The organism is Photorhabdus temperata (assembly GCF_025384845.1).
Taxonomy (GTDB): Bacteria; Pseudomonadota; Gammaproteobacteria; order Enterobacterales; family Enterobacteriaceae; genus Photorhabdus; species Photorhabdus temperata.
In genome coordinates this window covers 57,672-115,342 of record NZ_JAJAFX010000005.1, presented here as the reverse complement: position 1 = coordinate 115,342, position 57,671 = coordinate 57,672, and the positions used below count along the sequence as shown (strand labels likewise).

At 40.6% G+C, this 57,671-nt stretch carries 45 protein-coding genes and 3 pseudogenes (1 of these 48 only partly in view); 26 read left to right on the top strand and 22 right to left on the bottom strand.

The annotated features are described in order from the left end of the window. Positions 1 to 1,098: 1,098 nt before the first annotated feature. From LGZ99_RS03255 to LGZ99_RS03220, 8 genes are all read right to left on the bottom strand, one after another. Positions 1,099 to 2,178, bottom strand: a complete 1,080-nt coding sequence (locus LGZ99_RS03255) for a fimbrial protein (RefSeq protein WP_021326239.1) — start codon at positions 2,176 to 2,178, stop codon at positions 1,099 to 1,101. Positions 2,179 to 2,189: 11 nt separating this feature from the next. After that, the gene (locus LGZ99_RS03250) at positions 2,190 to 4,664 is read right to left on the bottom strand and encodes a fimbria/pilus outer membrane usher protein (protein ID WP_262978842.1); all 2,475 of its coding nucleotides are present in this window, start codon (positions 4,662 to 4,664) and stop codon (positions 2,190 to 2,192) included. A gap of 22 nt (positions 4,665 to 4,686) precedes the next feature. Continuing rightward, positions 4,687 to 5,388 carry a fimbrial biogenesis chaperone gene (locus LGZ99_RS03245; RefSeq protein ID WP_036841141.1) on the bottom strand — a complete coding sequence of 234 codons (702 nt, stop codon included), beginning with the start codon at positions 5,386 to 5,388 and terminating at the stop codon, positions 4,687 to 4,689. A gap of 67 nt (positions 5,389 to 5,455) precedes the next feature. Then, the gene (locus tag LGZ99_RS03240) at positions 5,456 to 6,034 is read right to left on the bottom strand and encodes a fimbrial protein (protein WP_036841143.1); all 579 of its coding nucleotides are present in this window, start codon (positions 6,032 to 6,034) and stop codon (positions 5,456 to 5,458) included. 803 nt (positions 6,035 to 6,837) lie between these two features. Beyond that, positions 6,838 to 7,959 carry a DUF4056 domain-containing protein gene (locus tag LGZ99_RS03235; protein WP_021326236.1) on the bottom strand — a complete coding sequence of 374 codons (1,122 nt, stop codon included), beginning with the start codon at positions 7,957 to 7,959 and terminating at the stop codon, positions 6,838 to 6,840. Continuing rightward, positions 7,956 to 9,101: a BamA/TamA family outer membrane protein gene (locus tag LGZ99_RS03230; RefSeq protein ID WP_036841144.1), complete on the bottom strand. Its 1,146-nt coding sequence runs from the start codon at positions 9,099 to 9,101 to the stop codon at positions 7,956 to 7,958. Before LGZ99_RS03230 ends, LGZ99_RS03235 begins: the two co-directional genes overlap by 4 nt. Continuing rightward, entirely contained in the window at positions 9,101 to 10,078 is a 978-nt protein-coding gene (locus LGZ99_RS03225; protein ID WP_036841145.1) for a hypothetical protein, read from the bottom strand. The genes LGZ99_RS03230 and LGZ99_RS03225 overlap by 1 nt, the downstream gene beginning before the upstream one ends. Before the next feature lie 147 nt (positions 10,079 to 10,225). Continuing rightward, positions 10,226 to 11,419 (bottom strand): benzoate/H(+) symporter BenE family transporter, encoded by a 1,194-nt coding sequence (locus tag LGZ99_RS03220; protein ID WP_036841147.1) that lies wholly within the window; start codon positions 11,417 to 11,419, stop codon positions 10,226 to 10,228. Positions 11,420 to 11,590: 171 nt separating this feature from the next. On the opposite strand from LGZ99_RS03220, the gene LGZ99_RS03215 reads away from it, so the two are divergent. Then, entirely contained in the window at positions 11,591 to 12,259 is a 669-nt protein-coding gene (locus tag LGZ99_RS03215; protein ID WP_023044639.1) for an epoxyqueuosine reductase QueH, read from the top strand. A gap of 73 nt (positions 12,260 to 12,332) precedes the next feature. Here the strand turns inward: LGZ99_RS03215 and LGZ99_RS03210 are convergent, their stop codons facing one another. Next, positions 12,333 to 12,437 carry a DUF3761 domain-containing protein gene (locus tag LGZ99_RS03210; RefSeq protein ID WP_228940394.1) on the bottom strand — a complete coding sequence of 35 codons (105 nt, stop codon included), beginning with the start codon at positions 12,435 to 12,437 and terminating at the stop codon, positions 12,333 to 12,335. Positions 12,438 to 12,445: 8 nt separating this feature from the next. Continuing rightward, positions 12,446 to 12,655 carry a hypothetical protein gene (locus LGZ99_RS03205; protein WP_021326232.1) on the bottom strand — a complete coding sequence of 70 codons (210 nt, stop codon included), beginning with the start codon at positions 12,653 to 12,655 and terminating at the stop codon, positions 12,446 to 12,448. Positions 12,656 to 13,462: 807 nt separating this feature from the next. On the opposite strand from LGZ99_RS03205, the gene LGZ99_RS03200 reads away from it, so the two are divergent. The 3 genes and pseudogenes from LGZ99_RS03200 to LGZ99_RS03190 all read left to right on the top strand — a co-directional run. Then, positions 13,463 to 15,067, top strand: coding sequence for a hypothetical protein (locus LGZ99_RS03200; RefSeq protein WP_036841148.1), 1,605 nt, complete (start codon positions 13,463 to 13,465; stop codon positions 15,065 to 15,067). A gap of 202 nt (positions 15,068 to 15,269) precedes the next feature. Further along, positions 15,270 to 16,232, top strand: coding sequence for an Rpn family recombination-promoting nuclease/putative transposase (locus LGZ99_RS03195; RefSeq protein ID WP_262978841.1), 963 nt, complete (start codon positions 15,270 to 15,272; stop codon positions 16,230 to 16,232). A 59-nt stretch (positions 16,233 to 16,291) separates the two neighbouring features. Then, positions 16,292 to 16,528 (top strand): annotated as a pseudogene (locus LGZ99_RS03190) (Rpn family recombination-promoting nuclease/putative transposase); the annotation flags it as partial. Positions 16,529 to 16,541: 13 nt separating this feature from the next. Here the strand turns inward: LGZ99_RS03190 and LGZ99_RS03185 are convergent. From LGZ99_RS03185 to LGZ99_RS03140, 10 genes and pseudogenes are all read right to left on the bottom strand, one after another. Further along, positions 16,542 to 19,406: an RHS repeat protein gene (locus tag LGZ99_RS03185; RefSeq protein WP_262978840.1), complete on the bottom strand. Its 2,865-nt coding sequence runs from the start codon at positions 19,404 to 19,406 to the stop codon at positions 16,542 to 16,544. A 61-nt stretch (positions 19,407 to 19,467) separates the two neighbouring features. After that, complete coding sequence (locus tag LGZ99_RS03180) at positions 19,468 to 23,934, bottom strand: SpvB/TcaC N-terminal domain-containing protein (RefSeq protein WP_036840797.1); 4,467 nt, start codon at positions 23,932 to 23,934, stop codon at positions 19,468 to 19,470. A gap of 24 nt (positions 23,935 to 23,958) precedes the next feature. Beyond that, a complete protein-coding gene (locus tag LGZ99_RS03175; RefSeq protein WP_023046152.1) occupies positions 23,959 to 24,312 on the bottom strand; it encodes a hypothetical protein in 354 nt (117 codons plus the stop codon). Positions 24,313 to 24,898: 586 nt separating this feature from the next. Continuing rightward, on the bottom strand, positions 24,899 to 25,486 hold the full coding sequence (locus LGZ99_RS03170; protein WP_231398252.1) for a hypothetical protein: 588 nt from the start codon (positions 25,484 to 25,486) through the stop codon (positions 24,899 to 24,901). Between the two features lie 410 nt (positions 25,487 to 25,896). After that, positions 25,897 to 26,046 (bottom strand): hypothetical protein, encoded by a 150-nt coding sequence (locus LGZ99_RS03165; RefSeq protein WP_160171167.1) that lies wholly within the window; start codon positions 26,044 to 26,046, stop codon positions 25,897 to 25,899. An 88-nt stretch (positions 26,047 to 26,134) separates the two neighbouring features. Continuing rightward, complete coding sequence (locus LGZ99_RS03160; RefSeq protein WP_023044663.1) at positions 26,135 to 27,154, bottom strand: fucose-binding lectin II; 1,020 nt, start codon at positions 27,152 to 27,154, stop codon at positions 26,135 to 26,137. A 93-nt stretch (positions 27,155 to 27,247) separates the two neighbouring features. Then, a pseudogene (locus LGZ99_RS03155) lies at positions 27,248 to 27,412 on the bottom strand (fucose-binding lectin II); the annotation flags it as partial. 240 nt (positions 27,413 to 27,652) lie between these two features. Next, complete coding sequence (locus LGZ99_RS03150) at positions 27,653 to 28,687, bottom strand: fucose-binding lectin II (RefSeq protein WP_036840791.1); 1,035 nt, start codon at positions 28,685 to 28,687, stop codon at positions 27,653 to 27,655. A gap of 366 nt (positions 28,688 to 29,053) precedes the next feature. Next, entirely contained in the window at positions 29,054 to 29,248 is a 195-nt protein-coding gene (locus tag LGZ99_RS03145; RefSeq protein ID WP_036840790.1) for a fucose-binding lectin II, read from the bottom strand. Further along, the gene (locus LGZ99_RS03140) at positions 29,227 to 29,376 is read right to left on the bottom strand and encodes a hypothetical protein (protein WP_160171166.1); all 150 of its coding nucleotides are present in this window, start codon (positions 29,374 to 29,376) and stop codon (positions 29,227 to 29,229) included. The genes LGZ99_RS03145 and LGZ99_RS03140 overlap by 22 nt, the downstream gene beginning before the upstream one ends. A gap of 134 nt (positions 29,377 to 29,510) precedes the next feature. Between LGZ99_RS03140 and LGZ99_RS03135 the strand changes: the two genes are divergently transcribed. From LGZ99_RS03135 to LGZ99_RS03070, 14 genes are all read left to right on the top strand, one after another. Then, positions 29,511 to 30,716 (top strand): MFS transporter, encoded by a 1,206-nt coding sequence (locus LGZ99_RS03135; RefSeq protein ID WP_023044666.1) that lies wholly within the window; start codon positions 29,511 to 29,513, stop codon positions 30,714 to 30,716. Positions 30,717 to 30,979: 263 nt separating this feature from the next. Beyond that, entirely contained in the window at positions 30,980 to 31,414 is a 435-nt protein-coding gene (locus LGZ99_RS03130; protein ID WP_036840789.1) for a hypothetical protein, read from the top strand. A 265-nt stretch (positions 31,415 to 31,679) separates the two neighbouring features. Further along, a complete protein-coding gene (parS, locus tag LGZ99_RS03125; RefSeq protein WP_023044669.1) occupies positions 31,680 to 32,126 on the top strand; it encodes an Xre family toxin-antitoxin system antitoxin in 447 nt (148 codons plus the stop codon). After that, the gene (locus tag LGZ99_RS03120) at positions 32,123 to 32,593 is read left to right on the top strand and encodes an RES family NAD+ phosphorylase (protein WP_021325334.1); all 471 of its coding nucleotides are present in this window, start codon (positions 32,123 to 32,125) and stop codon (positions 32,591 to 32,593) included. The genes parS and LGZ99_RS03120 overlap by 4 nt, the downstream gene beginning before the upstream one ends. Before the next feature lie 371 nt (positions 32,594 to 32,964). Further along, positions 32,965 to 33,741, top strand: coding sequence for an SDR family oxidoreductase (locus LGZ99_RS03115; protein ID WP_021325335.1), 777 nt, complete (start codon positions 32,965 to 32,967; stop codon positions 33,739 to 33,741). Positions 33,742 to 33,743: 2 nt separating this feature from the next. Next, positions 33,744 to 34,457, top strand: a complete 714-nt coding sequence (locus tag LGZ99_RS03110; RefSeq protein ID WP_036840788.1) for a 4'-phosphopantetheinyl transferase family protein — start codon at positions 33,744 to 33,746, stop codon at positions 34,455 to 34,457. Then, on the top strand, positions 34,450 to 35,277 hold the full coding sequence (locus LGZ99_RS03105) for a cyclase family protein (RefSeq protein WP_023044671.1): 828 nt from the start codon (positions 34,450 to 34,452) through the stop codon (positions 35,275 to 35,277). The genes LGZ99_RS03110 and LGZ99_RS03105 overlap by 8 nt, the downstream gene beginning before the upstream one ends. Positions 35,278 to 35,728: 451 nt before the next feature. After that, entirely contained in the window at positions 35,729 to 37,093 is a 1,365-nt protein-coding gene (locus LGZ99_RS03100) for a beta-ketoacyl-[acyl-carrier-protein] synthase family protein (RefSeq protein ID WP_051769661.1), read from the top strand. After that, positions 37,086 to 38,195, top strand: coding sequence for a beta-ketoacyl synthase N-terminal-like domain-containing protein (locus tag LGZ99_RS03095; RefSeq protein ID WP_021325341.1), 1,110 nt, complete (start codon positions 37,086 to 37,088; stop codon positions 38,193 to 38,195). Before LGZ99_RS03100 ends, LGZ99_RS03095 begins: the two co-directional genes overlap by 8 nt. A gap of 33 nt (positions 38,196 to 38,228) precedes the next feature. Next, a complete protein-coding gene (locus LGZ99_RS03090) occupies positions 38,229 to 38,477 on the top strand; it encodes an acyl carrier protein (protein ID WP_021325342.1) in 249 nt (82 codons plus the stop codon). Positions 38,478 to 38,500: 23 nt separating this feature from the next. Beyond that, entirely contained in the window at positions 38,501 to 40,045 is a 1,545-nt protein-coding gene (locus tag LGZ99_RS03085) for a class I adenylate-forming enzyme family protein (protein WP_036840785.1), read from the top strand. Then, entirely contained in the window at positions 40,045 to 41,487 is a 1,443-nt protein-coding gene (locus LGZ99_RS03080) for an SRPBCC family protein (protein ID WP_051769660.1), read from the top strand. Before LGZ99_RS03085 ends, LGZ99_RS03080 begins: the two co-directional genes overlap by 1 nt. 19 nt (positions 41,488 to 41,506) lie before the next feature. Beyond that, positions 41,507 to 42,658: an alpha/beta hydrolase family protein gene (locus LGZ99_RS03075; protein WP_036840784.1), complete on the top strand. Its 1,152-nt coding sequence runs from the start codon at positions 41,507 to 41,509 to the stop codon at positions 42,656 to 42,658. A gap of 765 nt (positions 42,659 to 43,423) precedes the next feature. Continuing rightward, positions 43,424 to 44,125, top strand: a complete 702-nt coding sequence (locus LGZ99_RS03070) for a helix-turn-helix transcriptional regulator (RefSeq protein WP_036840782.1) — start codon at positions 43,424 to 43,426, stop codon at positions 44,123 to 44,125. Positions 44,126 to 44,846: 721 nt separating this feature from the next. Here LGZ99_RS03070 and LGZ99_RS03065 read toward each other — a convergent pair. After that, positions 44,847 to 45,191: a hypothetical protein gene (locus tag LGZ99_RS03065; protein WP_023043710.1), complete on the bottom strand. Its 345-nt coding sequence runs from the start codon at positions 45,189 to 45,191 to the stop codon at positions 44,847 to 44,849. Positions 45,192 to 45,914: 723 nt separating this feature from the next. On the opposite strand from LGZ99_RS03065, the gene LGZ99_RS03060 reads away from it, so the two are divergent. Together LGZ99_RS03060 and LGZ99_RS03055 are read left to right on the top strand one after the other, a co-directional pair. Beyond that, positions 45,915 to 46,094, top strand: a complete 180-nt coding sequence (locus tag LGZ99_RS03060; RefSeq protein ID WP_235184798.1) for a hypothetical protein — start codon at positions 45,915 to 45,917, stop codon at positions 46,092 to 46,094. A 29-nt stretch (positions 46,095 to 46,123) separates the two neighbouring features. Next, positions 46,124 to 46,234, top strand: coding sequence for a helix-turn-helix domain-containing protein (locus tag LGZ99_RS03055; RefSeq protein ID WP_235184797.1), 111 nt, complete (start codon positions 46,124 to 46,126; stop codon positions 46,232 to 46,234). Between the two features lie 201 nt (positions 46,235 to 46,435). On the opposite strand, the pseudogene LGZ99_RS03050 reads toward LGZ99_RS03055, so the two are convergent. Further along, positions 46,436 to 47,534, bottom strand: a pseudogene (locus tag LGZ99_RS03050) (ISAs1 family transposase). Between the two features lie 2,015 nt (positions 47,535 to 49,549). On the opposite strand from LGZ99_RS03050, the gene LGZ99_RS03045 reads away from it, so the two are divergent. From LGZ99_RS03045 to LGZ99_RS03020, 6 genes are all read left to right on the top strand, one after another. Then, complete coding sequence (locus tag LGZ99_RS03045) at positions 49,550 to 50,680, top strand: LuxE/PaaK family acyltransferase (protein WP_036840778.1); 1,131 nt, start codon at positions 49,550 to 49,552, stop codon at positions 50,678 to 50,680. Between the two features lies 1 nt (position 50,681). Then, positions 50,682 to 53,087 (top strand): acyl-CoA reductase, encoded by a 2,406-nt coding sequence (locus tag LGZ99_RS03040; protein WP_036840777.1) that lies wholly within the window; start codon positions 50,682 to 50,684, stop codon positions 53,085 to 53,087. A 29-nt stretch (positions 53,088 to 53,116) separates the two neighbouring features. Beyond that, positions 53,117 to 54,388, top strand: a complete 1,272-nt coding sequence (locus LGZ99_RS03035) for a phenylacetate--CoA ligase family protein (protein WP_036840776.1) — start codon at positions 53,117 to 53,119, stop codon at positions 54,386 to 54,388. Beyond that, positions 54,385 to 55,308, top strand: a complete 924-nt coding sequence (locus LGZ99_RS03030; RefSeq protein WP_021325365.1) for a GNAT family N-acetyltransferase — start codon at positions 54,385 to 54,387, stop codon at positions 55,306 to 55,308. Before LGZ99_RS03035 ends, LGZ99_RS03030 begins: the two co-directional genes overlap by 4 nt. A 455-nt stretch (positions 55,309 to 55,763) precedes the next feature. Then, the gene (locus LGZ99_RS03025; RefSeq protein ID WP_262978839.1) at positions 55,764 to 57,440 is read left to right on the top strand and encodes an S-type pyocin domain-containing protein; all 1,677 of its coding nucleotides are present in this window, start codon (positions 55,764 to 55,766) and stop codon (positions 57,438 to 57,440) included. Beyond that, positions 57,440 to 57,671: the 5' portion of a DUF6392 family protein gene (locus LGZ99_RS03020; protein WP_023046625.1), read on the top strand. The gene runs 233 nt beyond the window's last position; 232 of the gene's 465 nt are visible here — the first part of the coding sequence; it begins with the start codon at positions 57,440 to 57,442; the stop codon falls past the right edge of the window. Before LGZ99_RS03025 ends, LGZ99_RS03020 begins: the two co-directional genes overlap by 1 nt.

Genomic DNA, 57,671 nt, shown 5'->3' with positions numbered 1-57,671 from the left:
TTTTGTACAAAATGTTGCTTTCCTGGGCTGGGCTATTCATCAGCTATAATAATGATTGTTTTGTTCATTTCATGCCTGAGAGGTTTTTTCTAAAAGAAAAATGATCTGTAAACCAGCGGGTAAAGTATCCAAAATTATTGAACTCAATTCGGTCCCATGTATTTATAGTACTGCCAATCGTAAAAACACCGCAGCGAGTAATAAACTAATTGATATTAATATTGCCGCTATAAGAATAAGTATCATTTTCATAAAAAAGTAACCTGTTACCGATATGGCTTTTTCTCTGTGAGTTAAAATTGAGCTGTATCTGTCAGACTTGAGTTGATTTTATAATATACTCATTATCATTGGCACGGTGCAGGATATTCGATATGGTTCTAAATGTTAAGTTAAAATAAGTAACAATGTGTTACAATTGTCTATTTTAGATAGATATTATAATAACACAATAATACAGGTATGTATAAGAATAAGAGTTTTTTAATGATTTGTTTGTTTGGAATATAAATATTTTTTTATTTATTTTTATATTAATAGTGTTTTTTGAATATAATTCATATTTTACTTTTAATTGAATAAGTTATGTTTGTTATATTTTTCCATTTGGTATAAATGTATTTTTATCTAATAATTGGTTCTTTATCTCTTTGGGTTTTGTTCTTATGTTATTGATTTTTAATTTATTATTTTATTTGTCAATATATTGAATTGAATATTTTTTTATGTTTTTTTATTGTTGATCATATTATTGCATGCTTGATTTTCATCTGTTTTATATATTTTTAGTGTCATGATTTTTATGGTTTTATTTATATTTTTAATGAAATCTAAATATATATTTTTTGTGTTATTTTTTTGCTTTGTTGATAATTGATAATATGTTTTTCCCTGTTTTTAATATAATTGTACCATTTTATTAGGAAATTAAGCGAGTATGCGTGATTATTTAATATTAGGATTATCATTATCTTACATAAGTTTCGAGTGAGTTGTAAATGTAAATGGATTTTTTTGCAGAAACACTTTGTTACACATTATTACTTATTGAAACATAAATTTTTGGTTAAGCCGAGAGATATAGACCTTGCCTCCTGGTTAATTGTATTCAAAGTTCAGAACAGAAGTTGCTTTCAATTCCCCTGCTATGATGTTTTGGGGATCATAAACGTAGTAGTAAGCATTAAAATTGATTGTAAAGTGTTTATCGATAATGTTGCCGGCCTTTTCGCTGAATAGCTCTGTTGCTCCGCGAGAGGAAGATTGCGAAGCGCTGAAAATTATGGGTGTTGAATTACCTTGTTGAGAGACACGGATACCAACGCCTTTAGCGGCACCTGCTTTGTTATCAATTAACGTTTGGTTGTCGTTTGGTAGTAAATTATTACTGCTTAGGTAGGCTTTAACTGAACGTGAAGTTTTACCGTTTTTGAGATAATCGCATGCAAAATTGAGTGTAAAAGGTGTTTCTCCTCTATTTGTTCCGTTAAGCAGTGTAGCGCGGTTAACTTTTGGCAGATTCACTGTTAACCCCGCATTTGAGAAGTTACAAGTTGTCTCTTTACGATCAAAAGTTATAGTGATCGGTTGGTAATAGATATCTTCAGAATGAGTTGGCCACACCCAGGTGAGAATAAAAGTCAGGAAATCTGTAGCAAAACGAACAATGGCGTCAAGGATCCCTAGATTAGTGGTGTCCATCGCAATAACAGCTGTTTTTAATGTTGCATTATTGCCGGAAAAGACGTGAATATTACTACCTCCTGGCCTGCCGTTTAGTAGCTTAACATTAAGCGTAAATTCGGCCTGTAATTTGCTGGCCGGATATGTTGTATTAGTGTTTCCCAGACTAATAGTGCCGCTGGGAGAAAGATTTGTGATAGCCACTTCTACATAATCTTTACCACCATTGAAGCCCAAAACAACCTTGTTTCTGGTAAAAGGAGAGCCATTAGCAACAGAGTTTTGTTTCCACAATGAGTTTCTGGTGCATGTAAAATAGCCGGAATACCGGGTGCTCAATAGCCAAGTTTCATTACTGTTCAGATAGAGATTATCTGTCATATCAATTGTGATTGCCGGGGCGGTTATCGCATGATTGGGTTTACAGTCCGCATAAGCGATACTGTTGCCACCCAGAGTGATTAAAGCCGCCAGATACAATAGCTTAAGTTTCATTATTTTCTCCCTTAACGGCAAATATTGGCGGTTGAGTCTATTTCAGGCTGTGGATCGTTTATTATGCAGCTCTTTTCGCCTGACTGACCGATACGGACATAAATTTGCTGTGGTAATTTCTCTGCTCGCAGGAAAACCATACTACCCTGACCAACATATCCCAGGTTATGATCTTCTGAATCGACAATTTCAGTACCAAAAGGCAGAGGTTTACCATTGGCCTGAGTGGCGTAGAAAATAAAAATTTTCCGCTGGTCTGTTTTAAATCCGAGATGGGTAATGGCACCGGAATAGGGCGCAACGTCTCTGATGTTACCGATAAGTTCAGCCGCCCCTTCCGGCACTTCACTGGTATCCAGCATGATGGCGTTTTTACGGTAAGGAGAAAGATAAGGTATCAGCAATTTACCGCTGTTATTGGTTACCATGCTTTTATCTCCATTCACAGAAGCGTTAACTGTGCCTGGCGCGTCAATGATTGCAAAGGTTTCCCCTATTTGGTTAGCGGCCAGAATTCCACCCCGATAAGCGACTAAACTGCCTGTTGCACCCATCCCCATCTGGCGATAACTCTTGGATTGGCTATAAGAGCTATTCAGTGTGGAAACGGATGTTTTATAGGTCAGATTTGCACTGGTTGTTGTGGAACCACTTTTCTGATCTGAAATATTGAAGTGGTAATTCAGGCGGTTGTTCTGGCCTGCGCTGCCACTCAATCCCAGATCACTGTTGTTGTAATGCTTGTCATTGATTGAGACATTACTCGTCAGATAGGCTGGGGAGTCAAACAGCTCAAAAGGAATAGATAGTGTCAGATAATAGCGCTGCTCCTCTTTATTTTCTGTTTCATTGATATTGTATCGGACACGGCTTGCCGTCAGGGTATAATTGATTTTACCCAGACTGTTGGAATACCCCATTTGATACTCTCTGTTTTTGTTCTTTGTTCCCCAATAATCACGGAATGTCCCTGAAAGAAAAAGTGAACCCGCACCGTTACCAAGATTCTGGTTCAAATTGATATTGAAGGTGTTTTTCTGGTGAGAATAGTATTGTCGGTTATATCCGTTGCTCATCCAGTCACGTAGATTAATGGCATCGAGCAGATTCAGGTAGTTTTTAGTTGAATAGCGATAAGCCGCCAGAGAGAGGTTTGTTCCTGTTTGTGGAATATAGCGGCTATAAGAGACTTTGTAGCTCTGGCCTTTCATCGTTGGGTTGTTATCAAATTTGGCACTGGATCGTGAAATATCCAGTGAGATAGCGCCAATCGGTAGATTAAAGCCACTGCCTAACAGTAATGAGTAATAATCTTTACTGATGATGGTACCTGTATAACCCGTCAGAACATTATTAAAGCCATATTGATAGCTGGCTTGGAAAAAGTTTGGTTTATAACGACTATTGGCAATTTGTGTTTTACCGGCACTGATATCGTATTTGCCAAGACCTTCTTTCATCATATTAGGAACAGATGAAAAGGGAACGGTAAAGCTGTTGGTACGCCCTGTCGCTTCTGTGACTTCGACAAATAAATCTCCACCCGAACCTGTTGGTAAAATAGTATCAATGGCAAAGGGGCCCGGTGGTACATTGCCCTGATAAATAACAACATTATTCTGAGAGATTTTCACCAGAGCGTTAGTTTGCGCAACTCCTCGGACGATAGGGGAAAACCCTTGCCAGGCATCGGGGTACATGCGCATATCTGTTTTCAAGTTGATACCCCGGAAACGGAAAGAATCGAACAGATCACTTGATGTATAGCTATCACCAATGCGAAGTTCTGCGTTAATTGATGAAATTCCCTGTTGCAGATAACGGGTATTATTACTCCATTTATTGCCACTTGAACGTGTATAATAATAAGAGGATTGATCACGTAATTGCCAGCCAAACAGGTTCAAACCGCTATTAAGTGACACATAAGCATTATCTTCATTCTCATAGTTACTGTTCTGTTTATTCCTGTTTTGAGTATGGTAATAGTTAGCATTATAGGAAAGCATAGCGCCTGGAATTCCTCTGTCCCAGAAGGCAGGATCGATATAGCCTTTCAGTTCATTTTTAATATAAGCTTGAGGAACGACCAGATGCAGGCTGAGTTTAGGAACATCAAGATTAGCGGTTCCCTCATGTATTACTTTAGTAAGAAGAATTTCACCTTTGGATGAATTTGATTCTGGTAATTGACTTGTATCAATTTTTATCCCCAACCTTGGCAGATCTTCACTTAATAAGTAGATATCTTTGCCATCGTTCTGGATATTAATATCAAATCGCCCTTTCCAGTCATTATTTAGGTATATATCAATACCGTAGTGGCCGGCGGGTAGTTCTGAAGCAGAAGAAAATCGGGATAAATCCGCTTTTGCAGATTCGCCGGCCAGAAAATCAGTATTAAATGTTGCGGCATAACATAAGCAATCTGTATACAGGATAGTGGTGATTATCAGAGTTAACGGACTAACTTTTTTTCGTATCATGTTTTATGCTATGCCAGTAATATCACTGTTGAAGTGGTAAAGTTAATTTATTTATAGCACCAAAATCATCAACAATAGCCAGAGTTAATTTGTCTCCCGCTTTTATTTTTTCATTGGTACTGAATGAATGAGAAGAGAACGGTTTGATGATGGTTCCTTCATTTAATAAGTTAGGTTGCGCATTGGAAGATTTAAGACCGACTATATTCAGGATATAGGGTGATAAATTTTCTAATTTTAGTTGGTTGCCATCGCGTTTTAATGCAACATGCTGTTCTATCTGCTTAGGTGAAATAGAGAGCTTTTCGGGCCGGTAGAGAAATTTGATCCGGGTACGAATAGCAATCTGCATGACATTTTTATCGGCAATGTTTTCTGCAATGGGTGGAATATCCAGAACATTTAAATAAAACAGCGATTCACGATCAGTAGGTAGGTTGCTATTAGTGTGCTTTATTCTCAATTGCTGGCCGTTATTGCCATCAACTTTGACGACTGGGGGCGTGAGCAGAAAGGGGACTTTAGCTGTTTCTGGTGTTGAATTAGGATCGCCATCATCTATCCAGGATTGTACCAGAGAGGGTTGATCGCCTGTATTTAATAATTGAACAGATACCTCTTTATTACCGGCCGGATAAATAACCCGGGTTGTATTAATAACGATGTTGGCCTGTGCAGATAAAGCTGTTACCGAGAATAATATAGCTAGAAATAATTTCTTCATAACGTTATTTTTGTCAAAGTAAATAAGCCTATTTGGATAAATAGGCTTTATTTGTTGTAGTAAATGATTATAAGTAAGCAACGTGATAAGTCACCGTTGTTATTACTTTACCGGGTTCTGCATCAGCAGTGCCTACTTTATAATATTTGGCATAGAAATCGACAACTTCAGGCGCTGGAGTAGAGCCTTTGATTCCCGTATCCAAAGCTTTATTCAGCATGATTGGGGTATTTTCTTCTGCATATTTAACAATAGCGATACCGACGTTTTTAGGTTTGCCACTTGCATTCAGTTCTTGGTTCATCAGGTATTTACCATCGTTAGCAATGGCATGTGCTGATGAGAAGTGGATTTTCAACATGGAGGTTGCTGGGTCGAAACCAGCTGCATTGGATTGGCAGTTAGAAAATTCCAGTGAAAACGCTTTTTTACCAAAATCAATCAAGCCTTCCTTTTGTCCGGCTTGGGTGACTGAGATAGGCGCCAATACTATGGTCAGATTAGCTGAGGCGCCACCGTTAATAGTGCAAGTGGCGTCAGTAACTGCACCTGAGAAATGTAATGTACCGCCGGCAGAATTATCAGCGGCAACAGCAGAACCGGTAAAAATAAGAGCGGCGGCAGTGGATAATGCTAGTTTATTCATTTTTCCTCTCCAGGAGTAGGGACATCTTTAATTGATCTTATCAGGGGGGTGAAGATAGGGGCCCTGAATCCCCTAATACATTAGAAAGATTTAAAAATAATGCCTGTATCTATCTATAGAATGAGTTTGATTTTATAGGTTTAAAATGAAAATCAATATATTATATGGTTGAAAATAATCTGGTAACTTAAGCCAGCTTGAATAAATTTAATTTTTTCTAATGTAAGTTCTTATTTTATCTACTTAGATGAAGCTGATATTGTTTATACATGTTTATAACTTAGAAATAACATTATAGACAGGTTGGATTTATTTAAGAAGGTATTTGCATTATCTAAGTTAAATTAAGAACAAACCTCTTTTCACATCGTAAAAATAACAAAAATACCCTATTTTTTAATATATTGTGGAATTAAAATCTATTTGTGTTGGTATTTTTGAATTTTAATTCTTTTTGTATTTGTTTTGTTGGCTAATGTTTTTGTGATTTTTTTATTTATTTTTTAAATGTTGTTTAATATTAATTATTTTATATCAGCTGGTTATTGGTTTTTTATCTTTGTAAATATTTCAATACGGTTTTTTCATCCTGTGAAATAAGGTCTTGTTAATGGGGGCTTTGTTGACTATGATTGGCATAGTTTGTTTTTATTATAGATGATGTTAATTTTATATTGTGATGTGAAATTATGAGAATGATAAGTAGTAATCAATTATAGTTAAATGGGATTATTATTTTAGAAATAGTAATCTAAGATTTTTTTCCTCTTTGTGAAGGGGAGCAGTCAGTAGAAATATAGGGGTCAATGACTCTCTTGCTGCTCTTTCGCTTTTTCTGCTAATTGTGGGAAATCAAGAACAGTCCAGTAGCGTTCTGGCACTGGAAGTTCTTTCATTTGGTGGCTGGGCCACAATTGTAATTCGGCCAATTCAGATAATATGTAGCTGGAATATTGTTGTGGCAAAGTAAGCCTGAGTGGATATTGCTGTTCTGACGGTACCATATTCGGTGTACGATCGCTGTGAGTATGATAATCACGTTGAAGAACCAAGCGCTTATCAGGCACACGACGTTTACTGTCCCACCAGATACCATCGATCTGTTCAAACATTTTCCGGGTTTCATCAGAGGAGAGGGCTTTCAGTTCATGCAGTGCAGGCGGCAGAATAGCTTGCATTGATAAGCGGTATTGCTTCATGGAAGGTACTTGTCCTGCCAGTATCAATGAAAGGGAAAGACGCGCTCCCAGCAAATTAGAGTAGAGATCTTCAGGAGAAAACGCAGAGACTTTTTCAGAAAACCCCGGTACAGATTGGTAACCATACCATTGGGCAATTTCATGCCATGCGGCAAGTTCAAAAGCCAGTTTTACCGCCAGATAAGCACTTAGGGTATAACGTTGTTCTATCGCAGCTGGTGGTGTGAATTGATAAAACTGGATGCGGCGTGATGCTAATTCATTGCCTAATTCTATTTGCCACTTTTCCCCAAGACGAGGCCAAATTTGACTGAATAGAAAAACGGCATTATCAGCCGTATCCCGCACATGGGAAATATCAATGAATCCACCTCTGCGAGTATATATTATCCCTACTTTTTCATTACTGATTCCTGTTAATGAAGCGACGGTGCCAAAAAAGCTATTGTTATAATGATGTTCGCCAAGATCATTGGCATCCAGCACATTAGCTATTTGATAAAAAGGGACTGGAATAGCCAATAATTGAGTTTTCAAATCATAACCAAAAGCACAGCAGGCTCTTAATCCTTCGGGAGAGCGGATTGGGTCAAGAGCAGGCCATGCACGGGTCGCTTCGGCGGTTGTTTCACTATTTAGATCAGGTTGTACTGGTACAATTGGTGAAAAAATTCCCTGACATCCTGCAACTAAAGTTAGAGCGGCAATCCATAAACGCAATTTCAAAAAGCCTCTCCCACCTGAAAATAAAATCCGTTGCTTCTTTTACCGATACCAAAGTCCAGTCTTACATTCATTTTAGGTTTGAATTCAAAGCGATATCCTGCCCCAACGGTGGGGAGCCAGTTTCCTGAGCCAATATCTTCGGCATAATGGCTCATGGTGCCGGCTCCTGCCCACAAGACAAATCCGTGTCGCCAGTCCAGTTTGTGTCGATATTCCAGTTGGGTGCTGATAACATTTTTGTCCCGGTATCTGCCTTCATAATATCCGCGCATCCGGTTACTGCTACCCAGCATCGACAGCATATTCCACGGTACCTGACCATCAGTGAAACGGCCATGATTATCGAATGCCAGTACCGATTTTTCATTTAATTGGTAATAGGCGCTGTATTGCATATCAACGGTGTTAAACCGGCTGTCACTGCCTAATGCCGGGGAAAAATGGGTGTAAGTAAGATTAAGAACTTGTCCCCGATGAGCGTTAGGCAGAAAATCCCGAGTATCATAACTGAAATAGGCACTGATACCTGAACTTAATATGGATTGTCCGTCCTTTTCTGCGGCGAATAGTTTTTTCGCGCCATTATCAGGATCTTTGGCATATAGTGATGAAAAATCCCAGCCAGCGCCCAAATAGGTGGAATCAGCGATCCGATAGAGCGCTCTGGGTTGCAGGCGCAGTTCCTGGGATCGGTATTTTTCTTTATTATCATCTACCTTACCCGAGTCATAACCGCTTCCCCAGTAATAGGTGGGAACGTTATTCAGTGTGCCGGAAAGGAAAAAACGCCATTGATCATCAGCAAAAAAACTGTAGTTATCAAACGTGAACCCAAAGGCACCTGTTGAAGAGGCAAATCCATTCAGGGAAAGGGAAGAGATCTGGCTGGTATGGTCGTAATCATCTGGCCGGTAAAGCCCAACTACGGCAACACCGACGCCAGCACCTAATTCAGGGGTATAAAAAGGACCAGGCAAAATGCCCCAGTCAATGGCTTTACTGCTGTCATAGGTATTACTGCCACCTAATTTTTCCAGCCAGCCGTCGATTTTTTCCCTGCTAAGTGGCAATTGACCATATGAGAAATCAGAAATAAAAAAGCTGGCTAAAGCCAGCCCATATAGAGTACAGCGGATTTTCATTAAAAGCGGAACTCACCTGAAATATAGAAGCTGTTACGTTTGTTAAAGCCAATTTCAGTCAGTAGATTGAAATTGCGTGTGACTTCCAGTCGTGCCCCAACGGTATTATTCCAGCGGGAAGCAACATGCTGTTTTACTTTGAACTTCATATCCGGATCCTCTAATGCAGTTACAAATGCAGCAAACTCAGGGGGTAAATCCAGGTTATTAATATTCCCTTTAAATTCCTGAGTAATTTTCTGGTACATGCCGCCAGTCCATACCTGCAATTTGGTATTTCCCTGTCCAGGGATGAGTGGCTGGAATGTAAACTCATAACCAACACGTGGCGTGACAACTAAGGCGCTGATTTTACCATCCAGAATATCCAAATTGGTGTAGGTATAGTTGGTATCAAGTGTACCAAAGAACTGGTTGTAACCACCTGCTAGTGTAAAACCGCCGCCATAAGATTTACCTTTAAAATCTAGCTGGAAAGGAATGTCTTTCATATAAGGAAAGTCGCCAAGATTGACACTCTTGATGTTGGTCTTAGATGTCCCTTTTGTCCAGCCATAAACACCGTAAACATTCAGAAAAGGCAGAACCCAAGTATCCAGCTTAAGCACATGTGATTCATTCTTTTCTCTGGTTTTACCTGCTTGGATATCCAAAGCTTCTTCAGTGTCTGGGTTCTTCGGCATAGTAATTTTAATATCATCTACGACGATATTCTGGCGCATATTCATATAACCGTAACTGGCGCCAAAAGGCTCAGGTAAGTCATAGCCTCTGGCCCTGGCCTCATCACCCCAAAGAGGAAGTACGCGTGATTCCTGCTTATTTGGTTTTCTGGATAAACTACCATCAGCAGTCGTTTGACTTCCACCAGACTGGCTGACAGAAAGAGAAAGAATTGGGCGGTCATCTGCATAGCTATAGGGGATTGCCAGACATGATGAAATAACAGCTAACTTACTAATATCAAAAAATTTCATAATAGAAAACTCGGTTTGCGAGTAGATAGATTAAGGTTGTTGATGTCCCATCATAATTTTCAGAGTACAGAAGCACCGGCAAGCTATCACAAGTTTTATTAATAATAAATATCATAAGGTGCTGAAAATTATAATTTTACTGTACGTTTAATGAGCGGCCTTGTTTTTTCCGGGCAAAGATAAAAGGGTCATGGTTATTACACCACCGATTAATCCCCAGAATGCAGCGCCTACGCCAAGTAGTGTTACGCCGGAAGCGGTGATTAAAAATGTGATTACCGCAGCATCCCGTTGTTTTTCATTCTGCAATGCCTGGAGCAAGCTGCCGGAAATGGTTCCAAGTAAAGCCAATCCGGCGATGGTATGAATAAGAGCAGTGGGCAGTGCGCTGAATAACATGCTGATTGAGCCACCGAACAGGCCTGCGATCAGGTAAAACACACCCGCAGCGGCAGCGGCCATATAACGGCGATTAGGGTTGGTGTGGATTTCCGGGCTCATACAAATAGCGGCTGTAATAGCGGCTATACAGACGGAAAAGCCACCAAAAGGTGACAAGATCAGTGCGATTAACGCCGTCCAGCTTACCAGTGATGAAACCGAGACCTGATATCCTGCGGCTTTCAGGGTGGCGATGCCGGGTGCATTCTGAGAGGCCATCGTGACAATGAAAAATGGGACGCCTACACTTAATAATGAAGAGAGTGTAAAACTAGGTGCAATAAATTCAGGGATAGCAAAGGCGACAGCTGATTGTTGTTCAAAATGAAGATCTCCCTGTAAAGAGGCGATAATTAGCCCTGATAACAGGGTTAAAACAATGGCATAGCGTGATAAATATCTGCGTGTCAGCAGATAAGTCAGACACATTCCGGCAGTCAGTACAAAATTGATTGAAAACGAGGAAAAAGCATCAAGACCAAAACGTAACAGAATTCCAGCCAGCATTGCTGCGGAAAGTGCCTGTGGAATATAATTCATCAATCGTGCAAATAAGCCGGTAATACCACATAACAAGATCAGGGCAGAAGCAAAGATAAATATACCAATGGCTTCATTGATTGATGTTCCTGGCAGGGTTGTCGCCAGCAGCGCTGCGCCTGGTGTTGACCAGGCCGTAAGGACCGGCGTTCGGTAATAAAGCGATAGCCCTAGCGAGCTGATACCCATGCCAAGCCCCAGCATACTCAGCCACCCACCGATCTGCATGGTTGTGGCCCCTGCGGCTTCCGCAGCTTGAAAGATAATTGCCGCCGAGCTGGTATACCCAACCAGAACAGCGACAAATCCGGCTATGATTGCCGGAAAAGAGAGGTCACGCAGAGAAATTGCATGGCGCATCGTGGTCTCCTATCAAATGATTTTGGTTAAAAGAATCTGAATTTGTCTATAATTTAATTAGTTATCAATGTAGAGACAAGTAAGCCATCGGATGAATTCCTTGTCGAAAGATTTGTGGCTAAAATAACTATTTTTATAATTAATTCTTATATTTATTATGGAGCCTGCCCAATGGAAAACTTTGTTCGTCCTGTTTTAACGTTACCGGATAGTGCGGAACGATTATTATTGCACTCTTGTTGTGCTCCTTGCTCCGGTGAAGTGATGGAAGCGTTGCATGCCTCTGGTATTGATTACACTGTCTTTTTCTATAACCCTAACATTCATCCAAAACGGGAATATTTGATCCGCAAAGAAGAGAATATCCGCTTTGCAGAACAACACAATGTGCCATTTGTGGATGCGGATTATGACAGCGACAACTGGTTTGAACGCGCTAAAGGCATGGAATGGGAACCGGAAAGAGGTGTTCGCTGCACGATGTGTTTTGATATGCGTTTTGAGCGCACTGCTTTGTATGCTTATGAAAACAATTTCAGCATGATCTCAAGCTCTTTAGGTATTTCCCGCTGGAAAAATATGCAGCAGATAAATGATTGTGGAATACGGGCTGCAAGTCAGTATCCGGGGGTTAAATATTGGGATTACAACTGGCGTAAGCAAGGTGGCTCCGCCCGGATGATTGAAATCAGTAAACGGGAAAGATTTTATCAGCAGGAATATTGCGGTTGTATCTATTCATTGCGTGACAGTAATAAACACCGTAAGTCTCAGGGACGGGATATTATCAGAATTGGTGTGAAATATTATGGTGATGACGATACAGAAGGTGCTTGTTAAACCATTTACTTTTATATGTTGAGGGGGGATTTGTCCCCCCTGAATTTACGACTATTACACTATCAAACCCGTGTTATAACCATTTATCGACACCGCCATGATGGGAACAAGTTCCTCTACGATGTTGGCTGTAACTGAAAGAACCATCTCTACAGCGCGCGGTTGCTTCAGATAAGATGGGAGAACTCAGTGGGTTTTCTTTACTTCTTTTGTCGCTTTATGATGCTGATGTTGTTTGCCTTCTTTAGAAGTGGCTTTGCCTGATTTAGTTTTCTCCATATGGGAAGATGTAGCCTTGGTATCCGAAGATTGGGTTGCAGATGTGGTTGGTGCGGCTAATACTGCGCCAGAGAATAACAGTGATAATGCAGTTATAGATAAGCCTAAACGTGTCATGATAATTTTCCTGTGTTTTAACTTTGTTGTGTCATTTGCTGGGATACATTTTTAGCGTCTAACAAGCTACTTGATATTCCAGATTTTTTTTAATGCACAGTGAGTATACGTTTGTGATCGTTAATTCAGCAAATTTAAGATAATACCTTTTTATAGCTTTTTATAATTTGTTGAAGAATTGTTGAAGTTTTTTGGCCTGATTTGCCTGACAGCAGGGCGCGTTTATTTAATAGCAATGGCTTTTCGTGGTTAATTAATAAGCGATTGTTTCAGGCGATGTGGTTAATGGCCGGACATTTATTGGCATAGCTAATGTGGCATGGTTTGTTGGTCATTGACCAATCTATTTCGACTGTTTTTCGTCAGTGTTTAGGCTTGTCTCCCAGTATCTTGTGCCAGTGAATTATAGAGAATAGTCATGTCTACGAAGGAATAATTCATTGCCATACTTACAAAGAAAAATGCCAGATTCTTATTACGTGTACACTATGGGAGATATATATAATTTAGTGGAATTGTCCTATAATAATGTTTTTTATTTGGATGGGATGGAATATTATTACAACTAATTCTATTTTCTTTGTGGACAATGGTGAAAACTATACTATTATGAAATTGATGCATTGAAATAATTAATGCGAATTTAGCCGTTCAGCAACTACATCACAGTCGATAATAACATACTGAATATATTAACGCTCTATTAGGGAAAAACTTATACAGTTCATGATGAAAAGGCAATGAAGTGTCATAAAAGCTCATTGGCTATAGTCAGAAAAATAATGTTAACCAAGTGGAGATAGATGTATGTCTAAATACAAATTAAACCGATGTATATTAGTAAGTGCGGTATTATTATCTTTCATGTCAGGAAATGTTGTTGCCGCCAATCCTAAAATATCTGCATATTATCTGAGTGGACCTGCTGCACAGGTTGATACTCAAGAATATTATGCCAGTCTGGATAATTTTAAAAGATTAAGCAGAGATATTGCTAAAAATAAGAGTAACTTTAATACGCTGGTATTGTCTTTTATCCAGCCTAGTTTTGTTAACTATGAGAAAAACAGCCTGAAATGTTCAGGGTTATTTGGCTATACCTGTACCTCTAGCCAAATCATTAGCACAAGAGAAGCTGAAAATGCCAGGTCTGATTTTGTGATATTAAAAGGTATTATCGCTGATTTAAAATCTCATGGCGTGAGTACTTATATTGCTGTAGGCGGATGGAACTTTAGTTGTTATCCGAAAATTTATGATATAACCGCCAACAAAAAAGACGCTTGTGGTAATGAACCGGGTGCGGTCTATGATATTTTCCCCAATCCAATGACTAAGACTCCTCGTTTTGATAGTAGTATTACGGGTAAAGCAGCAGAGGGTGCATATAGAAACATTGTTAATTTAGCTGCCGATTTAGATGTAGCAGGGATTGATGTGGATTATGAAGAGTTCTGGCATGCTGATATTAATGCAAAAAGCTGGAAATTAACGCCTGATTCAATCAAGGCTCCCTCTAATAACAGTGAAACTCTTATGACATCAACGTTAATAGCAAAGGGGTTAGGTGGTTATGTTTATGATGCGTCAATGAATATTGTCCCTGGCGCAGAAAGAATTCCCCGCGCGATGCCTGCAACCGTGGATAAATTCGCTGCTATTTTAAAGTCTTTTTACACCTCAATTAATGCAGTTAAACCATCGCTTCAGTTAAGTACTGCTGGTCCTGCAACTGGCGGTATCCCGAATATGTCTGCTAACTGGGGAACCAACGCCAGGAACAGTGATATTTATGGTGGTGCCTGGTGGGGGGGAAATCTCTATGGTTTGATTTATAATACCGCGCTGAGTTATCCCAAAATTATCAACCGACTCAGCTATATTGGTGTGATGACCTATGATTTGAGTGAAAAAGATTGTGGATTTATCGGGGGAGGTGAAACTTATATTCCTTGTGATCTACCTGGACAAGTTAAGTATTATTATGGTCAATATATTAACTGGCTTAAATCAGGTAATGAAGTTGTTACCTTCCATGTCAAACTGAAAGGAGCGCGTAATTACGCTCAGGCATCAGTTCAACCGCAAAAATTATTGGTTTTGCCGCCTATTACAGTGGGGTTTGAAGTTGGTAAACCTGCAACCGGTAATTTACCGCTCACCAAGGCCAAGCTCAATAGCATATTAGATGGTACGATCAAATACGGTAAAACGGGCCTTATTATGTGGGATCTATTTAAAAAGGAACGTTATGACGGAAATAACTGGAAAGATGAGTGGGCAACACCTAATGATGTTTTGTCTATTGCCTGTAAAAAAATAGGACTAACAGGAGAGCATTATAATTGTGATAGCTCTGTCCCGACACCTGAACCTGTCCCGGCTTTTACCAAGAGAAAAAATCAGGGTTGATGTTTCATTTTTAATTCTTAAAGTATGCAGGTTTCCTTTGAAGGCGACCTGCATAATTAACCTGAACTTCACTTAAGAAGGAAACTAAAGTATCTGAGATACGATCAACGTTCTTGTCAAAGAAAATTCAAGACATCGCAGTCAGCCCGGTTTCTTGCTTAATATTCCTTCAATATAAAAGAAAGTATGTTACCATTCACCGATGAAGAGAAAAAATACACCAACGCCGCATGACGCTGTTTTTAAACAGTTTTTAAGTCATATCGATACTGCCAGAGACTTTTTGGAGATACATTTGCCTGCGACATTACGGGCAGTTTGTGATCTGGATACACTGCGGTTGGAATCAGGGTCGTTTATTGAAGATAATCTGCGGGCGCATTATTCCGACATTTTGTATTCATTGAAAACGGCGCAGGGTGACGGTTACGTGTATTGCGTGATCGAACACCAGAGTTCCCCGGACAAAATGATGGCATTTAGGTTAATACGTTACAGTATTTCAGCCATGCAACGGCATCTGGAGCAGGGACATGAAAAATTGCCGCTGGTCATTCCGGTGTTGTTCTATCACGGGAAAATACAGCCGTATCCCTGGAGTACCAATTGGCTCGACTGCTTTGATGATCCGGCTCTGGCGAAGGAAATCTATTCCGGTCCCTTCCCGCTGGTAGATGTGACGGTAATCCCGGACGATGAAATCCTGACGCATAAACGGGTCGCGCTACTGGAAATAGTGCAAAAGCATATCCGGCAGCGAGATATGGCGGAGCTGCTGCAAGAGTTGGTTATACTGTTGACGTATGATTACTATACGGATGAACAGCTAAAAAGCGTGCTAAACTACTTATTACAGGCGGGAGATACCGCCGATCCAGAGGGTTTTATCCGGCGACTGGCAGAACAGTCCCCGAGGTATGAGGAGGTACTGATGACAATAGCACAAAGATTGGAACATAAAGCACGTCAGGAAGGACGTCAAGAAGGACGTCAAGAAGGGCGTCAAGAAGGGCGTCAAGAAGGGCGTCAGGAAGGACGTCAAGAAGGACGTCAGGAAGCAACGTTAAAAATTGCTCATGCATTGCTGAACAGCGGAATCGATCGTGAAACGGTGATGAAAACCACCGGTCTGAGCCAGAACGAACTGGAGCAAATACGCCACTAACTCGTATTGAGAGTCCTCAATCAGCATTCAACGATCCGTGTTAGAAGAGGATCTTACTGCGACTGGCAGAACAGTCCCCGAGGTATGAGGAGGTACTGATGACAATAGCACAAAGATTGGAACATAAAGCACGTCAAGAAGGACGTCAAGAAGGACGTCAGGAAGCAACGTTAAAAATTGCTCATGCATTGCTGAACAGCGGAATCGATCGTGAAACGGTGATGAAAACCACCGGCCTGAGCCAGAACGAACTTGAGCAAATTGACAACGATGCCAGCTCAAACTTTTTGGGATGAGCTGGCTATTTCGTTATCGTCTGCCGCGCAGCAGTGGTCGGCTGGTGACCTGAGAAGGTTTATCCATTAACTTCCAATGCTCATTTTCCGAATAGACTCTTCCACTCTTAGGAACGATAGAGCCAACGAGTAAATCAACATGGTGAGGTTGCAGGCCAAGTTGGTTAAATGCTGCAACATCGACATTCATTGGTGCAGTCGGGAACTTTTTGTAGTCCTTTTCTAAAATGGCATCTTCTGCGATCGCTTTAAATACCGCAGCAGGTATCTCGAATGATTTTATAACAAACGGCAGTTTTTCTTTGGGATTTTCAGTTTTTTGTTCGTAAAACTGTAATGCCCGACGTGGGTTGCCGAAATTATAAAACGCAAGATTGCCGCTGGATTTACCCTTATTGGCAGCAATATAATTTTTAGAAAATTGATACCATCCTCCTCTCTTCTGTGCCTCGCCTGGCATGGTTTTATTCAGGTAGTCTTCTTTGCCGCCATGTTCGCTATTCCTGTTAGGAATCGCTATTTTCACGCCTCCGGTACCGGTAATCCCGGTATAAAGAAACCTCTCTGATTGTTGCGCCACTTCCACACGATAAACAGTGACGTTTTCAGCTGTTATGCCATGCAGGTTAATTTCTTCAGCCGCTGCCACTTTAGGTTCTGCAAAAGGCAGCTCATTAAAGAGACCCGATGTTTCCCGTTCCTTGGTCGGCCCACGATAAGCTTCATGCCATAAACTATTCGTGCCTGATATTTTTGGCGCAAGTTCATCGCGTGTACCCAAACTATGCTCGCTAAAAGGTAATTGCTTAAATGCTTCCCGGGTATGCCACTGTTCCGGTGCTAATCCATCTGGATCATGTAATGTCACCGGATTATTCCGAACCATCCTGTAAAGGTTCACCCCATCCGCTGTTTCGGCAGGGTCCGCACTTAACCATCTCCCTACCCACGGCTGATAATATCGATAACCATAGTAATACAGCCCTGTAGCATCTCGTTCTTTGCCTGAGTAGCGAATAAATTTGTAACTGGCTTCAGTTTGGTTTCTCACGGCCCACAAAGCCGTACCACCGAATGGATAGTACTCTTCGTGGCTGATAATTCTCCCCTCGTGATCCAGCTCAAGCTGGCTGGAGCCGGTAAGGTTATCGTAGCTGTAACGTACTTGATTGTTTTTGATATCTGCTGGTGGTTTGGTTTCCCAGTGCAATATCCGTACTTGCGCGCGACCAGCTTCACCCACGGTAATGACTTGTAAGTCCTGTTTTATGATGGCGCTGTCTTGGGTTGTTCGCAGCTCCAATCCTGGCAGATAAATGACTCGCTGTTGGTAGGTGGGGGACAGGGTTTGCTGTTCACTCACTTTCAGTAATCGTATCCCATCGCTGCCATAGCGATACCATTCTCTATCACTATTGATGTTGTTTCCCTGAGTTGTTTGTGTCACTTGTTGCAACTGACCGCGAGTGTCCCAGCTCAGGTCGTGCCCCTGTACTAATGTATTCTGGTGGCCGCCGGCGTCAAACAAATCATCCACAAGCATTGGATTATCGGTCAATGTGCTCCACACTGCGCGGTTACTGCGGTTTGAAACCGTTATCTGTGTGGTATAGCTGCCTTGGATGGCGGGTGAACTGTGTTGGATTCGCGTCAGATTGCCGCCACGGTCATAAGTATAGGTACGGATATATTTGGTGTAAGTATTGCTGTCAGAAAGCAGAACAGGAGAGGGTAGCAAGTTATTGTACTGGCCGATATTCGCCATTTCCCGGCCAGTTGCTTCGATTAACTGGTATAGCGAATCGTAGCTATAGGTATTTTTCGGTACCACTTTCTGATTGCGCCAGAAGCGGGTGGCTTCTGCGCTATTACGAATATTAACGACGTTACCTACCGGATCATATTCATAGCGTAAATCTTGTAACACTTTATTGTCTGAGGTGCGGAGGGTGGTGATGCTAATCAGACGTTGTGTTTCCGGTTCATAAGTGTATTCGGTCACCACACCGTTACCATGTATTTCTTGCAGTTTCTGCCCAGCGGCTGAATAACTCAGGGATTTGACGATAATCTGTTCACTCTGGCCTTTTACTGTCAGCTTACTGCTGTTCAATTGTCCGGCAATATTGTAGGTCAGACGCTGTATATTGCCTTTCGTATCTGTCTGCATCAGTAACGCGCCAGTAGCGTCAAAGGCGCTTTGTGTGGTGTAGGCCTCGCTGTTCAGGCGGCTCTGGTTGGTGGCTTGGTTATCATCTTTCCAGTCTGCCTGATGACTATCGGACAGCAATTGACGGGATTGTGATAAGACGGTCCCGGTTAGTGACCGGCTTTCTAACTGGGTTAGCCCCGCAGTGTCATAGTGATTCACACACTGGCCGACAAGGTTGTGGTCTTTTGCCTCCTGTGTATTCCGGGACCAGATAAGGCGTTCAGTCACGCGTGCCGTTGCTTCTCCAGATACTTGTTCAGTGACTGACAACAGGCGGCCCGGCAAGGAAGCGGCTTCATATTGCCGGGTTTGTATAACTTTGGTTGAGGTTTTTGTCAGTACCGGGCGGCCTTCAATATCATTGAGGGTGACGGTGTGGCCTGCATCAACACTCTCTGTACTCAGGATATTGCCGGTCAGATTGTACTGCCAGGTAAAATTGGGCTTCACTGAACTATCAGTTTGCATGGCGTCATACAGGCGCGGATCAATACTTTGGGTCCGATATCCATAAGCATCGTACTGATGACGGGTGATACGGGGATCGGTGTCACCCCCTGCGGTGGTGCGGTGAAAACTGATTTCACGGACAGTCAGGCCACGGTTGTCCCGAACGCTGACGGTGGGAGTACCGGCAAAGGTTGCCGGATTAAAAAAGGATGTCATATTACTATTCCTCATGTTGATAGATACTGCCCCGCCATGTACTGCGGGGCAACGGGTAAAATTATGGGTTTCTTGACGCGGTGTCGTTTTCATCCTCACTGACGACAAACCACGGGGTGTACTGTTTTTCCCGCAGGTATTTCTTCGCGGTGATGACTTTGTATTCACGTCCCAATGGATCATAAAGATGAGTATCGGCAAACAGGTCATCGCGTGCGCTGTCGTCACTGACATAGCGCCAGTCATTCAGAAAATAGGGTTGATAAGTGCGCACCGGCTGACCTTTGTCATCGTATTCCGTGCGACCGGAAACAGCCCAGCGGGTATCTGTTGATGCACTGACCAGCGCCCTATTAGCATCCACTACCAGCCCGCCGTCCTCTTGCCGTTGCCAGGCATCACCGGATTCATGGCGAACTGAACTCTGGAGTAACCGGCCAAAACCGTCGCTGAAACTCACCGTTTGTTGTTGGTGCTGCTGTGGTTCGCTGTCGTAACGGTCAGTGGTGATCATCAGCCCATGTGGAGGCAAACGGGGACTATCCGCCAATAAGGAGGCTTCATGAACAGTCAGTTTTTGGCTGTCTGCCGCGCGTTTCCTGCCCAGTGCATACACCTTCCCATCCTCGGTGACTACCTGGGTGGTACGAAGTTGCTTCCACCGGGTTTCGGCCTCTTCTTGTGATCCGAACAGCTGAGACGGGGAGAGCGATGGCATCCAGCTGTCAACGGCATAAACTAGGCATTGAGCAACGGGAAGCGCACCAGTTAACGCCAGCGCTTTATCAACGGAATCTGGTGGCGTAAAGGGTTTCTCTGCTGGTGTTGAATAACCTGTGGCTTGTCCGGACTCTGTACCCCAGAACCGGCTGGTGGTCACGCGGCCCAGCGCATCCAGGGTCACAATGTGTTGATTATCATTAATATCTGTCAGTTGTACCGGCGTCAGGAAACGATAATCGTAACGGGCTTGCGTTGTTAATCCAGCGGCATCCTGAGTCTGTGACACCACACAATGATAGGTATCCCAGCTCAGGGTTGTTTTCCCTGTGAGTAATGAGTTACGTTGAGCCTGAGGCCGCCAGAACTTGGCAGCATCACCGTAATCGGTATATCCCTGACGTGTCACCCATACCTGACTTTCTGATCCGGTATTAAACAGCCGTGCAGTCTGTTGATAACCGGCTTGTATCAGTACGGTATTCAGCTCCTGCTCTTCCATGACGTCTTTGTAAGCCTGCAATGAAGCTTCGTCCAGCATGGCAGTTTCGCTAAATGCCACCAGTGCCTGAAGTGTCGGTTTTTCCAGCGGTGTTTCTGATTGACCTGCGGTATAAAATGTTCGTTGCTGTCCCAGATAAACAGCAGCTTTCTCATCTGCCAGCAAGCCATCTTCTTTCAGTAACACTTCAAGCGAAATCCCTTCTGCTGGAATTTTAGTCCGGTCATAGGTGTAAACATCACTGCGTTGCGCATCAGGTAAACCCAACCGCCAGTTTTCTCCGTCAGTCAGATGATGCCAGCGACTTTTTTGCCGAACCAGACGCAGCAACTGTTGCTGATCATCATAACTGCTGTCGAACAGCGTATCCGGCAGCGTCGGCGGGTAGGGGTTTTCAGCGGGTTTTACCCTGCGCGGCCAGGCAATATCAACGCTTTGCAGCGTCTGACCAAAAATATCTTGTTGCAGTTGAATGCGCTGGGTGAGCTGTGGATCACTGGTGATACGCTCATAGTGATAGCTGCGGTTTTCAATGGTGGTGACCCAGACGGCTAATTCAGTTTCTTTATTGACGGGAACAGACCGTGCCTGATAGCGCGACTCACTGACGGTATAAGGGATTGTTTGATTATTTGTTCCGTCCAGACCATAGACCTCATTGCGCAACAGCCGGCCCTTAAGTGCTCTGGTCAACCAATTACGCTGTGTGTCATTGGGAGTGAACACCTTGTCTGTTTGGCTGGCATTGTCCCAAATGGTATAGCGGGTTTCAAATCCGGTGTAAGCCTGAGTATCTCCTTGCCAGTACTCCGCTGCTAACTGGTTGTCTACTTTATCCATCCCGGTGGCAAACCAACTGATGCTCAGTGACGGTGCGGCCTGTTCCGGTGCGGTGCCGTGAGAAAACGTCGTGATATCTGTCTGTCTGACACAACCAAACCCTCTGAACTCCCGCTCTTTACCATCCCAAACGCCGTGACTGTAGCTGACTTCACTGGTGAGCCGGTTACCGCTGATTTCATCCTGAATTTCGGTATGCCATAGCAGATGCATTGGAAACGGCAGGTAACAAGCCGGTGATTTGCCCGCTTTCGTGAGCTGTAACTTCTCATCTAGCCAGAATTGGGCAGAACTGCGGTAATAAAGGGTGTGATGTGCGCCCCGGTTATTGTTCATCACATTTAACAACCAGGGTTTGGTCAGTGACAGGTCACAACGCCAGTGATGCGGCGCCATATGAGGCACGGTCAAAATCAGGCTGGCTACTCCCAGCCCCTGGACATCAGCAACCTGTAGCTGACAGGTGTTATCGAACTGCACCCCTTCAGGCAAAGCTAATGTTAGTGGGGCATCAAACTGATTACCGCTTTGGTTGAGATAAAGCAGCAGGGAATGGGATTGAGCATAGATAAGGTCGGTGGTGCCGGAGCCATCAATATCGGCCAGAAACAACTGTTCAGGATTAAAGTTGCTTTCGGGCTGGCTGAATCCTGGCAGGGTCAGTGGCTGACCGAAACGGCCATGTCCCAGATTGGGCCAGCAGGTGACGCTGTTAGCACGGATTTCCACCAGATGTTGCTGGCCGGAACCGAGCATGTCACTAAAGGCCACCAGTTTACGGGCGTCGGTTCCGGTGACTGGCAGGGTGATTCCTGCGGATTGGGGGACATCCTGACCTTTACGCCAGCCATCGCGCTGGTTCGCATACAGACGTACACTTTTCGGCCCGATTAACACCAAATCGGATAATCCCGCTCCGATAAGATCGGCGAACTGGGCGCTTGGATGGAAATATTCCACCGGCAAGGCATTGATTGGCGTAAAGTGTGTCCATTTACCGTCGGGCTGCTGGCTGTGATATCCCCGGACACCGGAGGCGGTGACCACCCAATCCAGTTGGCCATCCCCGTTGATGTCCATCAATGAGGCATTCTCCTGCAAATTAGGCAGGGTGGGCAGCGGCGCTATTTTGCTGTACACCACGGCGTTACTGTCTTCGCCTTCCTGACGTTGTGGCGCTTTATACCACCAGGCGCCACGTTCCTGATATAACATGCCCGGCAACCCTTCTCCCCGCAGGTCAACCAGTTGATAACGTTGCTGGGGATTAAAGTTATCCAATGCATCGAACCGCTGCCAGGCAGGGATTTTTTCATGGTCGAATCGTTGCCAGGCTAACTCCAGAGGGGGCAGGGTGATCGGGCTGCCGTCGGGTTCGTGACTTAATTGACGGGCAGCAGTCAATGTGGTGATGCCGGCATTTTTGTCGTAGTCCAGTATCAGGCGCCCGACCAGTTCCGGTGTGTTATTGGCGCCGACGTCTCCGGCCAGTAACGCGGTGCGGTGAAACATCAGCACTTGCTGACACAGGCGGCGGGTACGCACTTCAAAACCGTATTCATAACGGGAGAAAGTATCCGGGCGTACAGACCATTGCGCTGTACCCGCATCCCATGGTGGTACGGTATACAGTGAGGTATCCCGTTCACCGTGGTCAAAGACCAGATGAAATAACCACTCTTCTGGGGCAGGTGGTGTGTTATCCAATATAAACAGGTTGGTTTGCGGTTTGACATTCCCGTAATTTACCTGCACCAGATAGCGTTGTGCCGTGGTATTCGTGTGACGTGTTTTTTCGTTATTGTTGCAATTAGCTTCATCTTCGGCCCGGTACTGGTAGCTGACATGCTCACCGGTCGGCGTCACTGTTTCTTCCAATAACCACTGGGCGATTTGCTGGTCATTTTGCGGATTAGCCAGGCAAGCCTGTGCTGTTTTTCCCAGAATGTGTAATTGTCCATCCGGCGACGATATCAGCCAGAATGCGCGCCCTTCCTGACCAGAGGCCGGTTGCCAGTATTCGATTTTACTAAAATCCTGTATCTGACGGGGCTGATAGCGGGTCACGGTATAGGAAACCGGCAGGGTAATGCCTTGCAGCGCCTTAACGTCCTGTCGAATATCGGGTTGTCCCTGATCATTCAGGGCGATATTCATCACCTCGCCGCTCGGGGATAAAAATGTGTCGTTATTATCGTACTGTGGAATGCCGTGTTGAGTACGTCGGCTAATAGTTGTGACACCGCATTGCCAGCCAATACCAAAAGGCCCGTTACCTGCACTGCTGCTATAAGTCAGCGATAACCCAGGAGCAGTACCCCGCCCAGCAGAGAGAGGTAACGGCAGGGAGAGAGTTGCCATTCCATCAGGACCGGCGGCGTTAAGAGCTTCTCCCATACCACTGATAGCGCCGCCGCCTTTGGGGAGTGACAGCGTTGTAACCGATACTTCTGATGAATCCTGCATAAAATACTCCTTATGACAGACCCCTTACAGGGACCGGTGATAGACATTAAACATCTCTGTGGTGGCGTAACGACCCGGTGAAGACAGGGATTGAATAGAGGCTGCATCGGTATATTGACTGGTGCGCTTCATTAAATCGCTGAAATCACCATCACCACCAATATTATCGACCAAAGCATCTTTAAGTACAGGCACGCCTGATTGCACGTTAAGTTTAGTCAGTCCTTTAATGACGGGTTCCTGTTTGGCGGGCAGAGTAGGAACAGACTGAATGAAAGCGGCGCGGTTGATTGACGCAATATCAAAGACGTTTTGGTAGCCAGCATTAACAAGATGTTGTTCGGGTGTACCTGATAAAAATGATGTTTTATTTTGCATAACAGTCACCATGACATGGCTTAGAATTAGGACGTCTCGGAAGGTTAGTTGCGAAGATCAAACTAGCTTTCTTTGTGTGACAATTCATAAGTATTCCTTTTTATTTTTACTTATTTATTGCTAATTCATTTAATGTAGTACATGGATGGCTAAAATAGCCTGTACGAGAAATTCTATCCAGTACGCTTATGTCAAAAGGTGTTATAAAAGTTAATTTATGATAATGGACTAATCCATGATTTATCTTAGGTATTAGATTTACTTCACTGTTTGGTAAGTGTTTCTAATTGATAGAGGGATGACTTTATAGTGTGGGAGCTTATTATGTTAAGCTCATTTTTTATTAATCTAGGAATAAAAAATTAATCTAATGATGGCAGTGGAGAAACCACGTAATAGTTTGAGCCTGAAAATAATCAGGCTTGTATTTATCCGGGCGTTTTTGATCTTCTGCCAGCCAATTTATTGATAATTTTCAGACGATTCGTGAATAAATATCCTCTCTGTCTATTTGCTGGCTGAAACGCCCAAAAGCCGGTTTTATTCGCTTTTACCCGCTTCATTTGAGTGACAACAATGCTTGTTGTTATCGCATCTTGCGCCACAATGGCATGATATTGGTTAATACATCAGGGGGAGGGCAAGGATCATTCACCTTTGTCATTTTCCACAAACCGGTATGGCTTTTACGGGCAGCATTATTGGACATAAATACTTGATATAACGAACCTGTGTCTCCGGCATGATTATGGGTATCAAGAAAACCTTTATTTCCCCATCGATTATAGAGAGAGAGGCTATCGCCTTCTCTGATGTTTCCATTTGGCAGCGTAGTTTCACAATAAATAACCCATTCCAAGCTTGCTCTTTTACGGATATCTGAGGTGTAGACTTGGTGTACCTCCGTTGATTGCTCATATTGATCCACCACATTATAGTAGCGTAAGTAACCGCCATCACAGTAATACAGGTTGTGAAGTAAGATAATATCATTATTCATTATTTCACTACCGGCAGATTTTTCTGTTGCTGACTCAATTCTCCATGCCCCGCCATAAATAGCTAAAGATGCATCTACTGTTACAACGGCATATTTGGTACCGGGTTTATTACCGTTGCCAAATACACTGAGATATCCACCGCTCCAGTTCTTATAGCTGTTTAATATTGTCACGGTATCTCCATATTTAAGAACATTCTCCATCGTTTCCTCGGCAAGTATGTTATTTTTCTCTGAATAATTGATACCACCCTGAAATTACTTTCCATTCGATAATGCTATTTATTGCATATATTCCTGGCGTCATTTCAGGATTTGGTTATCGTAACAAGTGGGTTATCTCACCTTTTCTGTGATCCCTTGCGGGCCTGAAATAGGGTCGAATTCCTGCATCACTGAATATTCATAGCAATGGGAGATAGAGAAAGAAAAGATAAAAAAGTTAATTTTTATCAAATAAAGGGCTATTTGGTGGGTTGCCGGTTATTTTCCGGTTATTACATTACCTAAAAGTTGAAAGATTATTTTTTCTGTTTATCACAGTGCGCTATAGCCGTAAAGGAAGTCTCTTTTGGCTGATATATCTATCGTGGAGCACAACAAAAAGCGACATAATGCCGCTTCAATTGATGGATAAATTTCATCTCTACTGGCATTGCTGGATTTGCCAGGACGATATACCCTTCATCTTTCAAGTTGCTGCTTTGTTGGCTGCGTTCACTTACCCCAGTCACATCGTTATCTATGCTCCTGGGGATGCGTTCTCTTGCCGCTGCGCTGCAACTTGAAATCTATTGGGCATATATTTTTATTTTTGGTGATTCACGCCTGCGGCCAGATCAACACCACTACGCTGTCGTTATATTTATTGGCGGTACCATTTTCAGCACCGATAATGGTTGTTCCTGGTTTTGCATCAAGGGGATTATTGGCATAACGTAACTTGCATGGTTTGCCATCTCCTGCAATTTCGATGCAGACTTTGCCTGTGCCTGACGAATAGGTCTTGAAGCCCAATACGCTATTTACTCCTTTACCGGTTAATGTATCTGCCAACTGGTCGTCGATATACACTTTTATCGTTTGCTGATGGATATCGGTATTAACGTAGGCAGACAGGCCAAATTTTATATTGTGAGGTAACTGGATGCAGTATTTACCGGTGTTGTTGGTGCCGCATGTTCCGCCACAGTTTCCACTGCTGTTACTGCCTAATAGATCGGTATCAACCGATACCGCAGCTTGAATCTTGTTGAAAGCCACTCCATGCCAATAAGTTTTAATGGCGGTAGGTCCACCATCAATAGCATTCGATTTCGTGTTATATCGGATATAGCGATTACCTTTGAAAAGATAAATTATAGAGCCTGCAATATTCTTCCATAAAATAACCGCATCCAGATTTTCACTGAATCCTGAGTATTTCCCTGTTGTTCCCCATCGATCTGAGATAATTTTTTTATTGGCTGTATGTGAACTCATTGTATAATCGATGCAATCTTTGCCTTTAAAAAAACAAACGGTATTTGTTGACAATTCTGTGGCGGCATCTATGCCGTTTTCAAATCCAGTGCCTTTCAATCCAGGCCATCCATCCACAATGGGTTTTGGTCCATCGATTATCTGCGCTTTTGCAATGTCGAATTTAAGATATTGCGATCCTTTGAAGAAATATAATAAGCCGGTTAAGTTAATCACATCGTCAATATCTTTTTGGAACTCGATGGGCAGGTTGGGCCAGTCATTACTGATAGGCTGAGGAGTGTCTCCTTTGTTTATTTGAGGATCATCATAATATTTAATGTTTTCTGTATTAAGAAAGAAGTAGGTACTGGTATTCATTAGTGTGTATCCTTAATAATAGTTGAGTTAAACATTATTTTGGTGATTTGTTAACTTTTCTGCTTTCAGATATAACAGCAATACATTTTTGTCTTATGATAATGGCCAATTCAACACTACCACACTATCGTCGTAATTGTTATGGGTTCCATTGCTGGCGCCGATAATGGTGGTTCCCGGTTTTTCGTCGAGTGGGTTATAGGCATAACGGAGTTTGCATGGTTTGCCATCTCCGGTAATCTCGATGCAGATTTTTCCTGTACCGGATGTTCCGCTACAGCTTCACCTTTGGAAACCTATCGGAAGATTAGCCTAATCGTTATTTATAGGTCGGGGATAGTCAGTGTCTGCCTCATATGACTTTTCATTATGTTTAATATTTTCTGCATTAGGGAAAAGGTAACACAATAGATCAACAAAAAAGCGGCATAATACCGCTTTAATTTATTGATGAAATTTATCATTGCCAATAATGACATTAATCAAAAAATCTTTAATTCACAACAACGGCCAGTTCAATACAACTATACTGTCATTATAGTTATTTTTGTTGTCATTTTCGGCGCCGATGATAACGGATCCAGGCTTTCCATCAAGGGTATTATCGAAATAACGGAGTTTGCATGGTTTGCTATCCCCGACAATTTCGATACAGACTTTACCTGTACCTGATGTATAGGTTTTAACGCCAATGACATTATCTGTTCCTCTTCCGGTCAATGTATCTATCAGAAGGTTGTCAATATACACTTTTATAGTTTGCTGATGAGTGCTTGTATTGGCATAGGCTGTCAGGCCAAATCTGATGCTGTGAGGTAATTCAAAACAGTGTTTACCTGTGTCATTGGTACCACATACTCCACAATTTCCACTATTATTGTCCCGCTTGCTGCCTAACAAATCTGCGTCAACTGATACTGCGGCTTGGATTTTGTTGAAGGTTACTCCAGGCCAACCAGATTGGATGGGTGTAGGTCCAATATCAATGGCACCTTTTTTCGTATTATATCGGATGTAATTATTGTTTTTGAAAAAATAAATAATAAAGCCGGCAATATTTCTCCATAAAATAATGGAATCCAGATTATTACTGTATCCTGCATATTTTCCAGTTGTTTTCCATCCGGCTGATATAGTATTTATATTAATCGTGTGTGAACTGATGGTATATCTGAGATAATGGCTTCCTTTAAAAAAATAAACAATATCTTGTTTTGTATCCACCCATTCTGTGGCTGCATCTATCCCATTTTCAAACTCGGTTCCTTTTAATCCAGGCCATCCGTCTACAATGGGTTTTGGTCCTTCACTCACCTGAGCTTTCGCTATATCGAATTTAAGATATTGTGAACCTTTAAAAAAATACAAATAACCGTTTAAATTAATTACATCGTCAATATGCCTTTGAAACTCGTCAGGAAGGTTGGGCCAATCTTTACTGATAGGCTGTGGAGTGGTTCCTTTGTTTATTTGTGGATCATCATAATATTTAATATTTTCTGCGTTGAGAAAGAGGTAGGTATTTGTATTCATTATTATATATCCTTTGAGATAATTAGACTTTAAAGTATTATTCAAATCTGCTGTTTTTTATTTCACCATGTTTGTTATATATCTGGTGTTACAGGATGATTTGCGTTTCTGATATTAATTCTATTGATGGGCTATAGGCAACATTATATATTGGTAAGTTATTGATTGGTTTGGTTTGGTTGGTTTTTTGCGAAAACATAAATATATGCTAAGTGACGGGGTTTATATTTCTTGAATAAGTCTTGAAATGCTATTATATATTTTTATTGGCGTTTTATTAGGTGTTTTTTATTTTTGAGATGATGTTGATATACATATTAATGATGTTCGCGATACAACAAAAAAGCGGCATAATACTGCTTTAATTTATTGATGAAATTTATCATTGCCAATAATGACTGCTCCTGGTTTTCCTTCAAGTGTGTTATAGGAATAATGGAGTTTGCATGGTTTGCCATTTCCTTCAATTTCAATACAGATTTTGTCTGTACCTGATGTATAGGATTTGGTGGTCGTTTCTTTGCCGGTTAATCTGCCTATCAGAAGAACATCAATATACAATTCAATATTTTTACTGTATCGCCATATTTCAATACATTATCCATACCTTCTCCAGAAAGTTTGTCACTTGTTTCTAACAATGAATAGCCCTCTGAAGCTATCGCTGCTTGATTATTTTGCTTTGTCATTATCAGCTTCATCTCAAACCTGGCTTTGCCAGGAGTTCACTATGATGATACACAGCGCTTTTTTTTAATCTGTGTGTGAGGTAAATTGCTCATTACATAGATGAAATTTACGTCAATTGGAATTGGAATTTATAATGTCAAAGTTAATTGAAGGTAACCAGATAGTTATTATTGCGATGGTCGTTGCATTAGTTCAGTTTATTAATGCGCTGGAGTACATGATGGTGACTCCGCTTTTTGTGTATATGTGTGATGATTTTCACATGCCTGTGACTATGGCGGGAGTGATTGCCGGTACTTATGTTCTTGCCTCGGTTTTTTCTGGTCTGGCGTCCTTTTTCTTTCTCGATCGCTTTAATAAAAGAAAAGTTCTCATTTTAAACACCTTACTTCTCGGTTTGATTACTTTCCTGACAATCTTTTCCACCGAGCCATACCAACTTATTCTGCTGCGTATGATTGCCGGTCTGTTTGGTGGCGTTACATTGGGGGTCGGGATTGGGATCTTACTGAATAATTCTCCGGAAAATATGCGGGGAAGGGTACTAGGGATTGCGTTTTCGTCTTTTTCATTCGTGAGTATTTTAGGTATGCCGCTGTGTTTATATTTGGCGACGAGTTTTACCTGGAAAATTCCTTTTTTATTGATCGTTATTTTATGCATCGTGAGTTTGCCTTTGATCCTCTGCTTTATTCCAGGAACTGAGAAGGTAAAAAATAGCCAGAATAAAATTGTGCTGACCAAAAAAATAGCATTGGCTGGGTTAGCAAGTGGTGTCAGTAACTTTAGTCCCTTCATGTTGATTCCGATACTTGTTCCGTTATTAACCGATGTGTTTTATGTTCCGGAAACACGGGTTTCACTGGTGTTTTTTATTGGCGGTCTGGCTTCCTGGTTGGGGACTTATTTAACTGGAAAGTTGTGTGATAAATATCCTCCGCAGAAAATTACCATTGCGGCGGCGGCTTTATTTATTGTTAATATTCTTCTGGGATTAATGGGGAAAATGAATGGATATGTATTCTTTGCCCTTTTTATGTTTGCGACTTATGTGCAGGTTATGGCGGCCAACGTACTGGCTTCTTATGCTTCGACGCCTGAAAATCGTGCAGGTTTTGGTGCCCTTCAGATGGCGTTATCCAATCTGGGCGCTGGTGTCGTGTTTTTCTTCTCCTCCATCTTTTTAAGTGGTAAAGCAATTACTGCTGAAAGCGTACAGCCTATTTTCATATTGTCTATGGTTTGTGCTCTAATATTACCGATATATGTAAGAAAATTAGCTCGAGTATTGAAAAGAGATGCTAAGAGTCTAATGAATAATTCTTACAGTAACAGTTAAAGGAAAACAACGATAGATATGTGATCTAGCCTTAATGGTAAAATAGCAGTTTTGAGCTATATTTAAGTTTAAGGCTAATCATTGATATAAGATCATTGGCGTTATTAATAAAAATGGAATGTTGTTGAAAGTATAATGTCACTGGAGGGAATTATTATTATAGAATAATTTTGGCTAATGCTGGGTGAGAGTGTGCGAAAGGATGATGTTATTAGAAATCCTATCATTATTATTAAACTTATTAATTAACATAGGTGAATAAAATGGAAGAAAAATTAATTGACACTAAGAATAGACCAGCGGTTAATATCATTGCGGGAGTGACAAATATTAAAACCATTTATAATAAAACGCCTTGTGTATTTGTAATTGAGCATGGGTATATTGCCAGAAAAAAAATTACTGTGGATAAGATGTCTGAATGGCGTGGTGATTTATGGGCTCCCTGGATAGGTGATAAGTATGAACCCAATAAGGCAATTCATATTTATACTGGAAGAGAGTGTAAATCTGAAATTGATATTTGGATATTTCAGGATTATTGGAATCCACCGAATGAAAATGCTGTTAAATATTCTTTAAATAGAGCATTCAGTTATGATGATGCATTAGAGATCCCTGGTAATAACCGAGGTGGAGGTAATAAGATACTGACTTTAGAATTTAATGATAATAATATTGATTTGAAAATGATATAGCATCGCATTATAAGATATTAAATATATCGGATAAAGTGTTGTATCCATATACATTCATTGGAGTGGAAATATCTCTCCGCGTGTTGTTTAGTATTTTTGATTTTCCTGCTTATGATCCAGATTTATTGATTATCAAGCAGGTTCCTGCTCGAGTAAATGGTTAAATCATTAAAATAATCCTGCTGACTTGTAACAAATGTTGACTAAATATAGCCTTTTGACTATATTTTATGTAGTCAAAAGGCTATATTTTTACAGAGGCACTATGCGTATATATACACCATCATATAAACCGGTAAGCGATCAACTTTGGCGCATTGTTGGTTTTAATGCGAGCAGTGGACCGAATCTTGTCGCTCAACTTAGAAAAGGGTTGCCAACGTCTGTTATTGATGAAATTCATGTATGGTCTGGTTTTAAGAAATCTAGCATCCTCAAGATGGCGGGAATTAGTACCAGGAATGTGTCTCGCCGAAAATCTGGGCCACAGATACTATCCCCAGATCAAAGCGAACGCATTGCACGCTTGGTTCGTGTGACTGATGCCGCAGTTGCCTTGTTTGAGGGTGATAAAGATAAAGCAGTTAATTGGATGAGTAAGCCTGTCCGAGGTCTCGGCGGTGAAACACCAGAAAGTATGATTGATTCTGAAAGCGGTGCATTGGAAGTGTTGGATCTTATTGGCCGACTGGAGCATGGTGTTTTCTCATGATTGCGTATCGGATTATTAAGAAGAAATATAAGGCTTCAGCTTGGACAGGCTACGGGGCTCAGATGCACGGAGGCCGTTGGAATCCAAAGGGATTCCCTATGTTATATCTTGCTACATCTATTTCTCTTGCCATGTTGGAAACGCTTGTACATTTTGAAAGTGGTGCTTTACTCGAAGAGTACCTTCTCCTAAGTATTGAGATTGATGATGAAGAAATAATCATCTTGGACAGGGAGTGTTTACCATCAAATTGGAGCGAGAGAGTTATACCTGATGATACTCGGGCGTTGGGGAATAATTGGCTGAATTCCTGTGATTCTATAGGTCTTATTGTGCCTTCTGTTATCGTTCCGCAAGAGAATAACCTACTTGTTAATCCGCAGCATCCTGGTTTTCGACCTTTCTTAAATAGTGTGATTATTATTGACCATTTATTTGATCCTCGATTAAATAACATATCTAAGTAGTTTCTCCCCTATATTTTCTTATTTTTTATAACCAATATTGATATACCGGATATTGGTTTTTATCGCCTGTTTTTTAGATTAAATAGTTATATTTCTATGCATGTAAGTATTAATCAATAGTGAAGCATAACTATAACAGACTATTTGGTTAAAAAAATATGAAGGATTTATATAATTACATGATGGAATATGATGATATTATAAATCGTCGTAAATATAACGTTAATATATTATTGGTGTAAATTGGAAGTTGTGAATGTTTTTTGTTAATGCTGACAGAAATTGTCACTGAATTGTGAATAATACTTATGAAGGGTAACCGTAGTTTTTTGTAAATAAAAATAATACAAATAACGATAGGAATAATTCAGATGAAATATGCCTTTATTACCGGTGCGACAGGAGATATTGGTTTCGCAATTACAGAAAAACTATCTGAGGATGGTTTTGAGCCAATATTATTATCACGTACTTCTGATCGTCTCGATAATGCAATTAGTAAGCTACGTAATAAATATGGTAATCAATTTGCAAAAAAAATAGTTTGTGATGTTTCTGATCATGAAGATGTCAGCAAAGCTTTTGATCAACTTGATCTTGAAAATAATAAGTTATCCGTACTGGTGAATTGTGCAGGTATTTCCGGTGGTGGAATTACTGCTGAAATAAGTCCTCAAACTTGGCAAAATGTAATAAACGTTAATTTAAATGGTACTTACTTTGTCATACATGAAGTTTTGACAAGAAAACTAATGCTATCTGGTGGAAGAATTATCAATATTGCGTCAACCGGCGGCAAGCAAGGTGTTATTTATGGCACGCCATATTCTGCCTCTAAACATGGTGTTGTCGGTCTCACCAAATCCTTGGGGCTTGAATTAGCGCGTAATGGTTCAGGCGTCACCGTGAATGCAGTTTGCCCTGGGTTTGTTGAAAGTGACATGGCCGTGCGTGTCAGAGAACATTACGCCAAGATTTGGGGTACTGATAAAGAAGAAACGAAAAGAAGAGTAGAAGAACGTGTTCCTATCGGAAGATATGTTGAACCTAATGAAGTGGCTGAAATGGTTTCTTATCTCGCATCTCCGCTCGCTGGGGCTGTAACCGCTCAGGCGCTTAATGTGTGTGGTGGATTAGGTAATTACTGATCATGGGAAATATTTCTTTATCATCTGATTTTTTTGATCTTTGGATTATAAAAATCGATGATATTGATTTAGCGTCTATTGAACAGTTAGTTTATGGTTCTGATATTACTCGCCATAATCAGATCTGTTTAGCGGATAGAAGGAAAAAGTTTATTTTTAGAAGGGTTGCATTGCGTTATGTTTTAAATCAATATCTATCGGATTATGAAATAATAACGAATGATAACGGAAAGCCTTATATATCTACGGGGAAAGACTTCAAATACCATTTTTCACTGAGTGCCTCAGGAAATTATTGTGCCATTGGCCTTAGTTCAAGAGAGATGGGTGTTGATATTGAAGTTACTCCTTCTAAGATAAAAATCTCAGAAATTATTGAGTATTTTATTAAGGATGAAAAACTGGAATATATGAAAGGTATCCTGTTAAAACAACCATTAGGTGTCAGTCCGGGATTTAAGAATTATTATTGTTTAATATCATTGTATTATTGGATTAGACTTGAAGCATATATTAAATTATTAGCTTCGACTTTGCATGAAGAGTTATTGGTTAATAATGCTGCTTCTGTGAAAAATATGAAAGATCTGGAGGAAAGTACATTACTAATTCATAATCAGGAATTTGTTTGTGCTTTGTCTCAAAAGAAGATAATTTCCACTCCGAATATTAAGAGAAGAAACTACTCCGAAATTATAAGGAACAAAGATGAATAATATTATTGATTTAAGTGTTCCTATAGATAGTGATTTTTGGGAGCCTGAAAAAGTCACGAGGGAAATAGTCGATCATAAAGAAGGTGCCAATAAATTAGGTGAGAGTTATTTGTATTTCCATACCAGTTCATGGTGGAAAAGAGTCTTTATAAAACTCTTCAAACGCAAAAAGTGGATAATTGATCATAATGATTTCCCTGATGGTATGGGATTATCACTGATGCATTATCGACTGACAACTCATACCGGAACGCATATTGATGCACCTTATCACTATGGGTGGCATAAAGGGCAAGAGCAGCCGGCAACAATTACCGATATTCCTTTGGATTGGTTTTATAGTCATGGTGTATTACTTGATTTTAGCCAAAATGATCAATTAATTGATAAACAGGCGGTAGAAAACAAGTTAAAGGAAATCAATTATAAAATAAAAGCAAATGATATTGTTCTTATAAGTACTGGTGCTGATAAATTAGTAGGCTCAAAATCCTATTTTACTCACTATAGAGCGATTGAAAGCAGCGCTGTTCAATGGTTAGTAGAACAAGGCGTAAAGATTATTGGAACAGACGCCTTCAGTTTTGATCGGCCATTTATAGAGATGATTAACGATTATAAAAAGACAGGGAACAAAGCTTACTTATGGCCTTCTCATTTTATCGGACGGGATCATCCTTATTTGCAAATAGAACGACTTTGTAATTTAAACAGTATTCCAAAACCTTATGGATTTAAGGTGTGTTGTTTTCCAATAAAATTAGAGAAAGCGGATGCTTCATGGAGTCGGGTTGTTGCAATATTTGATAATAATATATAACTGACTGATAAAACTGAGTGCATTGTGAATATAAAAGAAGTTCTAATGGTTAAGGTTATATAAAGCAGCGAAAGATAGATTATCTTTGCTGTGTTTTATTGTGAGCAGCTATATCAGCTCTATTGTAATAAATTTGTCATCTCCTTTCTGGATGATTTTTAAGAGTAAATTGAGCGATTAAGAAAAAGGCTGAATTATTATCTATAAAGATCGAATGGAGTTAACTTAATTTGGTTTAATCTGGAATATTCATGTCATTCTTGCATGTTTGGCAAATGATAAGTCAGTGAGAGACACAAATTGATATTTAAAGGGAGTTATGGTTGGGCCTGGTGCTCATTCTCAAGAGTTTTGGTTAGGAGATAAAGATCAAATATATATATGACAAATATTAATTTAAAGATAATCAAAGTAGTTTGAGATAACTACTTTCAGATAGGGATTTTCTTAAATGAAAATGGGTAAATTTTATGTGAATAAAACTTACCTGACAATAAATCTGTATTCTATTTCTATCGAGATAACTATTGTGATAATAAATAACAGAAATGAATCTCAAACACAGAGAGTGGTGGTGACAGGGTTAGGTGTTATTTCACCAACAGGTATTGGCATTAATGAATTTTGGGACAATATTCATAATGGGAAATCGGGGGTCAGTGAATATAAATGGGGAAGAAAAAAATTCGGATTCAAAAGCGGAGCTATAGGAAAGGTTGGCGGTATTGATATCGATAACAAAGAATATGTTTTGCAAAATGAGCATAAATATCTGCGGTTTGCTTTGGATGCCTCCGAGATGGCAATGCAAGATGCAAATTTAACGCCTTCAGAAATTGACGGTAAACGCTTTGGTGTTGCAATCGCAACCGCTATTGCCGATGCTGCTGGAATGGAAGAGTGTTTGCTCAGAATTACCCATGGAGGTAAAGAAGAGATCAGCCCTGATTTAATTCAACCAGAGGATTACGATAGCTTTGATTTCAGTTCTGCGGCAACCTCTGTGGCGAAAAAGTATGGTGCATCCATGTCGGTGAGTAATATATCAACGGGATGTGCGGCAGGACTTGATGCTTTAGGTATTGCTCTTGAACATATTCGTTATGGAAGAGCGGATGTCATGCTGGCTGGCGCAAGTGAAGCTCCGCTTTGTCCACTGTCTATTGGCTCTTTTGAAGCTTTAGGGGCGTTGTCATCAAGAGAGCTGGAAAATCAGCAATCAGCAACCTGTCCTTTTTCTCTTGAACGTGATGGATTTGTTATTGCTGAAGGGTGTGGAATATTAGTTTTAGAATCTTATGAACATGCGAAGAAGCGTGGAGCACATATCTATGCTGAATTAGTAGGGTATGCATCAGTCAATAATGCTTATCATATGACGGATTTACCCGCTGATGGATTGGCAATGGCACGATGCATTGATATGGCATTGAAAGATGCCAAGGTTGCCCCATCAGCTGTAAATTATATTAGTGCGCATGGCAGTTCTACGGCTCAAAATGATATTAATGAATCAAATGCAATTAAATTTATTTTGGGGGAAAAAGCATTTGATATTCCAATTAACTCATTAAAGTCAATGACAGGCCATGCTTTAGCTGCCGCTAATGCGATAGAATCTGTTGCATTATGCCTGGAAATAGAAAGGCAATATATTCACCCAACAATTAATTATCAAACCCCGGATCCTAATTGCGATTTAGATTATATCCCTAATCAAGGTTGCGTATATCCCATTGACACCGCGTTAAAATTATCCAGTGGTTTTTCCGGTATTCACAGTGTTATTGTTATGAGGGCAGTTAACAATGCGTAGAAGAGTTGTTGTTACCGGTGTTGGCGCAATACATCCTGATGGCAAGGATGTGACATCCATCAAGTCAAATTTGATTCAGAAGCTCTTGGGCCAAAACTCGATAAATAATATGACCTCAAGCCCTATAATAAGGACATTGAGTGATCCCGATGAAAAAAAATATATCAACAATCGCTTAAAGCGTAAAATTGATGACTTTTCTATTTATGGTATCGTCGCTGTTGAGATGGCATTAAAAGAGAGTAAATTAGATTTAGCCAAGATTGATCCTAATCGCGTTGGAATATATGTTGGAAATTGCTTTGGTGGATGGAAACATATTGAAGACGAAGTGAAAGCGCTTCATATTGAAGGAATACAAGGAATGGGCCCTTATGTCGCTACGGCATGGTTCCCTGCTGCACTCCAGGGGCAGTTATCACTTCTTTATGGTTTTAGTGCACAATCTAAAACATTTTCTACATCGGATGTGGCAGGGATACAAGCAATAGGTTATGCGGCTGACGCTATTTCTAATGGTGTAGCGGAAGTTATGTTATGTGGTGCGTCAGAACATCTTTCGAGCCCATTAGTTAAAAATTTACTGGAGCAGAGATCAGCACAGAGAAATTCTGAAATATTTGGCGAAAAATTACCAGAAAATTTCTCGGAAGGGGCTGCATTCCTGGTTATAGAAGAAATGCAACATGCTTTAGAACGTGGCGCTTCGATATTGTGTGAATTAACCGGATTTATTGATTATTTTTCATCTGATAAAAATACAAGAAGTGACACCTTGGAATATACTGCTGAACTATTCAGCCATAATGAGAATTCTGCATTTATTATGGATGGAATATATGATGATGAAAAGGAAATAACGAGTAAAGTATTTTCAGATAAAGATATAAAAACATCTTTTGTAAATCTGAGACCTTATTTAAATAATCAATTTTCGGTCAGTGGCGTGATTGATTCAGTCCTGGCTTCGTCATTCTTATCAGAAAATAATGGAGAACAGCAGCCTATTACAATAAATGAACTTTCAAATATTAATCAAATAGTCATTCAGCGTCTCAGTAACAAAGGTCATGTGTGTGCATTGAGTTTTTCAGCTATTTAATCTCTAAAATATTTAAATATTCAGGTGAAATATATGAATAACAATCCAGAAGTAAAAATAAAAACTATTTTATCATCTTTTGTTAATATGAATTTTGATGATTTCAATATGGATGCAGATCTGGCTCAAGCTTATGATATGGATTCTACGGAATTAGCTGACTTAGCAAAAGAAATTGGGAAAGAATTTGGTATTTCTGTGACTAAAAGTCAATTCAGTAATTGGGAAACAGGAAGAGCTATTCTTGATTTCGTCTCAGTAAATTTAAGTGATAAAAATTAATTGTTAATCAAAGGGAAGCAGAAATGAAACTAATTTCTATGTTGTTACATTCAGAACGTGATAATTTAAATGATGATTGTATTATCACTAAGGATTCTCATTATACAAGAAAAGAGGTAATACTTTCTGTTTCCCATTTAATTGATGATTTACGCAATAGAGGAATTCATAAAGATAATAAAGTTATCGTTATATTTGAACATGATGAATTAGGCATTTTCTTCTTGGCTGCGGCCAGTGCTATGGGGTTGCATTTGTTAATGCCTTATAATTTATCATCAGCGACAATCGATGAGTGGATCAATTTTACCAATGAAGTCCAATACGATTTTGTTATTTATCTTAAAAAAGATAAACATTTTGTTGAAAAATTAAAAGAAAACGGCATTAATGTTATTGATGTTTCAGATCATGAAATCAGCGCTAATGATATAGAAGAAACCCCAGTTATTATCTATTCACCACAATCTATTGCTAACTTTATTGTACTTTTTACGAGTGGCAGTACTGGCAAACCGAAAGCAATTAGTATTTCAGAATCCTTAGTATGTCAACGAATTTGCACAGTAACAGAAAAATTAAAGTTTACTCAGGATGCTAAAATATTCATGTCAGGTTTATTGAATAATACTACCGGCGTGATTTTCTCTTTCGGTGCATTATTACATCAGTCAATACTTTTTATACCAGAAGACAGGAATATAGAGAAATGGCCTGCTTATATTTCCCGTAATGAAATTACGCATATTATGTTACGTCCAGAGTCGATGAAATTATTTGTTAAATCGGCAGAAGAAAATGATATTGATCTAACTTGTTTACACGTTGTTGCTTATGGGGCTGCGGCTATGCCGCCCAGTGTACTTGAGAAAGGTCGTAAATTAATAGGCTGTGAATGGATGCAGGGATACGGATTAAGTGAAACTTATGGTCCGTTCTGCTGGGTGGATGAGCAAGATCATCGTGATAAAAGATATCTCGACTCAGTTTATTGTGTTGGAAAGATTGATAATACATTGGAAGTTGCTATTAAACCCATGACCGGCTCATCTGATAATATTGGAGAAATTATACTAAGAGGTAACAGTATAATGGAAGGATATTATGATGTGATTTCTGGGAAAGTCACTCCTCCTGATGAATGGTTTGCTACCGGTGATTTGGGTTATATCGATGACGATGATTATTTAATTTTAAAGGGACGTAAGCAAAATACATTTATGAGTGCTAACGGACATAGAATTTACCCTGAAGAAGTTGAATCTATTTTATCAAGAATACCCAATGTGAACGTGGCTACTGTTGTTGGTTTTTCTTTCCATGAAAATGGTGTTGCTATTAATCAACCTGTTGCCTGTATAAGTGGCGATATATCGAAGAAATTATTACCTGAAATTGAAAATATTCTTTCATCATTTTTGAGTGTTAAATTAAGTCAGGAAAAATGGCCTGACTGGTTCTATGTTACTGGTGAATCTTTTCCGAAAAGCCATAACGATAAGATACTAAAATCAGAGTTAATTAAATCAATCGACCCTAAAAAACTATTTAAATTGAGGAATAAATAATGAATTATTACGAATCACATTCAATCATCTGTAATACACAGGCAGAAAAGGTATATCAGGTTATTGTCAATTCTGAAAATTGGCCAGAAATATTTGAGCCTTGTCAGGAAGTGACGGTTATCTTTAGAGATAAAGACAGTGAAAAAATAGAAATTAAAGCATTAATTAACGGCGTCATCATGCAGTGGGTATCCGAGCGTAAATTTCATGCAGAAACATTCAGCATAAAATCAAAACTAACTAAGCCAATGACATTAGTCAAAGAGATGGAGACGTCATGGCGGGTTATTAAGATCAATTCTCAACAATGTATGCTTATGTTAGAGCATGATTATGATATTGAGCCAGAAATAACAGGATTAGTTGATGGTGTTGAAACAACTCAGCAGGCTCATGAATTTATTAGTAAAGGAATTGATCTTAACTCAGTTAAGGAACTTAATAATATAAAAAATATTGTAGAAATAAATGAAGGGTCGGAAAAAAAATTAAACGGAAATCTGACTCATTCAATAATATGTGAGGTGCCGGCAAAGGATGTATATACTTTGGTTAAAGATGTCTCTTATTGGCCTGATATTTTCTCATTCTGTGAAGGTGCTGAGGTATTAAATAGAATAGATGATTCAGAACTTGTTGAAATTAAAGCAAGACAAAATAATAAAACAGTAAGCTGGCAAACAAAACGGTATTATTCTGATTCTATTTATAGGATTGATTATGTTCTGCCTAAACCTATGCCGTTATTAAAGGCAATGAGTGGTAGATGGCAAGTTATTCCTATTAATGATCAACGTTGTCTTCTGACAGTACAGAGGAATTGGTCTTTATTAGACGATGTAAGCGGTATTATTGATGATGTTGATAATCATGATCAGGCTAATTTCTTTATTATCTCATTTATTAATGACAATACTCAAATGGAGATGGACAGTATAAAGAATAAAGTGGAGAGTAATAAAAAGTCAGATTTATTAACTTTTACAACAGGATATTATATTCCTCATCAAATTGATGATGTTTACGATATCTTTTTAAATATCAATGATTGGAGTCAAATATTACCTCATTGTGATTCAGTGAAAATAATTCACAATGATGATAGGCACCAAGAATTTAATATGGAGGTATCAACGCCAAATGGAAATGAGACTTTCCGTAGCATACGATTCTGTGATAGAGATAATTTATTGATTGAATATTTTCAACCAGAGCCTCCATTAGTATTAAGATCTCATAGCGGTTCGTGGCGTATATTTAGCAGAGGAAGCGGTTCGTTCATTGTTTCTAATCATAGTGTTGAATTAGATCATAATTTATGTGCAGTCAAGTTTGGTACAGAAGATAAATTAAGACAACAAGAAATAGTGAAGAATGCTATTTCAGAAAATAGTAAGAAAATGGTTTTTGCCTGCAAAGAATGGTTAGACGATCGTATTTAGTAAATTAAAGGAAAATACAATGAATAATAAGAATAAACCAAATAGAATTTCGGCAGAACTTTTTTCTACGTGTAGTTATTTTATGCCAAGACTTTTTTTCTTAAATTCTCAATATGCACCTCAGGTTCATTGGGGAGATGTGGTTGAGGCATTGAGTCATTTTCAGGAGGAAAACTTAGATTTATCATCTGAAGAATTCTGGCATGAGTGGATGGTTAATTGGTCAAAAGTGGGTGATAATTATATCAGCATCGCTAATTCTGCCAAAAATGAAGTCAGTTATGTTCGTGCCCTGAAGAGTGCTGCTGCTTGTTATCATTGGGCTGAATTTATGTATTTCAGTGATAAAAGCAGAAAAATCCAGCTCAGAGAGTATATTCGTTCATGTTTTTTATCCGGTATAAAATATAGTGATTTACTGGTTGAGCATCAGTATATTGTTGTTGATAAATTTCATATGCCATTCTTCCTTATATTTCCTAAAGGATATAAAGAAGAAGAGAATAATCCTTTACCTTGTGTTATTTTATCCAATGGATTGGATTCAATGACCGAAATTGAAATATTATCTTTAGCGGAATTTTTCTTGGAAAAAGGTATGGCGGTAGCTATATTTGATGGACCAGGGCAAGGAATAAACCTTGGAAAATCGCCATTGGCTATTGATATGGAATTATATGTTACCTCTATACTTAAATTATTAGAGGATGATGCTAGAATTAATAGTAACCTTCTCTGTTTCTTAGGAATTAGTTTCGGAGGTTATTTTGCTTTACGTGTTGCGCAAAAAATGGGTGATAAATTTTGCTGTATCGTTAATTTATCTGGTGGGCCTGAAATAGCCGATTTTGATAAATTACCCAGAAGACTTAAAGCAGATTTTCAGTTTGCCTTTATGCAAGATAATCATATGCAGTCTCTTTTTGATGAAATAAAATTAGACATATCTTTAACTTGTAAAACAAAGGTTTTTACTGTTCATGGCGCATTGGATGATATATTTTCGATTGATAAAGTTAGAGAATTAGACCATTTATGGGGAGATGATCATAAATTATTATGTTATGAGTCAGAAGCTCATGTTTGTTTAAATAAAATAAACGAGTATATGATACAAGTTTTAGATTGGGTTAATGAGCAATTCAAACTAAATAGCGCTAAGAAAAATTAATTTATTTTACACTTGGCACCTATTTTAGTTGGTGTAATTGTTGCAGAGCGTTATTATAAATGAATAGTGAACACGGACAGTGCTCAAGATCCACATCGTACATATAATACATGAGGATGATTCGTTTTTTTGCCTTTGGGCTGCTGTACTAAAGTGAGTTCAAAAGTTAGCGCTTTAGCTTAAGCACTGTCTTGGTTCGCTGTTTATTATAACGGATGGAAAATAAAATAGTCTATTTTATATAATATTATCCTTCAAAGTTAGGGATTTTATGCCAAGATAAAATTTAAGTTAAATAAATACTCACTACCGTATCTGAATAATTTTTATTTTTTTAATGGATGTGAAGATAAAGCTTACTTTGGCTATGTCTTTTAGTTTCACTGCCCCTTTACTGTAAGTCATAAAATAAAGTCATCTTCATAAACATTACGAAGCGAAATGTCCGAATTACAAGTTCATATTTCTTCTGCTTAAATATTGACTGGCAGCATGAAACTTGACTTTAACATTTAAGCTTTCTTATATTGTCAATACATAGTAAGTTTACTTATTGATTATCGCTATATATATTTTAAATGTTTACTCTATGATTCGACACTTACCTCTACCATGTTTCAATGTAATGTATCGAGCATTCACTCTTGATAGGATAGAGTAATTATGAAAGGCGAAAATATTATTTTCGTTAACTCAGATAATTGAGAATTATATTAAATATAAGATTTTCCTATTTGATTTTTTATTAAAATGAGGAGTGTAGAAATGTCAAGAACCGAAAGACTCATAGTATTATTGCAATACTTAAGACAAAGAAGATATCCTGTCAGCGGTAAGTTACTGGCTGGCGATTTAAATGTAAGTTTGCGAACCCTTTATCGAGATATTGCTTTGCTAAATAGTCAGGGAGCAAATATAGAAGGTGAACCAGGTTTAGGTTATACATTAAGACCGGGTTTTATGTTGCCTCCTTTAATGTTTACAATGGATGAAATTGATGCTTTAGTTTTAGGTAACAAATGGGTTATTGAACAAAATGATGTTGTTTTGGCTAAATCTGCTCATAGTTTTATATCCAAGATCGCGGCAGTACTTCCCGAAGAACAGCGTGCTCAACTATACTGTTCGCCAATGTTTGTAAAAACGGAAGGTTATAGTAAAGTTACTGATAATAATTCGATATTATCTGATATTAGGAAAGCGATATATCATAAACAAAAGATAGTGATAACTTTCTTTGATTTAAATAATGTACGTACAGTGAAAACTACTTGTCCATTATCGATTTTTTTCAATAATGAATTCTTTTTAGTTTCTTGGTGTGAATTTAGTCATAAATTTATCAAGTTACAATTGGAAAAAATAGAAAAATTAGAAGTGTTATCGGAAAAATATATACAAGATCGAATATTATTGCTAAAAAAATGGGGTGAGACAGAAGGATTGTCTGAGAATTATTTATCTTGATGAACGATTATTACCAAACAATTGATATATACCCTTCATCTTTCAAGTTGCTGCTTTGTTGGCTGCGTTCACTTACCCCAGTTACATAGTTATCTATGCTCCTGGGGATGCGTTTACTTGCCGCCGCGCTGCAATTTGAAATCTATTGGGTATAGATATTTATCTAATGTAAGCATGATTGTTATTTCTGTTGAATATCTGGTTGAAAATATATATTTATGACTTTAGTAGGCTTTGATGATTATCTGAATTTTCTGCTTTTATTTAAACTGTAAGCTTAAAAAATTTAGTTTTTTCGTCAGATTTACCGAAAATTGATTTTGTTTTCTTAAGTTCAGAAACGAGAACGATTCTTTGGAAAAGCAAGCCCTGGAGAGCCGATGGTGAGAATGTCAGGATAAATCACGATTTGGTAATCTAGGGTAATTGATAAAAGAGCATTGTCTTGAAATTATAGGTATTGTTAAAATGGTACGTAGAAAGTATTGAATTTTATAGCAGACTAAAATACAGTGTTTTTTTATGATTTAGGTATCATTTTTTTAAAAAAATATAAGGTGATAACGTAGGTTAATTATATATTTGAGACTTTGATTGCCATATTTTAAGCCGATTCAATAAAAATCATGATTTTTATTGAATCGGCTTCAGTTTATGGCTTAAGGCAGAGTCTAAAACTCGTATTCTCCACATAATTATAAATAATTCAATGGAGGAAAATCTACCATTTCCATGTGTCTGGGCTGGTTCCAGAAGGTAATACACCAATTCCATAATCGCTAATGACAACGGCAACATATATATCATTGTCATAACAATCTAATTGATATCTCCTTCCTTTTTCAGTCCATCGCCAATAATCAGTTTTCCCGCTTTCAGGATAGAAATCTTGAAGAAGTGAAGCGGTTGCTGGATATAATCCATTGACATTTAGAGCGCTCGTATTTGAAGAGTTACTCCAAAACACATCACCTGTTAAAATTTTATTGGTTAGATTAACAACGAAGAAGGAGTGTCTATTAACACCAAGCATTTTACCTTTTTCTTTTTTCTTAATTTCTTTCATCTTAGGCTCCTGAACTAATAGATAAAGCTACTGATAACCATAGTTTCTCTGGAACTTCTATTTCTACTGCTATAAATTTAATAGCCATGACGATAGTTACAGTGGAAATAGATACAAAGTAAATATGTTTTTATACTTCATTATTTTAACTTGGATAAATTTCTCTTAAAAAATCTATTCGTCACGACATTTTATGCACGTTCTGGGTAATTTATTATTTATAATTCAATTATATTTATGAGCACGGATAGAAAATTATATATTAGATATTTTTATAGTAGCGCAAAAATACGGAATGTAAAGTATATCGTCATTATGTTTTATCTGAATGCTACAGGAAATCGAGTGAGTGATTTTTGGGCTAGTTGACTGAAATTACCGGTGAGAACCTGAAAAATACTATTTCTGATGAAAATTGGTTTGTGAAAGTCTGGATGGATGCAGTTTCATCTACTGTTAATGAAACATAACTGGATGTATTTTCGAATGAATGTATCTGGAGTATGGCATCAATATTATCATCGGAGTTTTATCCGGATTAATCTTCATATATTTTTCATCGTGAGTGCTGATTTTAATAAAAAGTGGTTGCAATATATAGTAATATTTACTATGGTAAATATTACTATATAAAACTTTGTTCGGCTTACGGAAATGAGAATTTTTGCCACAGATGATTTTTCGGTAACTTATTGTATGGTTTATTAATAGAGGTAATATGTGATGAATGATAACCGACTTATTAAAATGCAGAAAATGGCTGAACGTTTTCATAAATCTGGTACAGTATCGAACATAACCATGCGAGAAATTAACTCACTGGTTAAAGAAAATAAAGATTACTCTTCTCCTGATGTAATGACTGGTGATCGTATAAAAAAATTCGTAAACATTACAATATAAGTCAAGGAGCGTTAGCTATTGCTATTAATATGTCTGCAAATAGCGTTCAGAAATGGGAGAGAGATGAAACACACCCTACTGGTGCAGCATTAAAGCTGCTTATGATCATTGAAAAAAAAGGAATTGAAGTATTAATGTGAATTCTGATTTTTCGGCTGGTGAACGAGAGCCAGCCACCATACTTCTATACCCTTCATCTTTCAAGTTGCTGCTTTGTTGGCTGCGTTCACTTACCCCAGTCACATCGTTATCTATGCTCCTGGGGAGGCGTTCACTTGCCGCCGCGCTGCAACTTGAAAGCTATTGGGTATAGCAGGGTGGGATTCCACTTTGTATTTAATTTAATCAAAAATAAGCTGACTGCGGAATTCCCTTGACCAAGTAGCCCTTCGACGTTTAGCCGCCTGACTGTCCTTTATACTGGTATTCTGTTTAATCACATTTAACGCAATTCGGTTAAACAGGGCCATTTGGGCTGCTCCATCAGGCGCTTTGAATGATATGGCATCTTCCCGAAAGGTAACATCCAAGACCCAATGCAGCTCGTTTTCCACCAACCAGTGCCTTCTTAATTGCCTTGGCGGCGATTGCCGCATCCAAAGGAAGAGAACTGACATACCAACGTGAATCACGGTGGGGAGGTTGACCTTTCACACTTCGTTCACTCACCACTTCAATCACACTCTGTATTGAAGACCATTTCTGCTGAAGTACCTCAGGCAATGCGGCCGGAATTTGCATGACATGGCGGAATTCTTTTCGGCCATGACCGCTATTTTTCTCCGTAAATTCAACCCGTTCATCTTGATCGTAATGTGCGGCAAAACGCGCTTTGATAAACTCATAGAGGTTTTTTTGATTGCCTTTCAGGCCAACAATAAAATCCCCACCTCGTTGGTTAATTAACTCAAGGGTTTCTTTCTGGCAATGCAGGGCATCCATGGTGACAATCGCCCCATCAAGAGCCAGTAATTCAATTAACTGTCTGGCAACTGGGCCTCCCTTACCTTTGCTCTCAGCGGCACGCTGATAGAGGGCAACCCCCGATTCAACATCATAAGCACTCACCACATGCAGGGCTTCAAACAATGTCCCTTTACAAGTTCCTCGTAGCGTTTTTCCATCAATGGCGATGATACTTTTTCCTGCCTTGACCCGACGCGGGTTGATCTAGGCATAAAAGGCTTCGACTAAGGCATCTTGTTCTATCATTTTGATAATATTAGCAATACAGTGACGGCGAGGAATACCGTGAGTAAAATGGGTGTATTGTTTAAGCCACTCGATTTGTAACTCACCAAATTCTTGAATCGATTTCCAGCCAGAAGCTGCGCTTAATACCGCGGAAAAAGCCAAAAAAATCACATCCATTAATTCATGTTTTTTATTGATGTCAGAACGTGGAGCATCTATCTTGCTGATAAAGTTAAAAATGTTCATTATTAATGATTACTTTTTAAGGAATGGCGTGATTTTAACGTTTTAATGATAGAAATGCTGATAAAAAGTCACCGTCTGATTTTTATTTAACCTGAATAACCATACCAAAAATGTGAGATCTCGCCCTGTATACACTCCTGAGCGGACAGTAATATTAATGAATTATTATGTTGAGCATGAATATATGAAAGGCGTTACTTGTTACTCCTTCCGACAGAATGTATTCATGCGGAAAAACAGGAAATAAAAACCTCTGACGAGACCTTTAGGTGAGGTCGGTTATAATTATCTTGGCAGAGGGAAAAATGCCTGATAATTGAAATTTAGTTATAGAGTAGTCAGTTGGAAAATACAACGATATTGATTTTTTTTCAAGGATAATATATTAAATATGATTAATGCTAAAAGGATCTTAGGGTGAATTCTATGTCATTATATTTTTCATGAAAATGATTTAGTTAAAGTGATTAAATCATTTTTCTTTTGAAATAATATAGGGTGGTAATTTTAAATTAAACCACTTAAATTAAGTGGTGATAATATTTAAAGCATGAATTCCATATTGTTTTTTATAGATTCTTACAATGTGATTTTTCATTGAGATATAATTGTATTCAGTATGAATTATAATGTTTATTATCTTGTTTTATTTTAAATATTGCAAATGGCTTGAATGAAAAACCTAATATTAATTATTTTTAAATTAAATTTATAATTAACGGAGTAAAGTGGTTTTTATATTTTTATGCTTATTGTCGTCTTTTTTTAATAATAAATTATAAAACTATCACATAGGTGAAAGTAAAGTAATGTTCATGTGGTAAATTATAAAATAGATTTTAATTAATTTACTATTGTTATTTTTCAAGTATTAATAATATAGGATTGTAATTCTGGACTAAATTGTGAAATAAAGTGGTAAATAGTAACAATATTTAAAATATAAGCAGTATATTGTGTATCTTTGCGATTTTACCATAATAAAAACTTTTAGTTTTTTATTGAAATATAGTTATATATGGTATAACTTATTAGCAATTCTTATTTGGGTATTTTATTTCTTGCTAGAGGTGATAATAATTTATAAAGAAATGTTAACGTGAAAAATTAATAAAGTAAGTAAAGTAATTATATAAGAGCAGATTTCTATCATGTGTATAGAAATATGTTTTTTATTTCTAATTTTTTCATGGGTTTTTTATGTTTTTAAAAAAATTTGATTGGTATTAGTTATATCATAAATTGTTTATTTTCTAGGCGATGTAAATGTCGGTAATATAAATACAGATTTTAAATCTGTGTTTCTTATACTGCTGTAAATAATTCGGCGTATCTATCATTGCTGGATAAAAATAGACTAAAAGTAAGAATCTCATTCCATTGGTTTTAATGATTATCTTTCTGGTAAGGATATTTTTATTATTGATGAAATTTACTGGAAAAATAATGTTGTTGATTATTATGTTAACAATGAATCATGTGTAAATATTGTATGGATTTCAGGATTTTATTTGTTTATTAAATGTTAATCATTGATAGTGAATTCGTATCTGGTGGTTTGATTTTAACTATTTTTTGATCGATTGGCGTATATACCCAATAGATTTCAAGTTGCAGCGCGGCGGCAAGAGAACGCATCCCAGGAGCATAGATAACTATGTGACTGGGGCAAGTGAACGCAGCCAACAAAGCAGCAACTTGAAAGATGAAGGGTATAAGTAATTATGATTAGATTCGATGATAAGATTATTAAATATAAGCTCGTTATTACATTGGTCTTGGTCAAATCATAGTTATTATATTTGCTCTTTTTTTCTTTACAAGGAATTAACAAATTTAAATATTAGTTTTCCCAAAACGGTGACTCATTTTTATTTGGTTAAGTAGTTGTATTCAGCATGCAGTCATTTTTTGCGGCGGGATATTAGGTTTTTGACTTGCCGAGATGATGAAACAACTTACTTATTATTTTAAGGGAGTAAATGCCCTTCTTTCTTTATTTCTGGAGATGATTTTTGACTTCTCTTGCTTATGTTGACGCCCTTTGCGCGCTTGATCATCCTTATCGTGCCGATAGTGCTTGCGACCAACTGTTTGACGCGGCTATGCGCGAACTGACGCGATATCATTGTGAACACACCTCTGGTTATCACCAGTGGCTGAAGGCTAATGGCCTGGATGATCAAAAACTGGAAACACTAAACGATTGGGCGCGCTTACCGCCCATTTTCGCTAATTATTTTAAACATCAGTTGCTGCTCAGTACCACCGGTCAGGATGCGCTGGAATTGACCTCATCCGGGACAACAGGTCAGAAAAGCCGTATGCGTTACGATACCCGCAGTATACAGGCGGCCCAGAATATGGTTGAGAGGATTTTCGAGTATTACGGCTGGAATACGCCGCAACAGCCCTGTAACTATTTGTTGTTGAGTTATGAACCCGCCGGAGCGATTACTCTGGGAACTGCCTATACCGATCAGTATCTGTGTAAATACGCGCCAGTGAATCAAGCCTGTTATGCACTGCGCCACAATGGAAAAGGCAATGAGTTTGATCCGTTTGGGGTGATCCGATCCTTGCAGGAGTTTGCTGTGCAAGGGCTGCCGGTGCGTATGCTGGGCTTTCCGGCATTTCTGTGGTTCGCACTGGAACGGATGCAGGAAATGGGCCTGCCGCCGATACAGTTACATCCTGAATCACTGGTATTTTTAGGGGGTGGCTGGAAAACACACGCCGATAAAGCAATCCCAAGATCGTTGTTTTACCAGCGTTTAGGTGAACAGCTGGGGATCCCTGACGAGCGTTGCCGGGATGGTTACGGTTCGGTTGAACATCCGGTGCCTTATGTTGAGTGTCGGCATCACCATTTTCATGTACCAACTTATGCCCGTGCCTATATTCGTGATACGGCTAATATGGCGGTTCAACCCTATGGTAAACCCGGTTTTCTGCATCTGACATCGCCTTATATCACCTCCAGCCCGGCACACAGTATCGTGGTGAGCGATTTGGCAGTGCTGCATTCAGCCGTTGAATGCGGTTGTGGGTTGGCTACTGATTGGTTTGAGTTATTGGGTCGTGCCGGTACAAGTAAAAGCCGCAGCTGCGCGATTGCGGCCTCTGAGTTGATAAAGGAGTCCTGAAATGTATTTAGTTAATGGCAAGATAATATCTGACTTGGAGCCCGACGCGGTATTGGCCGAACTTAAAAGCAGCCTTGCGGATACGCTGGCTTGTCCCCTAAGTGTACAACAAGTATTGGACTGTGCTGGGCGCTTTGCCGACAGTCTCGATACTGTCGCTTCTGTGCTTGCACTGGATACAGCGACAATCGCCGCTTTACGCGGCTTTTGTCGTCGTGATTTGCTGGAGGCGAAGTTACGGCACGAGTTGGGCGAACAACCATTTTCCCTGCGTCGTTTTGACTATACACAGCCCCGTTTTGAAACCTGGCAACCTCTGGGGCTGGTGGTGCATATCACACCGGCTAATGCGCCGTTGCTGCCATTTATGGCTGTGCTGGAGAGTTTGCTGGTAGGTAATGTTAACTGGCTACGCCCCAGTAGCAGTGATCAGGGCCTCAATGCACAGTTATTGGCGGAATTCCTGCGCTATGACCTGAGTGGCAAGTTGGCTCCTTATGTATCCGTATTACCTTTACCGTCTGATCAACTGTCAACGTTGCTGGAGTGTGCTGATGCTGTGTCAGCCTGGGGGAGTCATACCGCATTGACCGCTATCCGTAGCCAATTGCGGCCCGGTTGCCGCTGGATCGACTGGGGACATCGTATCAGCTTTGCCTATCTGGCTCCGGAGTCTGCCGATCATGCTGATTACGACGCGTTGGCTGATGATGTTTGCCGGTTTGATCAACAAGCTTGCTCCAGCCCACAGTGTTTGTTGGTAGACAGCACTGATGAGAACGTTTTGCGGGAGGTGGCGAGCGCCGTGGCTGCTGGGTTGGCACGACGGGCGCCGGTATGGCCGGCCTTACAGCCTGACATACAGGAAGCGGCCGAAATCAGCAGCCAGATGGCATTTTTGCAGTTAGATCATACTTTTGCTGGTCTGACTGGTTCAGTAGAAGAAGGGGATGGATGGCGGGTAGCTTGGGTGCAACGCCAGGAGCTTGCGCCATCGCCATTGTATCGTACCCTGCAAATTCGCCCGGCGCCACGTGCGCGACTGGTGGAAATTTTGTTACCGTGGCGCCCCTATTTGCAAAGTTGTGCTTTGATCGCCGAAACAAATGAACTGCCGATGTTGAGCCGCCAGTTGCTGGCCGCAGGTGTCAGCCGGGTATGTCAGGCCGGAGCGATGCATGATGGTTATGAAGGTGAGCCACATGACGGTGTTTATGCATTGACCCGGCTTGCTCGGCGTGTATCAGTCAGCTTGAAAGCGGAACAATTGCCGGGCCATGTCACACTGGATAAATTGGCGATCAATCCTCCAGAGCTGGCAGGGGTTCCAGTGATGGATAAAGAAAAGTTTCAGCAAAATGGGGTGACGTCGAAAGCACAGGTGTTTTTCCGCAGCGGCGGCAGTAGCGGTACGCCGAAACTGGCGGGTTTCAGTCACAGAGATTATCACAGTCAGATGCAGGCAGCGGCGGATGGTCTGTTTTCCGCCGGTTTAGATCCGGCGCAGGACCGGGTAATGAATCTGCTGTATGGCGGCAACTTGTATGGTGGTCTGCTGAGTTTCTTCACTATTCTGGATAAATTATCCGTGCCGCATTACCCGATGGGCGGCCCAATAAACGATGATTTTAGCCAAATCAGACATTTTATTGTCACTCAAGGGGTTAACACGCTGGTAGGGATGCCAAGCACTATGTATCAACTGTTTGAACGTGAAGAGGCTGCGTTACGTGCCTATGGTGGTGTGCGTAAAATTTTTGCTGGTGGCGAGCATATTAGTGAAGAGCGTCGTCAGTTTTTATCCAGTTTTGGCATCCAGGTGATCCGCTCGGCAATTTATGGCTCCGTTGATGCTGGTCCATTGGGCCATGCTTGTGCTTGTTGCCACGATGGGGAATTCCATCTGTTATCTGATATTCAGTGGCTGGAAATACTGGCTCTGGATAGTGACCAGCCGATCCAGCCCGGTGAGACCGGTCGGTTAGTGTTTACGCCTTTGGCGCGGGAAGGGCAGGTGATTCAACGCTATGATTTGGGCGATTTGGGCCACTGGCTACCCGGTCTTTGTGCCTGCGGATTACTGGCGCCGCGTTTTAGATTGGTAGGTCGTCATGGGACATTGATGCGGGTAGGTTCTATTTTTGTGAATCCAACTGAATTGTCAGCTGGTTTGGCGTTTCCGGTGCAGTGGCTGATAGGGAATCACGCTGGTGGTGGCGAATACATCCATGTGTTAGCTGAGGGTGATGTTAACCAGGTACGCGGGCATCTTATGCAACATAAAATGCTGAATCAGGTTGTCAGTGGTGGAATGCTTCAACTGGAAATTATCCTTACGCCAGCCGGACAGTTTCGCCGTCACCCGCAAAGTGGCAAAACGCCGCTGGTGCTGGATAGCCGAACCTGAGACCCATAATATTACTTTTTGAGTAAATCATGACATTATCATTACACGATTTGGTTGAATATGCCCGCAATCATGCTCCTTTCTTTAGGGATCTGTATTGTGATCTGCCCCGCTCTGGCTGGACCTTGACTGATCTACCATTAATCGATCCTGCTGACTATTGGCAGCAGTCGCAACCACTGGAAAACTGGCCGGTATTGACTGGTCCTATCAACGGAGGTCATGTTTTCAAAACCGGTGGCTCGACCAGTGAGGGTAGGTTGTCGGTGTTCAGTTGCAATGAATGGCGTGCTTTTGTGCGCGCATTTGGTCAAGGGTTGGCACAGCAACTACAGCCTGATGACCGCGTTGCCAACCTGTTTTTTGCCGGTGATCTGTATACCAGTCTGTTATTTATTCACGGTGCTTTGTCCTATTCACCTGTGCCGGTGGTGGAGTTTCCGTTTACCTGTTCAGTTGATGATCGGGCGTTGGCTGACGCGATTGTTAGCTTGGGGATTAACGTTCTCGCCGGGGTGCCGGCGCAACTGTTACGTTTTGCTAGTACCTTGCAGCAGATCGGCCAGACCATGCCGGGTATTGAGCGTCTGTTGTACGGTGGCGAAAGCTTGTTTTCAGAGCAGTTGACACTATTGGGTCATGTATTCCCCAATGCACGCATTGGCTCAATTGGTTGTGCCAGTGTTGATGCCGGTCTCATTGGTGCTGCTTCTCCCGATTGTGGTCACGGTGAACATCGGGTTTTTGATACGGATACGATTGTTGAAATCATTGATGAGTCCAGTGGTCAGCCGATTACCGCGTCGGGACAAAACGGCATGTTGGTTGTTACCAACTTGCAACGGCGTCTGATGCCGGTTATCCGTTATCCTACTGGCGACCTGGCGTGTTGGTGTGAAGAATCTGGGCGGCCACGTCGCAAGTTCGCTTTGCAGGGGCGGGCGGGCAGTGCTCACCGGGTACGGGTTGGCACGTTATCCCTTTTTCCTGACCATATTGCTCATTTACTGCGACAGCAAGAGGGAATACTGGCTTGGCAGCTATTACTGAGCCGTCAGGATGGTATAGATAAAATAAAACTCTTGTTAGCCAGCGGCTCGTCACCGATGCCGCTTGCGACAGCAGTACATCAGGCGTTGCTGGCGGCGCAACCCGCGATGGCAAAATTATGTTGTCAGGGATTACTGCATGTGGAAGTCACTTACTGCGCCCTGGAAAATATGGTCACGCATCCACGCTCCGGTAAGCTGATGCGGGTGGTTGATAATCGTGGTTATAGTGCTGAAGAGAAGGCAGCATGAGCATAAATCCAGTAACACCATTGATTCGATTATTCCGGGAAGAGGATTCTACCGGTGTCAGTGCTTTGTTTCGGGTTGTTTACGGCGAAGATTATGTTTACCCGGAAGTCTATTTGCCAACCATGCTTGGCCGCTATAACGCGGCAAGACACTGGTATTCTGCTGTTGCGGTACAGGATGGGCAGGTGTTGGGGCATGCGGCGCTATGGCAGGATAAGCGCTGTTCGTTAAGCGCTGAACTGGCGCTTATCGCGGTGCACCCACAGGCGCGTGGTCAGGGGATTGCTACCGCACTGGGGAGATACTTGTGTGAGCAGGCCAGGGAAATGGGGTTAAGCATACTCACTATTAAGCAGGTATCGTCACATAATCACAGCCAGCGTCTGGCTCAAAACCTGGGTTTTCACACCACAGGGTTGTTGCCGGATTATGTCACCTCACCATTTGATCAGACACATCCGGAAAGCATCGTACTGGGTTGCTTGCCTCTGCAAAGCTGGCCCTTTCCAGAGTTACATTGGCCTTCAGGTTGGCAAAATTGGCTGAACTCGGTGACTCAAGTGTTTGGTCAAGAGCCTTTACAACCGGAAGAACCGGTTGATGCCGATATCAGCATGACCAATCATGGACGCCGGTTGGAAGTGTGGGTGGAAAAGCAGACAACTGAGCGGGTAAAAGAGGTGGCGGAGTTACCCGCTCATAAACTGGTATATGTGAAACTCCCGGTAGGGGAAGGTACTCTCCAGGCTATGGAAATTTTGCAGCAAGCGGGATTTGCTTGTACGGGGTTTGTGCCCGGTCATCATCATCGTTGGGAAGCGTTACTGGTTCGGGGGCATAGTAAAAAAGAGCTGACCTTAAGCTGCCAGTTTGCCCACAATCTACACCAGCAAAGCATGTTTGCCTGTGCAGGAGGGTAACTCTCCCTGCAATGATTAGCAAAGCTCGTCAGAGCTTGAACAACTTTGCAGATTAATGACAAAGTGTTGGTCTTTTGGTCAGCACTTTGAATGGATATTGATTAAGTAGCAAAAAACGATCTGACTATTATTCGAGAAAACTTGCTTTACCATCCTGTCAACCCGACATCGTTTCCCTAAAATTATTTGGTACGTAAAACCGATGTTGCCACTGATTTTAAATTCATTCGTGATGCCCACCTTTGCTAAAAAAATGCATCAAATATGTTAATTAACATGATGAATTACCGCAATCAATCAAGCAAATTTCTCCAATTTTCGGAATATTCCTATATCTTTTTAAGTTAAATTCATTGCACTATTGATTATCTATTAACCTATAAGTGGTAAGGATATGATGACCAATTTAGTTAGACCCACTCTTCGTACTGTAAACCAATGGGGAAATCAATAGAATGGCAAAAGGCTATTATCTGCTCGTTGGTGATAAAACGACCTGTGGTGGAGTTATCATCACCGGCGACCAGACCATCACATTTAACGGGCGGGCAACCGCGCGGGAAGGGGATCACGTCACCTGCGGTAAACATTCCGGTACTTACATGATTGCCGGGGGCGTACCCAGCATGTTTAGCATGGGACGGCGATTGGCGGGCACATTAGATAGTGTCAGCACCTGTCCCTGTCGGGCCCGGCTGATCAATTCCGTGATGGACAGCTATGAGAAGCAGGAGGAGGTTGCTGATCGGGTTGTTGCTCCCACTAATATGGCGGCACAGAATGTCGCTTCGCCGGTGAAGGCGGCGGCAAGCGTTCAGCCCGGTCCACCGCCAGTGACGCAGGCTCCCCCACCGCCGATACCGGTGTTTACGAAATCCTGCCAGCGGGGCAAAGGCTGTACGGATGCGGGAACCGAAGCTGAACCCGCGAATAACTTCGGGCGAATGGGGATATATCAGGTGCCGTCATCTCCCGCTCCGGTAGCGGTGCAAAAGCCTGAACCGCCTCCTCAGGGCAAGAAACACCCGCCAGAGCCGGATAAGCCGCAGGATAAAAAATTACCGTGGTATAAACGGTGGTTTCGTGGTGGAAAAGCGCAGGTTGAAGCCGCTGCTACGGCAGTAGCGGCCACCACCCGCAGCGTGGCCGCGGATGGGGAAGCGCTGGTGATGCGTTACATTGGCGGTGGCGCTGCCAGCTCCGGGCGCTGGCTGGCGGCCCCAAATCCGTTGACGGTCGGGTTAATGGGATTGTTTTATTCACCGAAGCTGAATGAAGGTGAAGAAGATTATTTAAACCGCTATCGCCTTAGTGAGATTGCCGAGCAGTTTGGCAAAGCCCCGACGCGTGTGCGTTTCCGCTGGATAAGAGATGAAAAAAGCGGCAGGATGACGGTTCAGGGGTATCACGTCGGCCCGGAAAGTGGTCTGGATAAAGTGCCGGTTCGTATGATGACACTGAATCGGACTACGGGTAATTATGAGTTTTGGGAGCCGGGAGAAAATCGGCCAACGATATTATGGACGCCGAACGAACAGGAGTTTCAGGTTCCAGCCCATACCGGGAATGAAGAACGGCCATTTATTCCGTCGCAAATCACCGTATTGCCAATCCCGGAAAAAGTGGGCAGCGATATTGAATCGTTGCCGATGCCGGAAGAGAAGGATTTCCGCGATTATATTCTGATCTTCCCGATCCCGAATATGCCGCCGGTGTATGTGTATTTGAGTAAACCGCCGGTGAAGTTGTTTGAAGTGGATTTGTATAGAAACTTTGCCGGGCGGTTGAGGAATGGAACACATGCGGATCATATGCCTTCGGCTGCGGCTGTTAAAAAACGGTTGAAGAGATTAAATTCTAAATTAACAGATGCTCAATTGAATCAGCTATCTAAAGATGTTGCCGCAATTATCATTCCGGCTGAGATTCATCAGAAGCTCAGTGCTACCTATGGAGGCCGAAATTCTCCGATTCAAATAGGACAGGATGAAAAGGACTTGAAGGCAGCTGTAAATCGTGATTTTAATGCAATAAAGCCAGCGCTGAAAAACTATGGTGCAACAGAAGAACAGCTTGAAAAAGCTCAAGAGAAGATGCATGAGATTAATCAGAAACAAAGGTTATATGAATAATGGCGATCAACATTGAAGCGTTAATTAATAGTTTAGGTAAAACGTATCAAGAAATTTTTGATGGGGGACTAATTCCCTATAAAACGAAACCAAAAGGTTTTCCTGGTGATGAAGTGATATGTTTGGATATGGTAAGGGAAGGGGTTTTTTTGTCTTTTTATAGGAAAGATAGAAAATTAAAGGAGATTACATTAACTTTAGTTAATGATAAACCTGCTTATTTATTCCCTA

Coding starts and splice junctions, on each gene's coding strand:
- LGZ99_RS03100 (WP_051769661.1), top strand. CDS start 35,729: ATGAAAATGGGTAAATTTTATGTGAATAAAACTTACCTGACAATAAAT.
- LGZ99_RS03105 (WP_023044671.1), top strand. CDS start 34,450: ATGAATAATATTATTGATTTAAGTGTTCCTATAGATAGTGATTTTTGG.
- LGZ99_RS03250 (WP_262978842.1), bottom strand. CDS start 4,664: ATGATACGAAAAAAAGTTAGTCCGTTAACTCTGATAATCACCACTATC.
- LGZ99_RS03180 (WP_036840797.1), bottom strand. CDS start 23,934: ATGCAGGATTCATCAGAAGTATCGGTTACAACGCTGTCACTCCCCAAA.
- LGZ99_RS03150 (WP_036840791.1), bottom strand. CDS start 28,687: ATGAATACAAATACCTACCTCTTTCTCAACGCAGAAAATATTAAATAT.
- LGZ99_RS03090 (WP_021325342.1), top strand. CDS start 38,229: ATGAATAACAATCCAGAAGTAAAAATAAAAACTATTTTATCATCTTTT.
- LGZ99_RS03205 (WP_021326232.1), bottom strand. CDS start 12,655: ATGACACGTTTAGGCTTATCTATAACTGCATTATCACTGTTATTCTCT.
- LGZ99_RS03060 (WP_235184798.1), top strand. CDS start 45,915: ATGAATGATAACCGACTTATTAAAATGCAGAAAATGGCTGAACGTTTT.
- LGZ99_RS03200 (WP_036841148.1), top strand. CDS start 13,463: ATGTCTAAATACAAATTAAACCGATGTATATTAGTAAGTGCGGTATTA.
- LGZ99_RS03085 (WP_036840785.1), top strand. CDS start 38,501: ATGAAACTAATTTCTATGTTGTTACATTCAGAACGTGATAATTTAAAT.
- LGZ99_RS03185 (WP_262978840.1), bottom strand. CDS start 19,406: ATGACATCCTTTTTTAATCCGGCAACCTTTGCCGGTACTCCCACCGTC.
- LGZ99_RS03110 (WP_036840788.1), top strand. CDS start 33,744: ATGGGAAATATTTCTTTATCATCTGATTTTTTTGATCTTTGGATTATA.
- LGZ99_RS03255 (WP_021326239.1), bottom strand. CDS start 2,178: ATGAAACTTAAGCTATTGTATCTGGCGGCTTTAATCACTCTGGGTGGC.
- LGZ99_RS03055 (WP_235184797.1), top strand. CDS start 46,124: ATGTCTGCAAATAGCGTTCAGAAATGGGAGAGAGATGAAACACACCCT.
- LGZ99_RS03230 (WP_036841144.1), bottom strand. CDS start 9,101: ATGAAAATCCGCTGTACTCTATATGGGCTGGCTTTAGCCAGCTTTTTT.
- LGZ99_RS03040 (WP_036840777.1), top strand. CDS start 50,682: ATGTATTTAGTTAATGGCAAGATAATATCTGACTTGGAGCCCGACGCG.
- LGZ99_RS03135 (WP_023044666.1), top strand. CDS start 29,511: ATGTCAAAGTTAATTGAAGGTAACCAGATAGTTATTATTGCGATGGTC.
- LGZ99_RS03215 (WP_023044639.1), top strand. CDS start 11,591: ATGGAAAACTTTGTTCGTCCTGTTTTAACGTTACCGGATAGTGCGGAA.
- LGZ99_RS03130 (WP_036840789.1), top strand. CDS start 30,980: ATGGAAGAAAAATTAATTGACACTAAGAATAGACCAGCGGTTAATATC.
- LGZ99_RS03240 (WP_036841143.1), bottom strand. CDS start 6,034: ATGAATAAACTAGCATTATCCACTGCCGCCGCTCTTATTTTTACCGGT.
- LGZ99_RS03195 (WP_262978841.1), top strand. CDS start 15,270: ATGAAGAGAAAAAATACACCAACGCCGCATGACGCTGTTTTTAAACAG.
- LGZ99_RS03160 (WP_023044663.1), bottom strand. CDS start 27,154: ATGAATACCAGTACCTACTTCTTTCTTAATACAGAAAACATTAAATAT.
- LGZ99_RS03120 (WP_021325334.1), top strand. CDS start 32,123: ATGATTGCGTATCGGATTATTAAGAAGAAATATAAGGCTTCAGCTTGG.
- LGZ99_RS03095 (WP_021325341.1), top strand. CDS start 37,086: ATGCGTAGAAGAGTTGTTGTTACCGGTGTTGGCGCAATACATCCTGAT.
- LGZ99_RS03245 (WP_036841141.1), bottom strand. CDS start 5,388: ATGAAGAAATTATTTCTAGCTATATTATTCTCGGTAACAGCTTTATCT.
- LGZ99_RS03030 (WP_021325365.1), top strand. CDS start 54,385: ATGAGCATAAATCCAGTAACACCATTGATTCGATTATTCCGGGAAGAG.
- parS (WP_023044669.1), top strand. CDS start 31,680: ATGCGTATATATACACCATCATATAAACCGGTAAGCGATCAACTTTGG.
- LGZ99_RS03080 (WP_051769660.1), top strand. CDS start 40,045: ATGAATTATTACGAATCACATTCAATCATCTGTAATACACAGGCAGAA.
- LGZ99_RS03075 (WP_036840784.1), top strand. CDS start 41,507: ATGAATAATAAGAATAAACCAAATAGAATTTCGGCAGAACTTTTTTCT.
- LGZ99_RS03035 (WP_036840776.1), top strand. CDS start 53,117: ATGACATTATCATTACACGATTTGGTTGAATATGCCCGCAATCATGCT.
- LGZ99_RS03025 (WP_262978839.1), top strand. CDS start 55,764: ATGGCAAAAGGCTATTATCTGCTCGTTGGTGATAAAACGACCTGTGGT.
- LGZ99_RS03175 (WP_023046152.1), bottom strand. CDS start 24,312: ATGCAAAATAAAACATCATTTTTATCAGGTACACCCGAACAACATCTT.
- LGZ99_RS03220 (WP_036841147.1), bottom strand. CDS start 11,419: ATGCGCCATGCAATTTCTCTGCGTGACCTCTCTTTTCCGGCAATCATA.
- LGZ99_RS03065 (WP_023043710.1), bottom strand. CDS start 45,191: ATGAAAGAAATTAAGAAAAAAGAAAAAGGTAAAATGCTTGGTGTTAAT.
- LGZ99_RS03070 (WP_036840782.1), top strand. CDS start 43,424: ATGTCAAGAACCGAAAGACTCATAGTATTATTGCAATACTTAAGACAA.
- LGZ99_RS03115 (WP_021325335.1), top strand. CDS start 32,965: ATGAAATATGCCTTTATTACCGGTGCGACAGGAGATATTGGTTTCGCA.
- LGZ99_RS03225 (WP_036841145.1), bottom strand. CDS start 10,078: ATGAAATTTTTTGATATTAGTAAGTTAGCTGTTATTTCATCATGTCTG.
- LGZ99_RS03140 (WP_160171166.1), bottom strand. CDS start 29,376: ATGACAAAGCAAAATAATCAAGCAGCGATAGCTTCAGAGGGCTATTCA.